This window comes from Paenibacillus sp. P4_A9, assembly GCF_056402415.1.
In genome coordinates, this window is the sequence record NZ_JBFUHL010000028.1 from 1 (window position 1) to 57,671 (window position 57,671).

At 44.0% G+C, this 57,671-nt stretch carries 52 protein-coding genes and 2 riboswitches (1 of these 54 running past the window's edge); of the genes, 8 read left to right on the forward strand and 44 right to left on the reverse strand.

The genetic code is table 11. The features are described from left to right. The 5 genes from AC1DVJ_RS17845 to AC1DVJ_RS17865 form a co-directional block, all read right to left on the reverse strand. Nucleotides 1–254, reverse strand: a 254-nt coding sequence (locus AC1DVJ_RS17845) for a hypothetical protein (RefSeq protein ID WP_477592585.1), incomplete at its 3' end; no start/stop codon positions are given. 184 nt (nt 255–438) lie between these two features. Continuing rightward, the gene (locus AC1DVJ_RS17850; protein WP_477592586.1) at nt 439–1,395 is read right to left on the reverse strand and encodes a 3'-5' exoribonuclease YhaM family protein; all 957 of its coding nucleotides are present in this window, start codon (nt 1,393–1,395) and stop codon (nt 439–441) included. 107 nt (nt 1,396–1,502) lie between these two features. After that, a complete protein-coding gene (locus AC1DVJ_RS17855; protein WP_477592587.1) occupies nt 1,503–2,123 on the reverse strand; it encodes a hypothetical protein in 621 nt (206 codons plus the stop codon). 129 nt (nt 2,124–2,252) lie between these two features. Beyond that, entirely contained in the window at nt 2,253–4,115 is a 1,863-nt protein-coding gene (locus AC1DVJ_RS17860; protein WP_477592588.1) for an FAD-dependent oxidoreductase, read from the reverse strand. 272 nt (nt 4,116–4,387) lie between these two features. Continuing rightward, nucleotides 4,388–5,857 carry a methyl-accepting chemotaxis protein gene (locus AC1DVJ_RS17865; RefSeq protein WP_477592589.1) on the reverse strand — a complete coding sequence of 490 codons (1,470 nt, stop codon included), beginning with the start codon at nt 5,855–5,857 and terminating at the stop codon, nt 4,388–4,390. A 398-nt stretch (nt 5,858–6,255) separates the two neighbouring features. Here AC1DVJ_RS17865 and yhbH point away from each other — a divergent pair, with 398 nt between their 5' ends. Both yhbH and AC1DVJ_RS17875 read left to right on the forward strand, forming a co-directional pair. After that, nucleotides 6,256–7,413 (forward strand): sporulation protein YhbH, encoded by a 1,158-nt coding sequence (yhbH, locus tag AC1DVJ_RS17870; protein WP_477592590.1) that lies wholly within the window; start codon nt 6,256–6,258, stop codon nt 7,411–7,413. Further along, a complete protein-coding gene (locus tag AC1DVJ_RS17875) occupies nt 7,410–8,843 on the forward strand; it encodes a SpoVR family protein (protein WP_477592591.1) in 1,434 nt (477 codons plus the stop codon). Before yhbH ends, AC1DVJ_RS17875 begins: the two co-directional genes overlap by 4 nt. A gap of 201 nt (nt 8,844–9,044) precedes the next feature. Here AC1DVJ_RS17875 and AC1DVJ_RS17880 read toward each other — a convergent pair whose 3' ends face one another. The 3 genes from AC1DVJ_RS17880 to AC1DVJ_RS17890 form a co-directional block, all read right to left on the reverse strand. Next, the gene (locus AC1DVJ_RS17880; RefSeq protein ID WP_477592592.1) at nt 9,045–9,611 is read right to left on the reverse strand and encodes a Uma2 family endonuclease; all 567 of its coding nucleotides are present in this window, start codon (nt 9,609–9,611) and stop codon (nt 9,045–9,047) included. A 146-nt stretch (nt 9,612–9,757) separates the two neighbouring features. Beyond that, complete coding sequence (locus tag AC1DVJ_RS17885) at nt 9,758–10,861, reverse strand: ABC transporter permease (protein ID WP_477592593.1); 1,104 nt, start codon at nt 10,859–10,861, stop codon at nt 9,758–9,760. Beyond that, nucleotides 10,858–11,808, reverse strand: a complete 951-nt coding sequence (locus tag AC1DVJ_RS17890; protein WP_477592594.1) for an ABC transporter ATP-binding protein — start codon at nt 11,806–11,808, stop codon at nt 10,858–10,860. Before AC1DVJ_RS17890 ends, AC1DVJ_RS17885 begins: the two co-directional genes overlap by 4 nt. Nucleotides 11,809–12,126: 318 nt before the next feature. Here AC1DVJ_RS17890 and AC1DVJ_RS17895 point away from each other — a divergent pair, with 318 nt between their 5' ends. Together AC1DVJ_RS17895 and AC1DVJ_RS17900 are read left to right on the forward strand one after the other, a co-directional pair. Then, nucleotides 12,127–12,339 (forward strand): hypothetical protein, encoded by a 213-nt coding sequence (locus AC1DVJ_RS17895; RefSeq protein ID WP_173111184.1) that lies wholly within the window; start codon nt 12,127–12,129, stop codon nt 12,337–12,339. Nucleotides 12,340–12,490: 151 nt separating this feature from the next. Beyond that, entirely contained in the window at nt 12,491–13,282 is a 792-nt protein-coding gene (locus tag AC1DVJ_RS17900) for a hypothetical protein (RefSeq protein WP_477592595.1), read from the forward strand. Between the two features lie 110 nt (nt 13,283–13,392). On the opposite strand, the gene AC1DVJ_RS17905 is transcribed toward AC1DVJ_RS17900, so the two are convergent. The 6 genes from AC1DVJ_RS17905 to AC1DVJ_RS17930 form a co-directional block, all read right to left on the reverse strand. Beyond that, nucleotides 13,393–14,232, reverse strand: a complete 840-nt coding sequence (locus AC1DVJ_RS17905; protein ID WP_477592596.1) for an aldo/keto reductase — start codon at nt 14,230–14,232, stop codon at nt 13,393–13,395. Nucleotides 14,233–14,375: 143 nt separating this feature from the next. After that, nucleotides 14,376–15,836 (reverse strand): nicotinate phosphoribosyltransferase, encoded by a 1,461-nt coding sequence (locus AC1DVJ_RS17910; protein ID WP_477592597.1) that lies wholly within the window; start codon nt 15,834–15,836, stop codon nt 14,376–14,378. A 58-nt stretch (nt 15,837–15,894) separates the two neighbouring features. Then, nucleotides 15,895–16,443, reverse strand: a complete 549-nt coding sequence (locus tag AC1DVJ_RS17915; RefSeq protein ID WP_477592598.1) for a cysteine hydrolase family protein — start codon at nt 16,441–16,443, stop codon at nt 15,895–15,897. Nucleotides 16,444–16,634: 191 nt separating this feature from the next. Continuing rightward, nucleotides 16,635–16,955, reverse strand: a complete 321-nt coding sequence (locus AC1DVJ_RS17920) for an SPW repeat domain-containing protein (protein ID WP_477592599.1) — start codon at nt 16,953–16,955, stop codon at nt 16,635–16,637. Nucleotides 16,956–17,084: 129 nt separating this feature from the next. Beyond that, nucleotides 17,085–18,197: a stalk domain-containing protein gene (locus tag AC1DVJ_RS17925; protein ID WP_477592600.1), complete on the reverse strand. Its 1,113-nt coding sequence runs from the start codon at nt 18,195–18,197 to the stop codon at nt 17,085–17,087. 107 nt (nt 18,198–18,304) lie between these two features. Beyond that, nucleotides 18,305–20,008 (reverse strand): methyl-accepting chemotaxis protein, encoded by a 1,704-nt coding sequence (locus AC1DVJ_RS17930; protein WP_477592601.1) that lies wholly within the window; start codon nt 20,006–20,008, stop codon nt 18,305–18,307. A 232-nt stretch (nt 20,009–20,240) separates the two neighbouring features. Here AC1DVJ_RS17930 and trhO point away from each other — a divergent pair, with 232 nt between their 5' ends. After that, nucleotides 20,241–21,146 carry an oxygen-dependent tRNA uridine(34) hydroxylase TrhO gene (gene trhO / locus AC1DVJ_RS17935; protein ID WP_477592602.1) on the forward strand — a complete coding sequence of 302 codons (906 nt, stop codon included), beginning with the start codon at nt 20,241–20,243 and terminating at the stop codon, nt 21,144–21,146. Nucleotides 21,147–21,580: 434 nt separating this feature from the next. Here trhO and AC1DVJ_RS17940 read toward each other — a convergent pair whose 3' ends face one another. From AC1DVJ_RS17940 to AC1DVJ_RS17965, 6 genes are all read right to left on the reverse strand, one after another. Continuing rightward, on the reverse strand, nt 21,581–22,114 hold the full coding sequence (locus AC1DVJ_RS17940) for a hemerythrin domain-containing protein (protein ID WP_477592603.1): 534 nt from the start codon (nt 22,112–22,114) through the stop codon (nt 21,581–21,583). Nucleotides 22,115–22,792: 678 nt separating this feature from the next. After that, nucleotides 22,793–24,019 carry a GNAT family N-acetyltransferase gene (locus AC1DVJ_RS17945; protein ID WP_477592604.1) on the reverse strand — a complete coding sequence of 409 codons (1,227 nt, stop codon included), beginning with the start codon at nt 24,017–24,019 and terminating at the stop codon, nt 22,793–22,795. 121 nt (nt 24,020–24,140) lie between these two features. After that, nucleotides 24,141–25,040 (reverse strand): AraC family transcriptional regulator, encoded by a 900-nt coding sequence (locus AC1DVJ_RS17950; protein WP_477592605.1) that lies wholly within the window; start codon nt 25,038–25,040, stop codon nt 24,141–24,143. 281 nt (nt 25,041–25,321) lie between these two features. After that, nucleotides 25,322–26,104: a glucosamine-6-phosphate deaminase gene (locus AC1DVJ_RS17955; RefSeq protein WP_477592606.1), complete on the reverse strand. Its 783-nt coding sequence runs from the start codon at nt 26,102–26,104 to the stop codon at nt 25,322–25,324. Nucleotides 26,105–26,195: 91 nt separating this feature from the next. Continuing rightward, nucleotides 26,196–27,251, reverse strand: coding sequence for a Gfo/Idh/MocA family protein (locus tag AC1DVJ_RS17960; protein WP_477592607.1), 1,056 nt, complete (start codon nt 27,249–27,251; stop codon nt 26,196–26,198). A gap of 3 nt (nt 27,252–27,254) precedes the next feature. Beyond that, nucleotides 27,255–28,109: a sugar phosphate isomerase/epimerase family protein gene (locus AC1DVJ_RS17965; RefSeq protein ID WP_477592608.1), complete on the reverse strand. Its 855-nt coding sequence runs from the start codon at nt 28,107–28,109 to the stop codon at nt 27,255–27,257. A gap of 277 nt (nt 28,110–28,386) precedes the next feature. Here AC1DVJ_RS17965 and AC1DVJ_RS17970 point away from each other — a divergent pair, with 277 nt between their 5' ends. Continuing rightward, nucleotides 28,387–28,623: an AbrB/MazE/SpoVT family DNA-binding domain-containing protein gene (locus AC1DVJ_RS17970; protein ID WP_477592609.1), complete on the forward strand. Its 237-nt coding sequence runs from the start codon at nt 28,387–28,389 to the stop codon at nt 28,621–28,623. Between the two features lie 122 nt (nt 28,624–28,745). Continuing rightward, nucleotides 28,746–28,855, forward strand: a riboswitch (TPP riboswitch). Between the two features lie 97 nt (nt 28,856–28,952). Next, nucleotides 28,953–30,722, forward strand: coding sequence for a phosphomethylpyrimidine synthase ThiC (thiC, locus tag AC1DVJ_RS17975; RefSeq protein ID WP_477592643.1), 1,770 nt, complete (start codon nt 28,953–28,955; stop codon nt 30,720–30,722). Between the two features lie 41 nt (nt 30,723–30,763). Here thiC and bioC read toward each other — a convergent pair whose 3' ends face one another. From bioC to AC1DVJ_RS18010, 7 genes are all read right to left on the reverse strand, one after another. Then, nucleotides 30,764–31,633 (reverse strand): malonyl-ACP O-methyltransferase BioC, encoded by an 870-nt coding sequence (gene bioC / locus AC1DVJ_RS17980; RefSeq protein WP_477592610.1) that lies wholly within the window; start codon nt 31,631–31,633, stop codon nt 30,764–30,766. Next, a complete protein-coding gene (locus AC1DVJ_RS17985; protein WP_477592611.1) occupies nt 31,596–32,390 on the reverse strand; it encodes an alpha/beta hydrolase in 795 nt (264 codons plus the stop codon). The genes bioC and AC1DVJ_RS17985 overlap by 38 nt, the downstream gene beginning before the upstream one ends. Further along, nucleotides 32,387–33,565 carry an 8-amino-7-oxononanoate synthase gene (gene bioF / locus AC1DVJ_RS17990; protein ID WP_477592644.1) on the reverse strand — a complete coding sequence of 393 codons (1,179 nt, stop codon included), beginning with the start codon at nt 33,563–33,565 and terminating at the stop codon, nt 32,387–32,389. The genes AC1DVJ_RS17985 and bioF overlap by 4 nt, the downstream gene beginning before the upstream one ends. Before the next feature lie 22 nt (nt 33,566–33,587). Next, a complete protein-coding gene (gene bioB / locus AC1DVJ_RS17995) occupies nt 33,588–34,586 on the reverse strand; it encodes a biotin synthase BioB (protein ID WP_477592612.1) in 999 nt (332 codons plus the stop codon). Nucleotides 34,587–34,599: 13 nt separating this feature from the next. Continuing rightward, nucleotides 34,600–35,340, reverse strand: coding sequence for a dethiobiotin synthase (gene bioD / locus AC1DVJ_RS18000; protein WP_477592613.1), 741 nt, complete (start codon nt 35,338–35,340; stop codon nt 34,600–34,602). 1 nt (nt 35,341) lies between these two features. Then, the gene (bioA, locus tag AC1DVJ_RS18005; RefSeq protein WP_477592645.1) at nt 35,342–36,703 is read right to left on the reverse strand and encodes an adenosylmethionine--8-amino-7-oxononanoate transaminase; all 1,362 of its coding nucleotides are present in this window, start codon (nt 36,701–36,703) and stop codon (nt 35,342–35,344) included. Between the two features lie 471 nt (nt 36,704–37,174). Continuing rightward, complete coding sequence (locus tag AC1DVJ_RS18010) at nt 37,175–40,285, reverse strand: beta-galactosidase (RefSeq protein ID WP_477592614.1); 3,111 nt, start codon at nt 40,283–40,285, stop codon at nt 37,175–37,177. Nucleotides 40,286–40,528: 243 nt separating this feature from the next. Here AC1DVJ_RS18010 and AC1DVJ_RS18015 point away from each other — a divergent pair, with 243 nt between their 5' ends. Beyond that, nucleotides 40,529–41,602 carry a LacI family DNA-binding transcriptional regulator gene (locus AC1DVJ_RS18015; RefSeq protein ID WP_477592615.1) on the forward strand — a complete coding sequence of 358 codons (1,074 nt, stop codon included), beginning with the start codon at nt 40,529–40,531 and terminating at the stop codon, nt 41,600–41,602. Between the two features lie 331 nt (nt 41,603–41,933). Here the strand turns inward: AC1DVJ_RS18015 and AC1DVJ_RS18020 are convergent, their stop codons facing one another. From AC1DVJ_RS18020 to AC1DVJ_RS18100, 17 genes are all read right to left on the reverse strand, one after another. Further along, complete coding sequence (locus tag AC1DVJ_RS18020) at nt 41,934–42,236, reverse strand: hypothetical protein (protein WP_477592616.1); 303 nt, start codon at nt 42,234–42,236, stop codon at nt 41,934–41,936. Nucleotides 42,237–42,306: 70 nt separating this feature from the next. Then, nucleotides 42,307–42,687 carry a hypothetical protein gene (locus AC1DVJ_RS18025; RefSeq protein WP_477592617.1) on the reverse strand — a complete coding sequence of 127 codons (381 nt, stop codon included), beginning with the start codon at nt 42,685–42,687 and terminating at the stop codon, nt 42,307–42,309. A 97-nt stretch (nt 42,688–42,784) separates the two neighbouring features. Further along, complete coding sequence (locus tag AC1DVJ_RS18030; RefSeq protein ID WP_477592618.1) at nt 42,785–43,756, reverse strand: copper amine oxidase N-terminal domain-containing protein; 972 nt, start codon at nt 43,754–43,756, stop codon at nt 42,785–42,787. A 475-nt stretch (nt 43,757–44,231) separates the two neighbouring features. Then, entirely contained in the window at nt 44,232–45,200 is a 969-nt protein-coding gene (locus AC1DVJ_RS18035) for a phosphotransferase (RefSeq protein ID WP_477592619.1), read from the reverse strand. A gap of 386 nt (nt 45,201–45,586) precedes the next feature. Further along, nucleotides 45,587–45,769: a hypothetical protein gene (locus AC1DVJ_RS18040; protein WP_477592620.1), complete on the reverse strand. Its 183-nt coding sequence runs from the start codon at nt 45,767–45,769 to the stop codon at nt 45,587–45,589. Between the two features lie 55 nt (nt 45,770–45,824). Further along, nucleotides 45,825–45,912: riboswitch (cyclic di-GMP riboswitch) on the reverse strand. Nucleotides 45,913–46,181: 269 nt separating this feature from the next. Continuing rightward, the gene (locus AC1DVJ_RS18045; RefSeq protein ID WP_477592621.1) at nt 46,182–46,712 is read right to left on the reverse strand and encodes a VanZ family protein; all 531 of its coding nucleotides are present in this window, start codon (nt 46,710–46,712) and stop codon (nt 46,182–46,184) included. Nucleotides 46,713–46,748: 36 nt separating this feature from the next. After that, a complete protein-coding gene (locus tag AC1DVJ_RS18050) occupies nt 46,749–47,945 on the reverse strand; it encodes a hypothetical protein (RefSeq protein ID WP_477592622.1) in 1,197 nt (398 codons plus the stop codon). A gap of 95 nt (nt 47,946–48,040) precedes the next feature. Beyond that, nucleotides 48,041–49,186: a glycosyltransferase gene (locus tag AC1DVJ_RS18055; RefSeq protein WP_477592623.1), complete on the reverse strand. Its 1,146-nt coding sequence runs from the start codon at nt 49,184–49,186 to the stop codon at nt 48,041–48,043. 9 nt (nt 49,187–49,195) lie between these two features. After that, nucleotides 49,196–49,732: a PssE/Cps14G family polysaccharide biosynthesis glycosyltransferase gene (gene pssE / locus AC1DVJ_RS18060; RefSeq protein ID WP_477592624.1), complete on the reverse strand. Its 537-nt coding sequence runs from the start codon at nt 49,730–49,732 to the stop codon at nt 49,196–49,198. Beyond that, on the reverse strand, nt 49,729–50,235 hold the full coding sequence (gene pssD, locus AC1DVJ_RS18065) for a PssD/Cps14F family polysaccharide biosynthesis glycosyltransferase (RefSeq protein ID WP_477592625.1): 507 nt from the start codon (nt 50,233–50,235) through the stop codon (nt 49,729–49,731). Before pssD ends, pssE begins: the two co-directional genes overlap by 4 nt. After that, nucleotides 50,198–51,028 (reverse strand): glycosyltransferase family 2 protein, encoded by an 831-nt coding sequence (locus AC1DVJ_RS18070; protein ID WP_477592626.1) that lies wholly within the window; start codon nt 51,026–51,028, stop codon nt 50,198–50,200. The genes pssD and AC1DVJ_RS18070 overlap by 38 nt, the downstream gene beginning before the upstream one ends. 48 nt (nt 51,029–51,076) lie before the next feature. Continuing rightward, a complete protein-coding gene (locus tag AC1DVJ_RS18075; protein WP_477592627.1) occupies nt 51,077–52,375 on the reverse strand; it encodes a hypothetical protein in 1,299 nt (432 codons plus the stop codon). Between the two features lie 97 nt (nt 52,376–52,472). Next, complete coding sequence (locus AC1DVJ_RS18080; protein ID WP_477592628.1) at nt 52,473–52,922, reverse strand: serine O-acetyltransferase; 450 nt, start codon at nt 52,920–52,922, stop codon at nt 52,473–52,475. A gap of 47 nt (nt 52,923–52,969) precedes the next feature. Further along, nucleotides 52,970–54,223 carry a flippase gene (locus AC1DVJ_RS18085; protein ID WP_477592629.1) on the reverse strand — a complete coding sequence of 418 codons (1,254 nt, stop codon included), beginning with the start codon at nt 54,221–54,223 and terminating at the stop codon, nt 52,970–52,972. Nucleotides 54,224–54,291: 68 nt separating this feature from the next. Next, on the reverse strand, nt 54,292–55,374 hold the full coding sequence (locus tag AC1DVJ_RS18090; RefSeq protein WP_477592630.1) for a glycosyltransferase family 4 protein: 1,083 nt from the start codon (nt 55,372–55,374) through the stop codon (nt 54,292–54,294). Nucleotides 55,375–55,428: 54 nt separating this feature from the next. Next, the gene (locus AC1DVJ_RS18095; protein ID WP_477592631.1) at nt 55,429–56,814 is read right to left on the reverse strand and encodes a phenylacetate--CoA ligase family protein; all 1,386 of its coding nucleotides are present in this window, start codon (nt 56,812–56,814) and stop codon (nt 55,429–55,431) included. Between the two features lie 31 nt (nt 56,815–56,845). Continuing rightward, nucleotides 56,846–57,671, reverse strand: the 3' end of a protein-coding gene (locus AC1DVJ_RS18100) for an alginate lyase family protein (protein WP_477592632.1). The gene runs 1,127 nt beyond the window's last position; the window shows 826 of its 1,953 coding nt (coding positions 1,128–1,953); the start codon falls outside the window, past its right edge; the stop codon is at nt 56,846–56,848.

Here is a 57,671-nt window from a genome sequence, read left to right on the forward strand (position 1 = left end):
GCTGTAGAGACCTCTTCCGGCTTATCAGGTATCTCAGTGCCACTCTCAATTGTCATCCAGTGAAGTTCACCTGAAGAAGCGATGACATCTTCGATCTTATCAGCAGTCCCACCCCAAAGTAGATCCCACTTTGGAATCGCCTTCATTCCAACTGATTGCTCCGCGCTCGCATGAGTAGCCATAAATAATAAGCCAATTATGATAACCAACCATGTTTTCCATCGTAATTGATGGATTTGAAGCCATCGTTGCATGTATTCACCTTCCCCCAGATGCCTGTAAGTAATTTACATTATTTTAATTCGACAGGGTTCGGAGCTTTCCTTCTTCGAAAGGTAAACATTCTAAAAACAAAATGAAACACCCACACCAAGCACAAAAAACCATCCCCAAGTAGATCCCTCTACTCGGAAACGGCTCCCCGTCCGATTCGCTGCCTTACAGCTTCAATCGATACATCGCTTTGTTCTCCAACCCGCGGATCATCGGTGTCCACGTCTCAGACTCCGGTGTGATCAGCAGCGTATCCTCGACCATTTGCAGCTTCGCATCCATCGAATCGATGTAATGAAGCGCGACAGCCTCCGGAAGCTGCGGCAGTACAGGACTTCCCCACTCCGGTAAGTTGTGGTGAGACAATACAATATGCTGCAAGCCAATGACAAGGTCCGATTGAAGATCTAGACCCAGATGCAGAGCAGCCTCTGTAATCCAGTTGGAGGCCATAGAGATGTGCCCCAACAACTTCCCTTGCACGCTATAGTCAGAAACGATGCCAAGCTGCGCGATCATTTCCTCTGGCTTCGCGATATCATGAAGGATAATGCCTGCTTTGATCAGGTCAGCATTCAGGAATGGCCGCTGTTTGCAAATAAATTCGCCAAGCTCCAGCATACGCACGATATGATAGGCTAGACCCGCGAAATACGCATGGTGATGCGTTTTGGCAGCAGGATAATGGTCCAGCTTATCCCCGACCTTCGCCACGCAAAACGAGACAATCGACTGAATTGTTGGATTTGAAATATTCGCCAAAACGCTGTTGATTGTATGAATCAGATCCACTGGACTGATCGGTGCAGAGCGGATAAAATCAGTGATTTGCACGCCATCCTCTGGCAGCGCTTTACGAATCTTCCCGATTTTCACTTGCAAGCGTTCGCGGTACATTTGCACGAGTCCCTGTACCTTTACTAAGGTCATCGGGAAAAAGGTCTCTTTATCGGCGATGCTGACGTCCCACATTTTGGCGGATACTTGACCACTCGCATCACAGAGTACAATATCCATAAAATCCTTGGCAGGTGTTGTATTGGTCTGTTTAACTTCCAACTCTTTAATTAAGTAAAAACCCGTAAATTCATCTGGTGCTTGTAGATGTTTAATTAATGTCATGTGTGTGCCTCCAATAATCAATAGAAACATTATACTACGAAATGCCCCCAATTGATTAGTGGCGCACCTAGAAATTTATACCGAATCCATTTACTTTTAACCAGATGTCACATGACATACTCACGAAACACTTCATTTAAATATACATACTTACTTTCTGGATATTTGAAACCGAGAAAGAAGCCGGAGAAATCAATGTGAACAGAGACTAATCTCCGACTCGTTACCTTACTCCGTACCAATTGATTCAACAATACCTCATTCTGCGTATTGATCGCCGTGACCAGAAGTGCCGCGTAACTGGGATTGCAATTGATTTCCCGATATAGCGGAATGACCGCCTTCGCGATCGCACGATTTATCGTAGAGCTGAACGTGAACTGCACCTGACCTGGACGAATCGTCGTCCCGTTGGTGATCACAAGAAGCGGTTTCGGCAATGGGAAATCGACGAACCAACCCACGCCATTGGACGCCAAGGCGGATACAGGTTCTGAGCCGATGACCGAGCGCAGCAGCTTATTCATGCGTGCAATATCGGCCTCCCGTACGGCCTTCGCCCATTGGATGGAAAACGTACGGTTGCTCGCTAGCTTACGGTAGAAGGGCAACATGATCCTAGCAATCTTGCGGATTGCGTATACGCGTTGTTTGATTGGCTTTGTAGCGTGCAAGCTAACTTTCGGATGTAATCTCAGAAGTTTATGATGCTGTCGGCTTATCCCCATCCTGTATCCACTCTCCCCAACAACCTATAGAGTAGACTATTGCTTATGTCGGGGGATGGTGTGGGCTTAGGCTGAAACCTCGATTAACCATTGTTACCAAAGTCAGACGATTTCTTTTTTACTCAACTTCTATAAACGCTTCACGATTACCTCGTCCCTAACCTCATTCCACTCCCAGTTGTAGCCAAACACTTCCGCGAGCTTCGCCCAGCTTACGAGCACAAAATTGTTCAACACATGTACGTCCGCCGATGGAATCGTTCCAGTCCTCCCCATAGAAGAGTATAGGATACGCTTGTTTTCTTCATCGTACGTGGCATCTCCAAGACCAAGTTTCTCGAATGTTTGATTAAGCGGCACCCAAGGGATGCCTGCAATGACAATTGGCTTAATCCCGTTGTAAGTAATCGCTCGACCTTCCAGGCTGATTCGGATAAAGGGCAGATGATGTGCGACTGTATTGCCTTTCAACAACGTAATCAGCCCTTTGTCTAACTCTGTTTTTTCTGCTACAGAAAGATGGGCAATTTTGTCCTTCGCAATTCTGTCATGCAGCTTGATCTGATACTTACTCTCCATCCGTTCATGAAGCCGAGCAATTTCCTCTGGCGTCGTCGACTTCAGGCTTCTCCCTTGCATCTGCGCCATGAGTACACCGATCGTCTCTCCTGCCATTGCCCCGTTCGCCTGAATTCTTACGCTTCCATATGCCACTGCAGTTGCTCCAACAAGCTTCCCTGCGGTGACGACATTGTCATAATCGTGAAGCAAGTAGCTTCGCAGCGGAATGCCATATTTATCCGGTCTGCCGATAGCCAGTCCCTCCCGATTGGAACGCGAGCCTTGAATGTCCATGAAATATCCACCAATACTAACGTTATCCCAGAACATCCGGCCGCTCATCAAATCCGACGCCTGCAGCACGTATTCTGTTGGGTAATGATTAAACTCCCGAACGTACAGATCGTTCGTCTCTCCATCCAGTTCCAACTGCTCGAAGCCAATCATATGCTTGCGTAGATGATCACTTATGAAAGGCATTTCTGCTTTCGCCTGCTGCATCCCCTGTTCGGTCGTTTCCTCCTGACTTGGATCAATGCCATATACCTGTAGCGCGTTGATGATGATTTCCCCATTGCCCTGATTAAGAATATTCAAGCCTCGTAAATTGAGTTCACTCTTATTGTGCAGTTCATAGGCCGCTACGATTGGCGGAAATCCATAGGCGATGTGGGAATTCACATAGCTTTCAGGTCCATATTTATGAGCACGCTCGATCTTATCCATTGCCCAAAAATGAGTTTGAAACTTGTCCCAATCGACTCCTTTAAATTTCATCATGTACGTGCCACTCATATACTCGCGTTCCTTGGTTCCATAAAGTGCTTCCAACCCTGGAAGCGCTTGCACATTGAGTTTGCGAATCAGCGCTGCGTCGTCCGAATTATCAACAACATACGATGGCTTCACAATTCGCTTTTTCCCATCTCCGCCTGTATAAGCAAGAGAAACAACCTTGCCATCCATCACTTTCATGTCTTCCAGCACGGTGTTTTTCTCAAGTGGGATACCATCAATAAGTTTGTGAAAATAATGGGCAAACTCTGTTTTTTTACGAATGCTTCCTTTCGTGTATTGATGGAACAGCTCTTTCATACCGCCTTGCATGAGTGGGGTGCCTTCATCATCGTAAATTCCATCGAGATAAAGCATCTCACCTTGGATGAGTTGGCCACCTAATCTTCCCTTCGTTTCAAGGATAAGTACATCGAGCCCTTCCTGTTTCGCCTTGTGTGCGAGATACATACCTTCGAGCTCTGTCCCCATGACAACTACATCTGGTCGAAAGGATGTAAGCGCATGTAGCGTAAATCCCCCATCACTGTCTCGATGTAGTCCGAAGTAGCCTAAAACTCCACCAACCATAGTAATAAGTACAAGAATGCCGAAGACGATTGTCGATTTCATATGATTGATTAACCAGTTTCTCAAAATTCATCACCCTGCTGCATCGAATATGTTATTTATATGAAGTTAAGCATATCATTAAAGCAGGCGAACATGAAGACAATAGTACTGGCAAGATGAAAAATAATAGTCTGCCTGATCTCGCTTAGTCGCAGGAGATCAGGCAGACTTTTTGGCCAGAAAAAAATTCAGCTAATTCGTCAAGCATCCTCTTTGGTTGTCAAGGGCATTAAAAACAACATTCCGATCAATAAAAACTTTTGCCAATATTTGAGTCGCTTCATGAGGTTTATCTGTTATTCCCCCTCCATCCACTCGGTCACTAAGTCCACAGCCTTCTTAAAGCAGGTTCTACCTTTTGTAATTGAAGCTTGCTTGGCGTTGTCATATTTCCCTTCCAACATCCAATGCGCATTTTGGTCTTTTATGACACCAAATTCTTGCCAAGCTGTATATATCGCATCAAAATAATGACGATCCTTTTCTGTTTTCACTTTTGCTTCAATGTTTTGAAAGCAAATCACTAAATGAGCCTCATTGCTTTCCTTTTTTCGATGCCATGCTTTGATCTTCTCGAACTCACGTGATTCAATCATCGAAACCATCACGGCACGGATCGCCATTGCACATTCCATCCAACAATCCATTTCGATTTGTAGGGGGTGCGTGTCATGTAGCGAGGGTAATCTGAATTGGGAAACAGATGAACGAAGTGACAGACTTTTTAGAGCCGATTCCTGAATATTATCATTAATATCCAACAAGTTTTGTTGTTGCACTTCAACGGATGCCAACACTTCTTCACTACCGGCAGCTACTTGCTGGATCATCGCGGAAGTTTGATTGACAGAATCCGTAATCGATAACGTACTGCCAGTTATCCCTTCTAGTCTTCCGTCGACTTCTCTCATTTCCCCAACGATTTGGACGAGAAACGTCTCTACTTTTTGATATTTGTCTACTGCCGTTTCCAGCGTTAGTACACCAGTTCCTATCGTAACATCTATCTTATTGATAGACTCCCCCAGTACATCAGCGCTTTGGGTCACAGTCCTAATCAACTCTTGAATACCTAAGGTTTCCTGCTTGGTTTGAACCGCTAACTTCGTAATCTCCTTGGCGACAACCGCAAATCCCTTCCCTTGTTCCCCTGCACGCGCTGCTTCAATATTCGCATTTAATGCGAGCAATTGGGTTTGTGAGCTTATTTCTTCAATCAACCTAGTAATATCGGCGATTTTTCCAATGGCCTTGCCAAGACGATCCATCCGTTCTTGCACCTGAACACTTTCACCCGAAATAAAGCGCATTTGTTCCATAGCGGAAGACATTTCCCTTTTCCCTAATGAAACATCTTCTGACAATTCTTCAGATGAACCTACAACGGAACCATTTTTCCCCTTAACCTCCTGAAGAAAGTGATGAATTTTATGCATTTCATCTGCAATGTCGGAAACGTGCTCCGATGCATCCTGCATGCCGACTGCAATTTCGCGGATCGTGCTGGTAACCACTTCAACTTGTTCAGAAACCATCGCAGACTTGCTGCTCGTGTCCTCCATCTTTATATGGAGCTCTCTAGAAGAATGATCAACCGCTCGCACGAGTGATTTTAAACTTCGGATCGTTCTTTTCAAAATCGGAAGCATGGTAGATCTTTCTTTAATTGCCACTCCGTCACTATTCACACGGAAGTCGCCATCCGCTAATTTACTCAGACTGCTTTCAATCTGATTATACTCAGCTACGTGTAATAGCTTGATCATGAGCTAACCCCCCCGTAAATGTATATGTATAATTTCAATAATGTGAAAACAACAAAAAGCCACAAGGCACCCGTTTGGAATGAGATGTCATCGCGGCTTCATTGCCGATTAGCACGATAATATGCTAGAAAAGATTACGATCACAGCGCTGTGATCGTAAGTACATTATAGTCGACATTTGAATTCCATGTCAATATATGTAACATTAAATCGGTTTTTTTGTGAGTTTTCCGCTATCGAGAAAGAAATAAGTGATTTTATGTCATTTTATATTACATTTACATTCACAAACAATTCACCACATATCCCTCGCGCACTTGAATATATTTAATAACAAGCTTTATTTCCCTATGTCTGATTAGCGTTCTGCTTATTATAAACGCCAAGGAGGTGTCCCCATGACAGAGCCCTTATTTATCGTTTCCAAAGAGGATTGGTCACTCCACCGCAAAGGATACCAAGATCAAACCAGACATCAAGAGAAGGTCAAAGATGCCATTAAACAGAACCTTCCTGACCTGGTTACAGATGAAAGCATTGTCATGTCCAACGGTAAACAAGTCGTGAAGGTACCGATAAAAAGCTTGGACGAATACCGCTTCCGCTATAACTTCAACAAAGGCAAGCATGTTGGTCAGGGAGACGGCGACTCACAGGTCGGCGATGTGCTGGGAACAGATCCACAGCCTGCACAGGGTCCAGGTAAAGGAGAAGGCGCGGGGGATCAAGCCGGTGAAGACTATTACGAAGCCCAAGTGAGTATGGAAGAGCTGCAAGCGATGTTATTCTCGGAGCTTGAGCTGCCGAATTTGCAGCAAAAAGAGAAACGAAACATGACGACCACTGAAGTTATTTTCAACGATATTCGTAAAAAAGGGATCATGTCCAACATCGATAAGAAACGTACGATTTTGGAAAATATGCGTCGCAATTCTCGCTCCACCTCGCCAGGTATTCATCACATCAGCCCGGATGATCTTCGTTTCAAAACATGGGAAGAAATCGAGAAACCGCATTCCAATGCGCTTATTATTGCCATGATGGATACCTCTGGTTCCATGGGCTCCTTCGAGAAATACATAGCCCGCAGTTTCTTTTTCTGGATGACCCGCTTCTTGCGTACGAAGTATGAGAATGTTGAAATTGTGTTCATCGCCCATCATACAGAGGCTAAAGAGGTTACAGAGGAAGAGTTCTTCACCAAAGGCGAAAGCGGAGGGACGATCTGCTCTTCTGCCTACCAAACAGCCATCGATATTATTGATAAAAGGTATCCCCCTTCTCAGTTCAATATATATCCGTTTCATTTCTCAGACGGTGACAATTTGACCTCTGATAACGAGCGCTGTGTGAAGCTGATCTCGCAATTAATGGAACGGTCGAACATGTTTGGCTACGGGGAAGTGAATCAATATAATCGCAGCTCTACGCTGATGTCCGCCTTCCGTCATATTAACAATCCGAAATTCCTGCATTACGTCATCCGTGAAAAAGGTGAAGTGTATAAAGCGTTGAAAACCTTTTTCACCAAAAAGGAAGGAGTGCCTGCACAGTGAGTAAATCCGAAATCCAGAAGCTGGAATATGCCATTGATGAAATTACGGAGATCGCGAAAGGCTTTGGGCTCGACTTCTTTCCGATGCGGTACGAAATCTGTCCAGCAGAAATTATTTACACCTTCGGTGCCTATGGGATGCCAACACGATACAGTCACTGGAGTTTCGGAAAAAATTTCCATCGTATGAAAACGCAGTACGACTTTGGACTCAGTAAAATTTACGAATTGGTCATCAATTCGGACCCCTGTTATGCCTTCCTTTTGGACGGAAATTCCCTGATTCAAAATAAACTCATCGTCGCGCACGTGTTGGCTCACTGCGACTTTTTCAAAAATAACGCACGCTTCTCCAAAACAAATCGCAACATGGTAGAGAGCATGTCCGCCACGGCCGAGCGCATTCACCAATATGAAATTCTGTACGGGATCGATGAGGTTGAACAATTCATAGATGCCGTACTTGCCATCCAAGAGCACATTGATCCTGTACTAACGCTAACGTATGGACAAACGCGCAAACGCCAAGAAAATAACAAAGCCGCTACACCAGCGGTGCGGTCGGAAAACACCTACGGATATGAGGATTTATGGGATTTAGATAGCCGAAATAAACCTTTGGTTTCACTGGATAAAGAAGATACGAAGCGTTTCCCGCCTAAGCCCGAGAAGGACATTCTTCTTTTTATTGAAGAGAATGCCCCCTACATGGAAGAATGGCAACGTGATATCTTGACCATGCTGCGCGATGAAATGCTCTACTTCTGGCCGCAGCTCGAAACCAAAATCATGAACGAAGGCTGGGCATCGTACTGGCATCAACACATCCTGCGTGAAATGGACTTGACCGAGGAAGAAACGATCGAATACTCCAAGCTGAACTCCTCCGTCGTTGTTCCTTCTCGCCATTCGTTAAATCCTTATTATTTGGGCGTAAAAATATTTGAAGACATCGAGAAGCACTGGGATGCGCCGACGGAAGAAGAAATTCGCCGGTTCGGGCGGAAGCCTGGCCAAGGCAGGAAGAAGATCTTTGAAGTACGCGAGTACGAATCCGATACCTCGTTCATCCGTAATTATTTAAATAAACCGCTGGTTGAAGAGTTAGACCTGTATGTGTTTGAGAAGAAGGGCCCCGAATGGAAAATTACGGATAAAACGTGGGAAAATACGCGCGATCAGCTTATTTATTCCAGGGTGAATGGCGGTTTTCCCTACATCGTTGTGGAAGACGGGGATTACCAGCGTAACGGCGAGTTGTATTTGAAGCACGCTTTTGAAGGCGTGGAGCTGGATCTGAAGTATGTGGAGCGAACGCTGCCGTATATTTATAAGCTGTGGGGTAAGACCATCCACATGCATACGGTTGTGGAGGATAAGCCGGTGTTATTTAGTTTTGATGGGAAGAAGCATCATCGGCGGTTTTTGTAACTCGGAATGGAAATGATTAAAAACCTCAGCCACCACGATGTCTTCGTGGGAGCTGAGGTTTTTTGTTGCATTAACGGGAATACCTGACCTAACGCGATATTCTGACGATGCTGCGTGATGTAATGCTCTCTACTGGCTGCATCTCGAAACCAAAAACATGACAAAGGCTGGGCTTCATATCTCGCCGGTTTATTGTTCTAATTATCCCAGAATGAACAGCTTGTTCATTGGTACTTGCAAATCTTTAAATGCAATAGACTGGATCGTTTCCTGCTCCGTAAACAGTTGACGTACCTGATAACTACCATCCAGCAGCGAATACACGTGAACTGTTCGGTTTCCCGGATCGACAATCCAATACTCCTGAACACCATACTTCTGATATAAATTAAATTTCTCATTAAAGTCTTTCAATGCGGTGGAAGGGGATAGCACTTCAATGATTACCATTGGAGCACCTTGACAGCCATGTTTTGAGATCTGATCCTTCGAGCACACAACCGAGAGGTCTGGCTGTGTGACATGATCAGGCGACTCATACTCTTCACTTTCGCTAAAAAACACATCAAATGGAGCCACAAACACAAAGCAACTCCGATTCTGAAAGAATGTCCGCAGGGCGAAATGAAGCTCTCCTACAATAAATTGATGCAATGAGGTCGGAGCTGGCGACATATTATAGGCTTTGCCATCAATTAACTCCCATGTTCCGTCCCATGTCTGCCAATCTTGATAGGTATGGATTTTCTTCTCATCCGGATTTGACACAATGTTGGGCCTCCTTCTGATTTCACTATAACATTTATTAATTGTACCATGTTCAAACAAGTCGGTGTTTAATTTTACGCTCATTTATAAGATCAGTATTTCCCAATTAGTAGCAGTTCTTTCCTGTCCTCCACAACAATATTTCCCTACTCCCACTTAAACGTAAACGTAGCCACAATGAAAGACACAACCAGCCAAATGGCCAGCATCAGCCCTTCTTGCCAGAGCTCCCCGAACCCGGCTCCCACATTCATGATCTGCCGAAGGGCGGTGCTGAGCTGGGTAATCGGGATCGATTTCACGATCGGCTGCAAGAATTCCGGCATGCTGGAAACGGAGAAGAACACGCCGCCCAAGAACATGAGCGGGAACGAGATCAGCCCGGAAATGGGCCCAGCGCTCTCCGGGGTTTTGGCCACGCCGGCGATGATAAAACCGATGGACATGAACGTCAATGTACCCATGACGATAAACAGCAGGAGCAGCGGCCACGAGCCGTTCACCTGCGTCCCGAAAATCAAGGTGCCTACAAGCAGCACAATCAAGGCTTGGGCCGTGTTCATCACGAGGCGCGCGGTAATCTGCGCGGCGATGAAGGTTGAGGCCTTCAACGGTGTACTTTGCATACGTCGCAACACACCTCGCTCACGCCAGGAAGCGATTTGCCCCGAGACGCCGTTTAAGTTGTTGGTCATGATCATCATAGCCAGAATACCTGGCACGAGGAAATCAATGTAGCGAAGCTGCAAAGCTTGCACGCCAACGGGCTCTATTTTAACAATTGGAATGTAGTTAGAGATTTGCTTGGAAACATCATCCGCCACCTGCCCGACCGTTTGCAGGCCGATCTGCGCACTCTGTTGGTTGGTTTGATCATAGTAAACCTGAAGGAAGCTCGCCTTAGTGCTATTTGCTCCCTTCAGCCCTACCGCCTGCCCGTAGTTTTTCTGAATAATCACAACTAGCTTCTGATCACCATGTTTCAGCTGCTCTAGCGACTTATCCAAGTCATCGGATGACTTTAGCTTCAATATACTATTCGTTTGAAGTGCCTCCACCATGATCTTGGATTCCGCACTTCGATCCTGGTCAATAACAACGCCATCTATGATGATGTCATTCCCCTTGCCCAGAAAGGAACCGAGCATAATCATGAAGAATAGCGGCATGAATAAGGTGAATACGAGCACTTGTCGATTACGCAAAAACAACCGAAGCTGGCTTAACGTCAATTGGATATAGGTATTCATTCTTCTTTCAAGCTCCTTCCGGTCATGGAAATAAATACATCTTCCAGCGTAGCCGTTCTTGTCTGCAAGTCTGCCAATTGCAATCTGCCGCCAGCGCTTTTCTCAATGAGGTCGATAAGCGATTCTTGCAGTTTATCTGTATAGAGGACGAATACATCCTTGCGCACGTCGATGCCTTTTACTTCACGGATTTCGCGAAGCTCTTCAAGAACCGATTCCTTGTCCGTATCCTCCAAATCTTGCAATCTGAACTCGATTGCACTATCCGATTGCAAGCTGCTCACTAGATTACGAGGCGTATCCAATGCGACGACCTTCCCTTGATCCATTAAACAAATACGATCGCAGAGCACATGCGCTTCTTCCATATAATGTGTGGACAGCACAATCGTTTTTCCTCGCTCCTTCAGCTTCAGAATAATCTCCCATAGCGTTCGTCTTGCTGTCGGATCTAACCCAGTTGTAGGTTCATCCAGAAAAATAACCTTGGGATCGTTGAGCAGAGCAAGACCAATAGCAAGTCTCTGCTTTTGCCCGCCAGAAAGATGCTTTACGCGGCCGTTTCTTTTATCAATTAACGTCATATCTTCTAACAGTGGCTGAATCGGAATTGACTTCGGATAGAAGCTGGCATACATCCTCATAATTTCTTCAACCGTTAACAGCTCGAACAGCGATGTCGACTGAAGCTGAACGCCGATGACTTCCTTGACCTTGCCTAAATCCTTTTGCGTATCATATCCAGCTACAATCGCACGTCCGCCGTCTGGCTTCCGCAGCCCTTCGATCATTTCCATCGTTGTCGTTTTTCCAGCGCCATTAGGACCGAGTAAGCCGAATACCTCGCCTTGATAAACCTGAAAGTTAACGCCTCGCACGGCCTGGAAGGATCCATAATTTTTAATTAAACCATCCGCTTCAATAACAATCTGTGAAGACTCCATCATGCTAGCCCCCTCCGCTCCCAAATTTTGCTTAACTCACCCTATCATACAAAATAAACGGCTACGCCGTCCATCAGAGGACGGAAGCGTTTATGGAAAAATATAGCCAACTTATTAGGTGAAACATATAATTTCTTATATTTTAACAAATGAACGCACAGTTACACTTTCTCACGTAGGACCTTCCCAGACAACTCTATCAGACAAACTCCACTGACAGAACTAGTGGAATTCCGACAACGTCAATCGACGAACTTATTGAGAAAGGTATGATAATCTTAATATCTACTTAATAAACCATTCAGGAGGAGATGTGTTGAAGTGAGAATGAATATTTTATTTAATAAGAAGCCGATTTCTGTTAATTTCGTCGGCACGGATCATAAGTTAATTCCCTCTTTGATCAACGCACTTCGTCATAACAAATTCACCACCATGAATTTAGTTAATTCGTTAGAGCGTGTAGATTTATTTAGCTCGGAAGCGATTTTATATGCCAAAGATGGGAATAAAGCACGTATACCTATTTTCTAGCTCATGACATTACATAGATGTTTCATGACCAACGCCTACGAATGGTAGATTCCTTCGTAGGCGTTTTTTTCGTAGACAAATAGGTATATCTACCTCACTCTTTTCATAGACTAATAGTAAAGAATCCACTACAGCTGGGATGGAGAACTCTATGTCCGTTATCCGCCTTTTCAAAGCGCATGCTGCTCAGCTACTAATCTATCTTCTCATTATGATCATGAGTTTCGTATGGACCTTAATTTGGGGTCTACACACGGCTTCTCAACCGCCTCCAGCGACGAATGCCGTGTATAGCATCCAACCGGCAACGAATGGCGTCGTGCTTCACGTAATCCAAACGTCACCTGAAAACATAGGACTCAAAGCGATTAAAGCCAATGTTACCGATCGACAGGATAATGGGATTAACGGCGGATTTTTCTGGCAAGGATATTTGCTAAGCATCGCAGTGACCAATGATCTGCCTGTTAAGGGGCAACCTGGGGATTACGGCTCAGGCTGGTACAATACGGATCGGAAACGAGGGACGCTCGTATGGGATGAGAAGGCGCAGACCTTTACCGTCCAAATTGTCGAAAATGCGAGCGAGCTCAAGGTGATGGATCGAACGCGTTATTGGGCGCAGGGTGGTGTAAGCATGGGGCTTACGAATCCATTCGGCTGGGCCGAGCAAGCGATCTCGGAAGAAATGCCTGTCATCAATGAGAAGCGCATGCGATCCGGCATCGTGTATGATCGAATGAACAACGTGTATCTCGTCGTAGCGCCAACCCCGTGTACAGGGGAAGAGTTCCGTACAGCGGTACAGGAGCAAGTAGGGGAGAATCAGCTTGTCGATGGGCTTTTCCTTGACGGAGATGGTTCCTCACAGCTGAAGGTCGCGAATTTCTTACTGCCAGGTGATCACCGCGAGGTGTATCAAATGATTGCTTTATTGAAATAATCGGAGGGAGGAAATCTCTTCCCACGCATTGAAAAGAGGAAACCCCGCACAAACGGGCGTTTCCTCTTTGGAATTCCATTTTAAATTTTCATATTAAGAACAACAATCCATTAGAACGTCACGTTATCCGGATCGGGTCCGATACGCTGATTCTTATTCATCGAATCGATCAAAGCCATATCCTCGGCGTTCAATTCAAAATCAAAAATATCTGCATTCTCACGTATCCGATGCTCGGTCACGGACTTCGGAATCGTCACGACGCCATGCTGTATGTCCCAACGCAGCACAATTTGTGCAGCCGATTTCTCGTATTTCGCAGCAAGCTGCGCCAATTCAGGCTGATCTAACTTACCCTGCATAAGCGGGCTCCATGCTTCTAATTGAATGCCCCGTTCACGCGTAAACGTGAGCAGCTCTTTTTGCGAAAGCTCCGGATGATACTCCACTTGATTGACCGCAGGAACAACTCCGGTATCTTCGATCACGTGCTCCAAATGAGAGATTTGAAAATTGCTAACGCCAATTGCACGAACGTGCCCCTCTTTGTAGAGGTGGACCAGCGCTTTCCAAGTTTCCCGATACGTCGCGGACACGGCCCAATGTACCAAATAAAGATCAATCGTTTCCAGCCCAAGCCGCTTACGGCTAGCTTCAAAAGCTTGGAGCGTAGACTCGTAGCCTTGATCCGCATTCCACACCTTCGTGGTTACGAAAATGTCCTCACGCGGCACGCCGCTTTGGCGCAAACCTTCACCGACGCCTTCCTCATTGCGATATACCGCAGCAGTGTCAATGCTTCGATAGCCTAACTGCAAAGCGGTTTGAACCGCTCCGATAACCTCTTGTCCTTCTTTGCTTTTATAAACACCGAGACCCAGCCAAGGCATATGTACACCATTGTTGAGCGTAACTCCTGCTGTAAATGCTTGATTCGCTTGCGTAGACATTGCTAACAACCTCCATCGGAATAAGATTAGAATGAGCGCATCTTTACCGTGTAGCTCATATTAATCATACCACTGAAGTCGGATTTTACCAAAATCTACGTTAGTAGGAGGTAGGAGACAGGAAATCTAAAGACTGGGACTGCTTAATTTTGATGCGCATGAATTAAATCCATTTTCAATTGCCACAAGGCTGCGCTCAAATTGACACGATACACCTCGGGGTTCAGCATCCGCAGATATTGCGGCCAAACCGTTTGCATTTGCTCTGCATGGTAGTCACGAATCGCCTCCAAACTAGGAAGCTCATAGATCAACTTACCGCCCTCAAAAATCGGTTTCAAAAGCGGAATCGCCTCATAATTCTCGATATATTTGAACAGGTACGGATGGATCGGGTCAAATAGCTTAATCCGCGCCCCCTGACGAATATCCACTTCGTCCTGCAAAGCCAAATAGTCAGCTTCCGCTTTGCCTGTCTTCAAGTTCATAATCCGGTAGGCTTCCTTGAAGCCTGGATTCGACACCTTCTCCGGGTTGCCCGAAATCTTAATGACCGGCACGAATTCGCCGTCCTTCTCCCGGGCAACAAGCTTATACACCCCGCCCAGCGCAGGCTGGTCGGCCGCTGTAATCAGCTGGGTGCCAATGCCCCAGCTGTCGATCTTAGCCCCTTGGGCTTTCAGCCCGGCGATGATGTGCTCATCCAAATCATTGGATGCCACAATCTTCACCTCCGGAAAGCCCGCCTCATCCAGCATGCGCCGCGCCTGCTGGGATAAATACGCCAAATCGCCGCTGTCGAGGCGAATGGCGTTCAAGCGCTTGCCGCGGCTCGCGAGCAGCCGCGCCGTAGCAATGGCGTTCGGCACACCGCTGCGCAGCGTGTCGTACGTGTCCACGAGCAGCGTTACCTGCTCGGGTAGGGCCTCGGCATACGCACGGAAGGCTTCCGCTTCCGTATCGTGGGCCTGCACCCATGCGTGAGCATGCGTGCCCTTGGTCGGTATGCCGAACAGCATCCCGGCCCTGAGATTCGATGTCGCGTGGAACCCCGCGATATAGGCCGCTCTTGCGCCCCAGATGGCGGCGTCAGCCTCCTGGGCGCGGCGTGTTCCGAACTCCAGCAGCACATCGTGCGGAGCAACGCCTTTCATACGCGAGGCTTTCGTCGCGATGAGCGTCTGAAAGTTCACGAAGTTCAGAATCGCCGTCTCAACGAGCTGCGCCTCAAAAATACTGCCGATTACGCGAACAAGCGGCACATTCGGGAACACAAGCGTACCCTCAGGTATGGCTTGAATATCGCCTTTGAATGTAAACCCGCGAAGCGCATCGAGGAATTCCTCCTTGTAGTTCTCCTCTTGCATGCGCAAATAGGCGATCTCTTCCTCGCCGAAATGCAGGTTCTGTATATAATGAACCACCCGCGCAAGCCCTGCGAAGACCGCATAGCCCCCATCAAAAGGCAGCTTACGGAAATACACCTCGAACACAGCTCTCTCCGTATGCGACCCCTGCAGCCAGTGGGCGTACATCATGTTAATTTGATATTTATCCGTATGTAGCGTTAAGTTATTCATCGCATTCATCGTGTGCCAATTCATCTTTATCATCCTCCCGCTAGCCCATCAGATATCGTCCCATCCAATTGCGCATTCCTTGTTAATTTTTCCAATCCCGTACAACCTTAGCCCCTAGCGAATGTTCAAAATGCCTCAATGCCCACGCGTGACCTTGCTCAGCAAAGCTAGCAACCGCATCCTCATGAATCGTGAGGGAGAAACCTTTATTATACGCATCTACCGCCGTATGTAAGACACAAATATCTGTACACACGCCCGCTAGATGAATCTCCTGAATACCTCTAGCTCTGAGCTGTAATTCAAGATCTGTCCCGCAGAACGCACTGTATCTCGTTTTATCCATCCAATAAATGTTTTCCTTGTGCTCTTCATGTAATTCTTTTAGACGACCATAGAGCTCCCGCCCCTCCGTATCGCGTAAATTGTGAGGTGGGAACAAAATCGTCTCAGGGTGATAAGGGTCTCCTTCCTCATGCAAATCTATCGCCATCACGACAAAGTCCTTTTCGGTCAGAAAGCTTTTGCTTAGCTCACACAACCGAGCTTCAATCGCGACAGCTGGATCCCCGCAGGGCAGCTTTCCTATTACGAAATCTACCGTATAATCAATAAGAATGAGGGCCTTCATGTTCATCACCCCTTATATTGTATAAATAATATTATTACAATGACTTTATCAGTAGTTAAAAAGAAAAGCCTAACTGTAAATCAACAGCTGAGGCACATGTTCGGCAACTCCGATGCGCCTATTTAATATTGTCAGTTCGATAAACTCATTATGACATAATTAATTTCATTTTTCAACAGGCATTTACGAAATTATTGCTCGTCAGGATACAGATTGGCATAATTCATGAGTATGGTCATAAATCCAAGGGCAACGAAAGAAAAAAACACCATAAAAGAGAAATGAAATACATTGGGGAATACGATAAAAAAGGCGCCAGTGGCGACACAAACCCAGTTCTGCCACATATGCTTCCCTGTTTTCCCTAAAGCTAGCATAGAACTTACGAATTGTAGACTTCCGAACAGTGCACAGCTCAAAAGCGCATTGGTGTCATCTCCAAATCCGAACACCCAAGGCGTTATAAGAAACCAGAGACCCAGGAGCGCTGACAAACTATTTTTGAGATACATACCGATAACACCTCCTAAATGCGGGATGTTACAGTATATGCAAACGCTTTCAATAAAGTGTTATGTGAAAAAGCCTTTGATTCACCTAAATAGGCAACCGAAGGCTCATTTTTATATGATCTATCTCGCTTATTGTTCGATATGAATACCTGTCGAAACAGTTGTCACATCGGCTTTAAGAATTTCAGATACGAATTTAACAGGTACATAGAGGGAATCGTTCAGGATAACTGGAGCCGCTCCAAGCGAAACTGGTGCCATTTTGGCGAAGAAATAGCTGTCTTTCCCCACGCTCACACTCGTCCACTGCGCACCCTTTGTCACCTCAGCTGAGTACGTATCTTGATTCCATTTCACCGTGTAGCCAAGTCCTTCGGCTACTTTACGGAAAGGCACGAGTGAGACTCCGTCCGCATTAAGAACAACGTCGCTGGTTACCAGGTCCACTTTCACTTTATCTGCACCAGGCAGCGGAACCGGATTTGGCTTAATTGTCATATTTTCAGGCAAGCTGAAATGGAATTTCGGGCTACCCGATGAACCAGGAGCGATCGAATATTTCGGGAACACCACGACGGCCTCCCCTTTTTCAACATAAAAGCCTTGCTCTGCGCTGATCCCTTTAAATTGATCTTTAAAGAATTTTTCAGGGGTCTCGGAAATTTTGGCACTAACACCTGCATCGATCGTCGCCTTATAGTCCGCACCTAATAAATCCTGGAGTGTGACACGCTGAGCCTGTGCTGCATTCAAGACGTTGTATGTATCTACTCTTGGCATGCCTGTGCCGCCTGTTGATCCGTAGGTTGTAACTTCAAGCGATACAACGCCTGATGGGTTTCCTGAGCCATCGGATTTCAGTTCATACAGGATCGTAAGCTCATAAGGGCGATACGTATATTCATGCTCTTTCGCTGCAGCTGCAGCCTTCGTAGCGTCTTTTTCCCATATCTCTAAATCTTTGTTGGCATGTGATAGCAAAATGTTATTCAGCTCATCCTGATATCTTGCATCCAGCATGTTTGACAGCTGCGGCACTTTGATGTTTGTTTTTAAATCTGCATTCTTCGAGGTAAGCACCACGTCTTTAATGACGACTGGTACTGATGATGTTGCAGATATAGCCACTACGGTATCTGCTGAAGCCACGTTAGCTACTGGCAATACGGAGGCACTCACGCCTACAAGCATCGCACAACCAACAACACCGATTTTCAACATGTTCCACGGATTTTTTTTCATTTCTGATTCGCTCCTTCTAAGTTATCATGTTTTTTCTCTCTTGTTCTAACCTTCACGATAACTAGACGAACCAGCTTTCTAAAAAGTCTGACCGACACCATTTTATTTCAAGAAAGACGGAACGTACCCACCACTAGACTTAGATCTGTGGCAATGCCGGCAAGGTTTTTGGCTGATGCCGTAATTTCTTCGGCTGATGCCAGCTGTTCTTCGGTCACTGCAGCGACGGACTGCGCTGTGCCTGAGGTTTGCTGTGCAACGAAGCCTACTTGGGCTACTGTAGCCGCTACTTCTTCCGAGCTTGCTGCCATCTGTTGCGCTGCTGCCGCAGTTTCTTGAATCTTGCTCGCTACTTCTTGCGAAGCTTGTACAATTTGACCGAACGCTTGCTCCGCAATGCTTACTTCATGAAGTCCTTCCTGCACTTCTGTCCGTCCATTGTTCATAACCCCTACAGCCCGTGCAGAATCTCTTCGTATCGAAGTAATGAGCTCTGAGATCTCACGAACCGAATCATCGGTTTGCGAAGACAACTTACGCACCTCTCCAGCAACAACAGCGAAGCCCTTACCGCTTTCGCCTGCACGCGCAGCTTCAATCGCTGCATTCAAAGCAAGTAAATTCGTTTGCGAAGCAATATTCCCGATTAACGTGCTAATCTGACCGATACTTTGGGAATGCTTCTCCAACTCTTGAATCACCTGATTGGCCGCATCAACGGACGTGCTTACTGCTTGCATTTTATTAACGACACGTCCCATCGCATGTGTGCCTTGCTCAGCAATGTTCGTTGCCGTCATAGATAACTCCGATACATCTGCCGTTGTTTCTGCAATACGTGAGATCCCGGCTGCCATTTCTTCCATTGCTCTACCGCACTCCACAGAGCTTTGAGCTTGTGCATCCGCCCCACTCGCGAAATCCTGAACAGATACAGCGACATGCTGGGAAGCCGAGGTGTTCTGCTCGGAGCTGGCGAAAAGCTGCTGAGATGAAGCTGCAATGTTCGTGGAGGCTTGCTGCATTCGCTCCACAGAATGACGCAACTGAGTCACCATTTGATTAACAGCCCCAACGAGCAGGCCAATTTCATCTTTATTTTTGACATAAATCGGCTCAACCGTCAGATCACCATTCGCAATACGATTCAGCGCTAAGGAGGCATTGCGAACAGGAACCGAAATAATTTTCACTAGCATATAACAAGCTGTGATCATGAATAGGATCATCACTGTCAATACGATTACCGACATCCTCACACTTTCACGGTACACCTTCTGACTATCTTGCTCTGCTAAGATCCCACCTTGTTGATTGTAAGCCACCATGTCTGCCATCTTCTTTTGTACCTTTGCGAATGCTTCCGTCATAGCCACTAGACTATCCTGTGCTGCTTTGCTTGTTGGATCACCTGATTGTTGTTTATTCGCTACAAAGGTCACAGTAAACGCTTCCCAATTCTGTACAAGCTCCTGTAGGTGTGCACCATCTTCTTCACTGGCTACAGTTTCCTTATATTTTCCTAACAATTGATTGATTCGTTCCATTACAGCGGCTATTTCTTTATCTAAAGCTTCATGCTTTTTCACATCGGGCTCTAACCTCTTCCCTCTATAAACGGATAGTGCATGCTCAGAGTTATAATGAATCTCTTCAATAATTTGAATACCCATCATCCAATTCTCTACGAGCTTCGAATTGCTATCTTTAAGCGCCCCCATACGACTTATATCGGTCCAGCTTATTCCCCCTACCATCAATAAAATGATCGTAAAAACCATAATTAATTTCGTACGAACAGTCAGTTGCATTTCTAAATTCCCCCTATAATATGTATGATTAAAAGCTTTGCGCTTACTGCATGGTATACGCGGTTCTTCTAGCAACCTTTCGGCTAATCGTGTTTTTGCCGCGGCAAGCGTATTAGAGGAAACGATCCAAAAATTGCTACTAGATTGAAAAATACATAAATTTATGTCACTATATGCGTATACGCCATCTGGATGGCGTGTGTCATTTTATACGTATAGGTGGTTAATTGTTATGACTGAACATGGCGCTTCTTACCGCATCTTGTTGTATTATAAATTCGTCGCTGTTGCTGATCACGAAGCATTGGCGCGCGAACATCTGGATTATTGTAAAAAGTTAGGTGTAAAAGGACGCATTCTGATTGCTCCTGAGGGCATTAACGGCACCCTTTCTGGGACCGTAGAGCAAACGGAAGCCTACATGGCGATGATGAACCTCATGCCATTGTTTAAAGATATGGTTTACAAGATTGATGAGCATGAAGGGCATGCCTTCAAGAAGCTTTTTGTCCGTCCGAAAAAGGAGCTCGTCACCTTCCGTCTTGAAGAAGATGTGAATCCGAATGAGCTAACCGGGACGCATTTGAAGCCTAAAGAATTCTATGAGAAGCTCAAAAATGAAGATGTCATCGTGCTCGATGGCCGTAATCACTATGAGTATGATATCGGACATTTCCGTGGTGCCATTCGTCCTGAGGTCGAGACGACCAAGGAATTCCCAGAGTGGATTCGCAACAATCTGCAGGATTTCAAGGACAAGCCTATCCTTACCTACTGTACCGGCGGCATCCGTTGTGAGAAGCTATCTGGCTTCTTGATCAACGAAGGCTTCAAAGAGGTATATCAGCTAGACGGCGGTATCGTCACCTATGGCAAAGATGAAGACGTACAAGGTCGCCTTTTTGATGGGAAATGCTATGTGTTCGATGAGCGCATCTCCGTACCGATTAACCGCACAGATGAAGATATCGTTGTCGGCAAATGTTACCACTGCGGAACCGCAGAGGATCGCTATATTAACTGCGCCAACGATCTGTGCCACTTGAAGCATATTTGCTGCGAGGCTTGTGAAGATGAGCATGACAGCTTCTGTTCCAAAGAATGCGAAGAGAAAACATTGAGCGCGTTGGAGGCTTAGTGGGGGATCCCCCCTAATTTCGGGGACCGCGCTGCGAATAGATGGAAAAACTACATCTAAACTTGCTCAAATCGGCTGATTATGCTATTTAGATTGAAAAACTCCAGTTAAATTTCACCTTTTTCGCGTCAAGCGATCAAACGGCTGAAATTAGCTGGAGTTTTTCCAGTTATTCGTTCAAATCAGGCGGGTACGCCGGAAATAGATGTACTTTTTACAGTTAGTGATGCGGAACGGGGCACTAACTGTAAAAAGGACCTTCCCAAGTCGTTTCACTTGGGAAGGTCCTTTTCGGCACAGGTATATTTCGGACAACATTGGCTACTTTAACTACTCTACTCTTGCTATTCTTGCTATTCTTGCTACTCTTGCTGCTCTTGTTACTCTTGTTACTTTTACTACCCATGTTACTCTTGTTCACTCCCCTACCCTCACTACTCCGCAATCTGTTCCATGATCCGATCAATCAACGGGTAGACAAGCTCCTCTTCCAAAGTGAAGTGCTTCAGTAGGATAAGGCAGGCGGTCAGCAGCTCAGAGGCCATCACATGGACGAAGTCCATGTCGATCGGCACGCTCATGGCATTGACACCGTTGACGTATGACTGTACGACTTTTTTGGCCAAATCATGATCCTGCTCCAACACATGCATGGACCGCGCTACTGAGATGGCCATCGTCGGATGTAAATAAGTTTGCAGACTCGGGAATAAGACTTGCTCCTCCCACTCCGAATGCTGCTCCAACTCCTCCACCAGGGATAGTATGCCGTCCTGAAGTTCGATCAGACGACACATTCCAATTGAGCAATCATCAAGAGTGTACAAAGCTGCAGCTAGCGTTCGAATGTCGGAGAGCTGCTCACGCATTTGTACATGCTCCTCCTTCAAACGCTGGGCTAGCATTCTAAATTCACTAGGATTCACATTATTTGCCCGATTCGTTTGAATGCTCAAACGATCACTCATTCGACATCCTCCTCAAAGTTTCTTTAGAAACTCTCTACGTAAGCATCAACTTAGAGTTTTCGCGAGAAAACTTGCTTCGTATGTAAATTAAACCCCATACCGCATTATCATTGTATGCGGCATGGGGCAGTTTACATGCGAACGAATGTCTAATAATAACCTTTTAACGAATACGGCTCTCCGTCAAATGAAACTGATTCACAAGAAGGAGCATGGACTGCGTAATCACCCTACATCGCCCGTTGTTTGACGCACATGATGCATGTCCTGCAGTATCTCCTTCACCGTGAGCTCAACCTCTGCACTTGCATTAAACCATTAAACGGCCATTCACCCGCAATAGATGGATTTTCTGCAGTTAAATACAGCTATATATTTGTAATTTATGGAATAAATGGACTTTATACAGTTAATTTCATCAATTTCGAGCAGTTGACGCGATTCTCGATGAATTACCTGTATTTTTTCCAGCTATTTTGACTTATGAGCGAATTTCGCGAAAAATAGCTGGAGGTTTTCCAGTTATTCTATATCTGAGAGCTGAGGAATCACAAACAAACAGTCTCCGTAATTCAGCGTAAAATAAGGGATAAGGCTTACCCAAAAACTCAAAACATATTCTTATCTGTCAAGAAAGAGGCACGGATCCAAGATCCGCGCCTCTTTCTCCGCCAATAATTAAAAGAAATCTGTCAGATACGTTGTTCGTTCCGGAATGAATCGTTCTAACCTTGTGATCTCAGCCGCACTCCCGTGTAGACGACCAATGCGATGCAGCAAAGCGGCTCGCTTGTACCCCATCAGTAGCGCCGATAACGTTTGGATATCACACGAAATGATGTCCCTCACCGCATCTTCCTCAGCGCCTCGCTCACTATAGAACACTCGTTCCCCGTCCAACTTTACGATGTCGTTCCCTTCATCGCTCCCAGGTTGAATTCGGAATATCCCGTTATTCCACTCGGCTTGACCGTCCTGAAGCCGAAGATAAAATGGCTTGCAAGCCTCGGTTCCATCTGCAACTTCGTTAAATGGAAACAATCGAAGAAAGGCTTCGGCATCGACAATCCGTGCCATAAAATAAGGAATGACCTCCTGCTTAATTCTGGGTTCCGCCAACAAATATGGCAGCGGATCGCCAATTGGCGCCTGGCATACCACTTTATCAATCATCGAGTCGTGATTGGAGATCAGTCGCCATAGCGCACGAGTGGCGTCCTCACTCAACGTAATCAGTTCATGAACGGTGAGAACCCTTTCTTTTACCTGATAAATAATATAGCCTTCCGTCTCACCGGCAGGATTCAGGTAAAGAGTTACGATCCCTTTCTTAGGCTTGAAAACTCTACTGCTCCACCACGCTTCGGTCCGAACGAGCATCCCGTTAAAGCGTTTCGCATACGCCTCGTAGATCGGATTCAACACCGCCGCATCCGCTTCGATCCGTCGCAGCGTACTGCCTTCTGCAACCTCTGGCTTGGGTAGCTGATTGGATGCAATTTCATATCGCATGTAATCAATAAAAGTCTCCCAGCCGTATTTGCGATAAAACGCAAAAGCAAACGGTGCCAGGAAGGATACGACATGCCCGGATTCTTTCATCGACTTCAGCGATTGGGACAACAGTTGGCCAACCATTCCCTGACGGCGATATTCAGGCCATGTCGCAACAGAAGCAATACCGCCCATCTCAAATGCTTTGCCGTTAATCCAGGTAGTCAGCTTCAGTATCAATAATTTGGCTGCTAGTTGATCCTCAACGAAAAATCCCCATATCTGCTCGGACTTCATGACAGCCAGCCGCTCTTCCCGCTCATCTGGCAACATGGTAAATTGAAAAGCAAACTCCGACAAGGCAAGACTGTCCTTCAATTCATCCTGCTTTAACAATCTGATTTGATCCATAGTGCCTCCTACTTATCTATTTTGCTTCTATTCTAACATGTGGCATTCAACGCAATCCATACACATACAAAAGCCCCGCCCCGCTTGGACTGCGAGATCAGGGCTTTACTATTTTCCACACTTACCCAAATGTTTTCTTATATTCAGTAGGCGTAATGCCTGTTCGCTTCTTGAATGTTCGAATGAAATGGCTGAGATGATGAAAACCGACCTGAAACCCAATTTGCGTAATGGTATGCATATTGCGCTGAATTAGCTCCATCGCCCTTTCAATTCGCACCTCGTTCACGTAATCTACGAAGTTCTGGCCTGTTTCTTTCTTAAAAACAGTACTGAAGTAGGCCGGCGCCATATTAGCCAGAAAAGCTCCTTGCTCTAGCGGTATATCCTGACAATAATTGTCGTGAATATATCGCTTCACTTCCTCAATCGGATGCTGGCTCGTCGATGTTGACTGGACACTTTGCTTCCGTCTCACCCTTCGGTATTCGCGGTCCATGATGATGAGCAGCTTGACAAGGCTCGTACAGATAGAGAATTCATATCCCGCTTCGCGATGCTCAAATTCATCCTGTATATCTTGAAGCAGCTGCTCAACTAGAAGCTGCTTCGGCTTGGCGATATGCAGCCACGGCTGCGGCAAGGCAGCTAGCTCTGGCAACTCGTCAGTAGTATTTTGAAGAAAAAGGTATAAGGTATCCGAGAAGGGCTTCAATTGCTCTCTTACCAGAAATGGCAGGAAATCAATCAGCACCACTTCGAACTCGCGCTCTTCAATCGCGCTTAAGCTGTGCTCCACCCCAGGCGCTATGATGAACATATCCCCTCTGCTGATATTCAGCGACTTGCCTCGCAGCTGGTGATTGCACACCCCTTTGAGCACATAGGCGATCTGTGTATATTCGTGGATATGCAAAGGCTGTTTCAGTGCGAGGCTGGAGTAACGGAATATTTTAAAAGGAAACTCCTTTTTCAGTGTAGATTTGCTTTGAAAATAGGACATCCCCTTCTCCATGCTCATACGATTACCACCTGTCCGAAGCCATATTTCATTCAAGCATATGTCAATTTGCGGAATTGAACAACCCTTCTGTGCGGGCGCTTCAGTTAGAACGTCTGGCTTGCATCGTAGACGAGCTCGCCAGCTTTATAGGTCTGCCGCAATGGGATGCGGCCGTCCGCTTGGATACTGTCTAGGAGAACGATGTCGGCTGGAGACCCTGCCGACAAGCCCTCTGCGACAGGCAGACCCAGCAAGCGAGCATTCCCGTTGCATAATGGCGCGCGTGAATGACACTCTTTTTATCGGCCATAGGAATCCTGGTCCAAATAAAGCGTACAATCCGGGTGCCTGCGAAGAATCGTCGAAGGGCACGCGGTTGAGATCGGCTCGTTCAAGGTGCGCTGCACCGCCTGATGTTTGGTTACGCCAGGAACCGAGCAGAACAGATGCGCGCCGGACATCAGCGCTGGAATGGTTAGCGTTAAGGCATGGGTCGGTACGTCTGCGAAGGAACCAAAACACCCATCATTCACCTGCTGTTGACGGCAAACGTCCTCCAGCTCCACACGCTTGATCAGCTCTATATCTGCGAAATCCGCTACTGGAGGGTCGTTGAAGGCGATGTGACCGTTCTCGCCAATGCCGAGACAAACGATATCAATCGGTGCTTCTCCAAGCAGATCGCTATACCGTCTACACTCGTCCTCTGCCAAGTTCAGGCTATTGATGAGATGTACCGTGCCTGGCCCAACCTTATTGAACAATCGGTCGCTTAGAAACCGTCCGAATTTCTGCGGCGCATCATCGCTGAGTCCGATATATTCATCCATATGAAACACAGTGATCCGCGACCAGTCGATGGCTTCATCATCGGCCAATGTTTGGAGCATTTCATTCTGTGAGGGCGCTGCCGCGAAAATGATGCGAATGGCCGCTTTCTCGGTAAGCAGTTCCTTGATTTTGTTGGCCGCATCTGATCCAGCGGCATGTCCTAACGCCTTCCGGTCCTGATACACGTTAACCTGCAGCGCATCGATTTGTGCTTGCCAGATTGGCTGTGCCTGTAATTGTGGCTCATTCATAGGATCGTTCCTCCAGTCAGTTTGTGAGAAATCCTTTATCGAAGCAATACTAGGATGTACGACCGCGTATAAAGGTAGGTTTTATCGCCAATTAGAAAGATGTTTTCGGTGAACGAAAACTTATACTTTCTAATGTGGTTATCTGCCGCTCTTCGGCCGCACTCTTATAAATCTGTTCAACAAGCTGCACCGCACGCAGTCCGGACTCCCCAGTAACCAGCGGCTCATCGCCGGCTTCAATCGAAGCCATGACATCCAACAACTGGCTTTGATGAAAATCCGACACGATGCTGTGCGGATCCGTAATCCCGCCGTAGGCACCTGCCTGCGTCCAAGTCGGCTCGCTTCGCCCTGGTACCGTCCAATGGACGATCGTCGAGCCTTCGAGCTTGATCGTGCCTTTCTCACCGTACAGATTGACGGTTGCAGCAAAGCCCGGAACGATGCTGGTCGAGGCCATAATCGTACCGAAAGCCCCGTTTTTAAATTGCAGAATAGCCAGTCCTATATCCTCAGCTTCCATCTCGTGTGTTTGGGTAGCAACTTTGCCGAAGACCGTATGAACGTCACCAGCGAACCATAGCATAAGATCCAGACAATGAATCCCTTGGTTCATCAAGACGCCTCCATCCTCCGCTATCGTTCCGCGCCACTCCGCGCTGTTATAATACGACTGGGATCGATGGAAAGGCAGCGACACCTCAACCAGCAAGAGCTTCCCAAGTGCCCCTTCATCCAATACCCGTTTAATAGCTTGATTCTGAGCCTCGAACCTTCTCTGGGAGATGACGGAGAGTGTGACATTGTTTGCTCTAGCCGCTTGCACAAGCTTCTCTGCATCTTTCACATTCATCGTAATTGGCTTCTCAATGATCAAATGCTTGCCCGCATTCACGACATCCAGTCCGATACTCGCATGGCTGCCGCTTGAGGTAGTGACACAGACGATATCCACATCAGGCCTGGCAAGTAGCTCGCGATAGTCTGTTGTCCATGAGCAACCTTCTCGCTCGGCAACCGCTTGCGCCTTCGACTCCGTGCGGCTGGATACCACGACTAGGCTTGCTTCTTCAATCTGACGGATGGCCTCGATATGGAAATCAGCCACTGATCCGCAGCCTATGATACCGAACTTCCAGTTAGCCAACACCTACACCTCCTCTAGCAACGCCCTAAGCGCATCAAGTGTCATTCGTGTGCCAGTTAGCTGGCTGCCGCCCTCTGGAACAAAATGCGTTTCAATCGTATATAAACCATCGTATCCATCTGCTTCAAGCGCTTTGATCTGAGCCGCTAATGCAACATTGCCAGAGCCCAGAGGCACACATTTGGCTGTTCCATCCTGACGGATATACGCATCCTTCAGATGAACATGTGCCAAGGTACTTTTCATGGACAGGTAACCACTCGGGAATGCCTCTCTAGCACCATACGCCTCATTGCCCGGATCCCACAAACCTCTAACAGATGGCGAATCGACTGCCGAAACAAGCGCCGCTACTTCCGCTGCAAAGCCTCCGTTACAGGAAGGCTCATTCTCAAGGAGCAGGATCACACCTTCCTTAACGGCGATTTTTCCCGCCTTTTTTAGATGACGAACAACTTCATCACTGTGCTGCTGCGGATCCGTTTCCCGCCAGAACGAGAAAATACGAATGCGTGGCGTCCCCAACAGCTTAGCGATCTCAATAACCCTATGAAGCTTATTAAAATGCTCTTCAACACTCTGTTCCTTCTGCCCGAAGGTGTCTCCGGATTCAACCAACCGCTTCGGTTCCAAGGCACACTTAAACAAGGGCGAAGCAATGGCGGAAACATACAGTCCGTGATCCTCCACCACTTTGCGGATTTCGACGATCTGAGCATCAGCCAACTCCGATACATTGATGCCATTGACAACTCTGACTTCCACATGCTTTAAACCCTGTTCAGCAGCCCAATTTACAGCCTTCTCGAAATTGGGGGATACCTCATCCGACAATACGCCTAATCGATTCCAAATCAATAAAACCCCTCCGCCTACGCCTGAATATGTGATGCTGATTTCTTATTTTCTTACTATAACAAGATTGTCTGGGGAAAAGTTGACGTTTCTATTGAACTAAGTTTACATTTTTTTCGCTTTTAACCGATTGTAAATAAATGGGTTTTTAATTCAAAATCAAAAGCAGTAAATAAAAGGAATTTGAGTGCATATGTGGAATAGATGTATATACACATTATGATGCCTTGTAACTTGAAGATGCCAGTCATTTGATCATGAAAAAAGGGGGTAAATGTATATGAAATCAACGGGAATCGTAAGAAAAGTGGACGAGCTGGGACGTATTGTTTTGCCTATTGAACTTCGACGGACACTTCATATTGAGATCGGTGATGCGATCGAGGTCTATGTAGATCCTGAGCGTATTACACTTAAGAAGTATATGCCTGCTTGTGTGTTCTGTGGGAATTTTGAGGACATGACCTATTTCAAAGGGAAGCTCGTTTGCAGCAATTGTATTGAAGAGATTACCTAACCATTTGCGTGAGCATACATATCGGCAAGACCGAACATAAGCCCTCAGGGATGATCCTGATGGGCTTTTTTCACAAATAACATTTGCATAATTTGGAATTAACGTGTAAATTAAATACCTAAGTGCATAGTCACGGGAGCTTGGTGAGACCAGGCTGAGAGGATAGTTATAACTATCGACCGTTAAACCTGATCTGGATAATGCCAGCGGAGGAACACAAGATCTCTTTGTATACCAGGAGACCGCCTCTATTAGAGATGCGGTCTTTTTTTCGCAGCATGAATCCTCCGCTTGATCACAATCAATTATTGGAGGCGTGGTAAATGTCAATGGAAACAAGTAAAGAAACCGTATCTTCTTCAACCTCCTCTTTTCCGGGAAGCAAAAAAGTGTATGTCGAGGGCTCACGAAAGGACATCAGAGTCCCCATGCGTGAAATCACACTGAGCCCTACCACAGGTGCTTACGGAGAACAGGAAAACGCCCCTTTGCGGGTGTACGACACGAGTGGCGCATATACAGATGAGGAGATCCAAACTGATATTCGTGAAGGTATTCCACCTAATCGTACGAATTGGATTATAAAACGCGGCGATGTTGAACTGTATGAAGGCAGAACGATTAAACCGGAAGATAACGGATATACCAAGGGAGAGCACGTTGCTGAGGTTTTTCCTGGCTTACATCGTCACCCTATGCGAGCGAAAATAGGTCGTAATGTAACCCAGATGCATTATGCACGTCAAGGTATCATCACGTCCGAAATGGAATATATCGCGATTCGCGAAAATGTATCTCCGGAATTTGTGAGAGACGAGGTCGCTCGCGGCAGAGCGATCATCCCTGCAAATATTAATCACCCTGAGAGTGAGCCTATGATTATTGGACGTAACTTTCTCGTAAAGATAAATGCGAATATAGGAAATTCTGCAGTATCGTCTTCCATTGAAGAAGAAGTGGAAAAAATGAGATGGGCTACTCGCTGGGGAGCTGATAATATTATGGATCTCTCTACGGGTAAAAACATTCATACAACAAGGGAATGGATTATTCGCAACTCCCCTGTTCCTATTGGTACCGTGCCTATTTATCAAGCACTAGAGAAAGTGAATGGCAAAGCAGAAGATTTGACGTGGGAAGTGTACCGTGACACGCTGATTGAACAGGCCGAGCAAGGTGTCGATTACTTTACCATTCATGCTGGTGTACTGCTGCGTTATGTCCCTCTTACGGCTCAACGAGTAACAGGTATTGTTTCTCGAGGCGGCTCTATTATGGCAGCCTGGTGTCTCGCCCACCATAAGGAAAACTTTCTGTATACCCATTTTGAAGAGATCTGTGAAATTATGAAAGCCTATGATGTATCCTTTTCTTTAGGCGACGGGTTGCGCCCAGGATCCATTGCAGATGCGAATGATGAGGCTCAGTTTGCAGAACTAGAAACATTAGGTGAACTCACCAAAATCGCCTGGAAGCATGACGTGCAAGTCATGGTAGAAGGTCCTGGTCATGTACCTATGCATTTAATCAAGGAAAATATGGATAAACAACTTGAAATCTGTGACGAAGCTCCTTTTTACACATTAGGACCGCTTACAACGGATATTGCGCCAGGCTATGACCATATCACTTCGGCCATTGGAGCAGCGATGATAGGCTGGTTTGGTACTGCCATGCTGTGTTATGTAACTCCCAAAGAACATTTGGGTTTGCCCAATAAAAATGACGTTCGTGAAGGGGTTATCACCTATAAAATTGCTGCTCATGCCGCTGATTTAGCCAAAGGACATAAAGGCGCCATGGATCGCGATAATGCGTTATCCAAGGCACGTTTTGAATTCCGTTGGCATGATCAATTCAACTTATCCTTGGATCCAGAAAGAGCCATCGCGTACCATGATGAGACACTACCTGCAGAAGGTGCCAAGATCGCTCATTTTTGCTCGATGTGCGGACCTAAGTTCTGCTCCATGCGGATTTCCCAAGATATCCGAGACTACGCCAAGCTGCAAGGCATTGAGGATGCGCAAGCCATTGAACAAGGAATGAGTGAAAAGTCGGAGGCTTTCAAGAAAGCGGGGCACGCCATTTATACGTAAATTAAGAGGGTTGCTGAAACAGAAGCAACCCTCTTTTCCTCTCACCCTTTCTCCTCATCTGCCACCGCTCCGAACATAAGAATTTCGTAACTTGCTACAACGCCCCCAGGTATTCCGAACTTTTCTTCGTATTCTTCATACATCTTGGCGAACAGGCGTCGCGTACTGAGACCCTGCCATGCAATGGCTTCTGACGTGCTCGCTCCCATTGCTTTTACGGAGTAAAGAAATTCTCTAACGGAAGTATACGTTTCCTTTCGAACCTCACGCTCAACTTGGATATGTGAAAATCCCGCTTCTATAAGCCATTCCTTCCACTGCGCTCTCGATTGAAAAGTCAGCCCATGCCGCTGCGGTTCTATACCACTTGCTCGATAAACCTCTTGAAATGACTCGTGCAATTCATGAAACGTATCAGGCCCGAAAGTGGTGAAAACCAGCCTGCCTCCAGGACGAAGAATCCGCCGAAGATGCCCCAGCGTTTGCCTTGGATGATTCAGCCATTGGAAACAGGCGTTAGAGACGATGAGATCAAATGAAGCTGATGGAACATCATCCACCCACGTTTCAACATCTCCAACAAGAAAACGTAAACGAGACGATAGGCTGTTTCCGGCATCTATCTCGTTCCATCCACTCGATCGGACTCGATGTTCAGCCACTTTGATCATCGCTGGTGCGATGTCAAGTGCAGTAATCGACACGGATGACGACCACGTGTGAAGCAAAATTTCAGTGAGAGCCCCCGTGCCACAGCCAATCTCAAGAATGTTGCGCCCGTCTGCGCGGACGTCCAGCAGAGATTGTGCAAGTCTGTCAGCCATGCTTCGCTGCACATGGGCATGCTGATCATACAAACCCTTGGAGCTACGGTTAAACTGACGACGAATAGCGGTTGTCCTCGTGTTCATGCCACCAACTCCTCATTTTATCAGCTATATCAGTGTCCCTTGCCACAAACGGAACATGCCCGCGATTAGGAATTGTCATTAACTCCGCATGCGGCAATTGGTCTGCAAGCTCTCGTGCAGCGCCGTAAGGGCATATCTTATCTGCAGTTCCATGAACTACCAGCACTGGACAAGAGATAGTCGGCAGCTCAGACACGATTTCCACATTTCGTAGAATTTGGAGGCCAGATAGAAGTCCAGGGATTGTCCATCCACCAAGGACAGGAAGTGCCCCTTCAAGACCTTCTTCTAATTCCGCTTCTGTAAATAAGTTTTCTCGAAATTTGGTTTCAACACTTTGAGGATCCTTCTGTAGCCCTGTCATCATCTGTCTAATGGCTGCAACGGACCATCCTAGCTCCTTCTCTTCTTTAGAACGGGTAAACCGAGCGTTTGCTGCAATTACCACAAGTCCATCCCCGTATCCTTTGGCTGCTAATCTCAGTGCCAATAATCCACCGAGAGACCACCCGCAGATCAATAGCCTGCCACGAACATCCTTCGTCTGACAAGTTGAAACGCTATGCATGGCGGCCCTTTCCGTCAAGAGTAGCATGTCCTCAGGCGAATCCGCCTTACTGTAATCGACAGATAGGTGATGAAAATCAGGCAACAACGCTCGCAGCCGATCGAAAACCTGATCCGACATACTCCATCCAGTCAGCCATAGCATGGTTGTCTTGGACTCTGTCCGCGCTTTCTCAACATATGACATCATCGCTTCAACACTCCCAGTTGGAATCCAAGGCTGCGGATTAGTTCAGCAGCATCCATCAGTTCCTTTTCTGTGTGGGCGGCTGATAACGAGAAGCGAATACGAGCTGTGCCATCTGGAACAGTTGGCGGACGTATCGCTACTGCTGCAATACCTTCAGCTTCAAGTGCACTGCTAAAGCGTAACGTCGCAGTGTTATCACCCACAATCACGGGTACAATCGGGGAGTTGCCGACACCGATCGTGAAACCGGCCGCCCTCAGATGGGAACGAAATAGCTCGCTTAACGCGAATAGCCTTTCTCGGCGCCAGTGCTCAGCTTGGACCAATGCTAACCCCTCTGAAATACCAGCTAGGATCGAAGGGGGTAAAGCTGTCGAGTAGATGAGCGGTCTCGCTTTGTTCACCAACCATTGAATAAGCATACGACTGCCGCAGATATAGGCGCCATAGACACCGAAAGATTTGCTGAACGTCCCCATATGAATATCCACATCATCTTGCAGAGAGAGCTCGTGGCATAATCCCTCTCCGCGCTTCCCGTAAACTCCCCCACTGTGAGCCTCATCTACCATCAGCATAGCTCCGAACTCGCGTTTAAGCGCCACCAACTCACGCAATGGCGCCTGATCACCGTCCATCGAGAACACAGCGTCCGTTACGATTAACTTCCGTCGTTTATCTCGGTACTTATGCAATAACGCACGTAAATGAGCCATATCATTGTGACGATACCGAGCGTGTTCTGCTCGACTACCTATAATGCCGTCCGTCATGCTCGCGTGATTCCATTGATCGCTGAAAACCACATCTCCCCTGCTTACTAGCGTGCCAATAACACCAGAATTAGCCATATAGCCGTTTGCAAAAACGAGTGCGGCTTCACATTTCTGCCAGCTGGCTATCTCTTCTTCAAGTCGTTCATACGGTGGCCGATTGCCCGTTACAAGCCTTGAAGCACCTGAACCTGCTCCTTCTGTAAGCAGCGTCTTCCTCATCCCTTCAATGATTATGGGATGCTGGGCGAGTCCAAGGTAGTCATTGGATGACAAGTTGAGCAGAACTCTTTCCCCTCGCACAATGTAGCCTGGAGATCCGACTACCGGACTACTTCTGTGCAAGGATCGCTCCAACGAGGCTTCAGCGAGTAGCTCGAGTTCTTTTTCTATCCAGTTCATGGCATTCATGGTTATCACAACCTTAAAGGGCGTTTAATTCGATTTCAAAGCCCAGATCTTCAATGATTTGATGATCAGCCGTTACGTCTTGACCGGCTGTCGTTAAATAATCGCCTACAAAGAGTGAATTTGCAGCATATAGGGACAGTGGCTGTAGGGTACGGATGTTGACCTCACGCCCACCGGCCACACGAATTTCTTTCGATGGACAAATGAAACGGAACAAAGCCAGTACCTTCAACGCTTTCATCGAAGGCGTACGGCCTGCGTGTTCTAGCGGGGTTCCCGGAATCGCATTCAGGAAATTAATTGGAATCGAATCTACATTGAGTTCGCGAAGTGCATAAGCCATTTCAACAATTTCTTGATCGGTCTCACCCATGCCGATAATGACGCCGGAACAAGGAGACATGCCTTGCGACTTTACTTGATCCACGGTTTCAACACGTTGGTCGTATGTATGCGTCGTGGTAATCGATGTGTAATTAGCTTTGCTGGTGTTCAAGTTATGGTTGTATCGATGTACGCCTGCTTCGGCAAGTCGTTCAGCTTGATTGCCCTTGAGTATGCCCAGACATGCGCAAATTTTGAGCGGCATCGTTTCACGTATTTCTTTAACTGCGTCTACGACTTGATCCAGTTCCTTGTCTGTCGGACCTTTACCAGCCGCCACAATGCAATAGGTTCCCGCTTTGCGTGCCAACGCTTCACGCGCACCAGCAAGCAGCGTATCTTTATCAAGCAGTGTGTACTTGGCCACAGGCGCCGTCGAAACAATGGATTGCGAGCAATAGCCACAGTCCTCGGGGCAGAGCCCGCTTTTGGCATTGATGATCATGTTCAGCTTTACTTTCTTACCGTAAAAATGTTTCCTCACCTGAAAGGCAGCCTGCAGCAGCAACAACACTTCATCATTGTCGGCTTCTAGAACGGCGAGCCCTTCCTCTAGCGTAATACACTCCCCTTGTAACGCTTTCTGTGCAAGCGATTGCCATTTCAAATCATCAATAATTGTATTCATTTCAATCATCCTCCTATGTATGAATGTATTTCAATGCCTGTCTGATCGGCCCCAATTGGATGGTTTGTCGAACGGTTTGTATAAACATTTCCGGATTGGAATTGGCGGGTAAGCTGGGGAATCTACCCAGAACTTTAGTGCCGCTATACTGTTCGATTAGCTCCGCATTGGTAGCAATGCTCGGATCGTCAGGCGGGTTCATCCCTTCCCCGTCATTCAAAATAATGCCTACAATCGGAATACCATGTGCCTTCAGAAATGACACAGTCAGAAGCGTGTGGTTAATCGTGCCTAGGCCGGAACGGGCAATAATTAACGCTGGAATCCGAAGCTCAGAGATCAAATCCACCATAAGACTGTCATCGGTAAGCGGTACACCGACGCCACCTGCACCTTCGATGAGCAACGTGTCGTAACGTTTAGTAAGGGGGACACCTGCTGCGATCAGCTCCTTGAGCGTAAGGGTCACACCCGCCTGTTTAGCGGCTAGCAGCGGCGTAAGCGGCGCTTCGAAGGTAAATGGCGCCACATCTTCGGGTCGCTCATCAATTCCCGTAATTTGCAGCAATCTCTCCGCATCGGTCAATCCGCTGCCTAGCCGGGCTCCGGATTGAACAGGCTTCCAGACACCCACATTCAGCCCTTCGGCTCGAAGAGCAGCAGTAATAGCCGCAGTGACCATTGTCTTCCCAACGCCAGTGTCTGTCCCTGTCACAAATAAACCGCGTATCCTTTCAACGCTCTCTCTGCTCATATCAATGAGCCCTTTCTGTAACGCTAATGATGGATTCTATTAAAATATCAGTCATCGCATCGAGCTCAGCTTCATTAGCAGCAAGCGGAGGGATAAAGACCATCACATTCCCAAGTGGTCTTGTTAGCATGCCAAGTTCTCTGGCACGCAGACTTGTGCGCACACCGATTCGCTCTGCCCAATCATACGGCTCTCGTGTAGCCTTATCGCGTACAAGCTCGATTCCGATCATCAATCCTTTCTGACGGATATCACCGACGTGCGGGTGATCCTTCAACGCAGCGAGCTTACGCTCGACAAATGCCGCCTTCGCTCGAACCCCTTCAACCATGCTGCGCTCTTCCATCAACTTCAAGCTGGCTAACGCAACCGCACAACCAAGCGGGTTGCCTGTGTAGGAATGCCCGTGAAAAAATGTCTTCTGCTCTTGGTAATCCGCATAGAACGCCTGGTAGATCTCATCTGTCGCGAGTGTTGCAGCCACCGGCAGATAACCGCCTGTAAGCCCTTTACCAACCACCATCAAGTCAGGTGTAACCTCTTCGAGATCACAAGCGAACATTGCTCCCGTCCGCCCGAAGCCAGTCGCTACCTCGTCAGCGATCAACAGTACGCCGTGTTTCCGGCACAACACTGACATTTCACGCAAACAGTTAGGCGGCATAACAACGATGCCGCCAGCCCCTTGCACAATGGGCTCCACAATGAGAGCGGCAATCTCATCCGCCCGCGTTTCCAGTAAATGAAGCAGTGAACCGAGAGTAGCTTCCAATACCTCCGTCTCACCCCCATCATGGCGATAAGCGCATGGATAGGGAATGACGTGCGAAGGAAATAACATGGGGCGGTACACTTCATGATAAAGAGGAATGGCGCCGACACTTACCGCACCGATGGTATCTCCGTGGTACGCTTGATTCATGGTGATAAACCTCGTTTTACCTCGTACTCCCTGGTTATGCCAGTATTGAAATGCCATTTTGATCGCAATCTCGACCGCCGTCGCACCTGAATCCGAGTAGAACACCTTGTTTAAACCTTTCGGCGTAATTCCCACCAGCTTCTCAGCAAGCTCGATCGCTGGTACATTGGCCATTCCGAGCAGCGTGGAATGGGCGATGCGTCCCAACTGATCCGTGATGGCCTGATTGAGCTCAGGCACATTGTGTCCGTGTACGTTGAGCCAGACGGATGAAAAACCGTCCCAATACCCGCGTCCATGGACATCGAACAGCTTCATGCCTTCCCCTCGCTCAATAATGAGCGGGTCAGCGTTATTGTAGTCTTTCATTTGTGTAAAAGGATGCCATAAGTAATCCTTATTCAGGGCAGCAAGCCGTTCATAATTCGTTAGCACAATGATTCACCATCCATTAAGGATTTAATTGTCAACCAATATGAGTTAGTTTAGGTTGACAATCAACTTTGGCAATTCTAACAAATCGGGGGAATTCTGTAAAGCAAATTTTACCAGATCGCGCACAACTAAAAGCCCCTGAAGAAGAAAAGCATAAGCTTCTCTCCCGCAGGGGCTTTTTTGCGCAGAATGGTTAGGGAGTGTTAGCCTGATGAGGCTGTAGTCCGATTTATCCTGCTTATTTGCGACTGTTGGTGGAGACTCGTACCAGTAGTCCGATTACACCAACTTAAAATGCTCTCAATCATCTGCCACCTTGTAAATCGGTCCAATAGTTCGGCGAAATCGAATTAAAGTGGTAACTGAGGAATTTGCTTCAATTAAGTCGGCATTTTCGGACTATAGCTCATTCGCCGCCGTATGTCCTACAACCATAAACCCCCAATGAGAACTTCTTCTCATTTGGGGGCTTCATCCTTACTTCAACTCGACCTGAACCTGTTCAGGTCGATACACCGCCAACAACTCGCCCGCACTATTCGCGGCGAACATCACCGTACGTTCGGCTTCCAGCTCGAACGCGTAGCTGCGGCCCGTTGCCGGATCAGTCACTTCGATCTGCGTGTCGACGCCGAACTCCGAGACGAAGATAAACAATGCGCCGGCATCGAAGCTCAGCTTACGCCCGTAAACGCCCGGCAGCTGTCCCCCCTTCACCCACGTCAGCTCCGCCTCAACGCCGGCTGACTTCAACGCATACGCGTACAGCTTCTCTAACACATCAGTACGCTCACCCAGCTCTACGGGTAGTGGACACCAGATCAGCTGCCCTTTGCCTAGCTCATAGCTGCGAACGATACCATGTTGAGAATTCCAGTCGCCGTCATCGGAGAGCGCAACTTCTTTATTCAGCTGAGCGATCCGTGCACCGCCGAACGACACAGGAATCATCTCGCCGTCCAAGACCATCGCCTCTTCGCGAACAATATTGCTGAGCACGGTTTCGCCAACAATATCGGTCAACCGTGCAACAGGTGCCCAGTACTCATTTAAACCAAGAGGTCCAGTAAAGAGAAGAGTCCCCCCGTTCTCACGCACATGCGTCGTCAACCGCTCCAAAGCGTCATCGCTGAAATTATGTGCACTCGGCACAATAATCAGCTTCGGCTGATCAGACACCAACGCCTCCAAGTGATACTCACTTAACCCGCGGAATGGCACATTCATGCCATATGCTAGTGTGCGTGTCAGCTTAGCTGTTGCGTCACCGGCAACTTTTCGCGTGGAAAAATCATTCGAATACGGGAATACAGCAACAACATCCTCTAGTTTACGGCCAACGAAGAGATCTCGAATCTCGCCCATGAATGCCCCGAAATCATAAGAAACATCCGCCTCCGGCTTCTCCGTTCCGTCTGCCCGAAGCGCTCCGATATGCGACTCATTGATGTTGTTCATATAGAAGTTGATATTCCAAATCCATTGCACAGCACCCGCTCCGCCTGTTGAGAATGCATAAGCATATTTACGCTCCAAAATGTTACGAAGCTCATATTCCGAACGCTTCGCACGTCCATCCGCCGTCTCGACATACATAATGCCGGTTTCTTGAATCAAACTTGGCTTCATCGGCGCCTTGGAGAAAATCCCGTCCCACACCAATTGGTCCATCAACCACCAGGTGTGCACCGTCGTATAGTCCACTGCTTCTGCGTAAAAGAATGGCGATGGCCGCTGCCCCCCTAACCCCTCATCTTGGCCAACTGTGGCCAGCTGAGCTGGATTAATGCTGCGAATCGTCGCAATCAATTCCTTCGCCCACCGATTGTGCATATCCATGGTGAAAAGGGTGTAGTCCAGCCACGGTGCACCTTTCTTCTCCACTGTCTCCGTCGTGTTCATATTCACCCCGGAACGATCAAGTAAACGAACGCTGGCAAAGCTCGGCAGCTCGGCAGGAGACATATTCCAACGCTCTTGCAGCTTGCGAATATCCCCATGACGATTCTCCAGCCAAGCTACGTACGCTTCGCGCTCGAAAGGATCATGTGCCGACTGCGGCCCAGCAAAAGGCTTGCTCGGATTAAACATGGATGGCTCATTGATCAGATCCCAATGCACATTTGTCGTTTCCTTATGTCTGGACACCACAGAAGATATAAACCGCTTCTGCGCTTCCACGCTGCGCGGATCCAAATACGGATTAACGCCTTCCCACAACTCTGGTGTAAACGAGAAGAAATTGAACGTGACCTCGATCCCATGCCTTTTACTAGTCAAAATGAAAGCATCAATACTGCGCAGCACTTCCTCATACGGATGCCCGTCTACGAACATAATTTGACGCCACGCCGACCAAACGCCAGTGCGCAGTAGGTTGATGCCTGCTTTTACCATTTGCGCAATATCCCTGTCCCACACGGAAACGTTCGGCAGGAACAAGAATTTCCTCGCCACATCGCTCGTCATATACGTCATCCCAACGATCGGAAGCGGACGTCCGTCCTTCCAGAAGTAGTCGCGATCACAGGACATCGGCGTCCCTTCGCGAAGCAACTCTGCATCATATCCCCAGAAGCCTTGGTTAAACGTGCGCGTTTCCCCCGTATTGGCGACCGCTTTACAAACCGCTGTATAGTAACCCGCTTCGATATCGATGGGCATGTTTACCTTTTTAAAAGAGAGCTCTCGTGACGCGTTCATCGCGAAATCCGTCGTCCAGATCGGGGTCGCTTCTTTCATCACTTCAACGTGGAATGTCCAAGACACATTCTCAGAACGAACTTCGTTCCGATTCGCTAGCGTCTGCAATTGAACAGTCAAAGCTGCACGGTCGCCTGGATCATAACAAGCATAGTTCGGCTTGAACCAAATTTCCGTAACGCCTCGCTTGGTGTAAGCAGCCAACTCGCTCACTAACGCAGCTCCTCCGTTGTTCCAGAACATTTCATCCGTGACCACATTGGCGAAAATCCAACGGCTCCCAGCGAACGCACCCTTCGTGTTCTCAAGAAGCACAATAGGCGCCGCGACCTCACGTCCATCTTTCGATATCCCTTTCAGCAAAGGCGTGAAATGCGCATCCATCGGGCCGCTGGAACCTATTTGACCTGGATGATCGTCGGTCCGCGTCACATGTAAGGCGAATCCAACCGTTGGTTGGATAGCAATCAACTCTTCCTTGCCAGCAAGCAGCGGTAACTCCGCATTAGCGGCATATCCAGCAATGGGTGCGTCATCAACAGAAAGGATTTCATGAATTTGAAGCTGCTGATGGTAAGCCGTCTGCTCAATCTCCAGTTCCCAGCCCTCTGCGCCTAGGTAGGCCGGTACTCGGAAAGGTGCGCTGCCTAGATGTACGAATCCCTTGCCCTTACGTGCATATGTGAGGATGGCATTCCATGCTGACTTAGGAAAGTAACGTCCATGTAGATGGATGAAATTATCTGCCCCTTGCTGCAGCGCCTCTTCCAGCCCCTCCGCTCCAACCACTCTTCCTATTTCTCCAAGCTGTGCAACAGCCTTGTCATCAGGCCGGATTCCTTCGTATGGAAACGCGGGATCGTAAAATATGATCGTTGTAAGCATGCTCTCATCCTCCAAGTGGGTGTGTGTCCCAAAGACACATTATTTGCAATTTGTTATTTTTGTTAGGCTAACAACTATTGATTATGCACATAATTTACTCACTTTCTTAGATGAGGTCAATCTTTTTTTGAAATATGCCCGTTAACCAAGCGAATATTGACAATCTCACTCGGATCATAAAGAATAGATTTGTTAGGCTCAATATGAATAATTAAGTATCTTCAACATAAAAGGATGTCTATCATGAGTAAAAAAGTGTCCATGCAGCAAATTGCCGACCGACTCGGTATGTCCAAATATACCGTTTCTCAAGCTTTATCTGGTAAATCAGGCGTTAGCGAAGAGAACCGGCTTCGGATTCAGGAGACCGCGAAAGCCATGGGCTATACGCTCCAGCAGACTCATACGCAACGCTCGCCGAAGAGCTCTCAAGCTGATAATCAGGAAACGAATGAAGGTACGCACACAACAGCCGAAACTACGCCCTATATCTTGGTCTGGATTCAGTCGGGCTATTTACAGGATAACCCTTTCTGGGGAAAAGTCCTCACCGGTATTGCCACAGCTAGCAAAGAGTTAGGCTTTGAGCATCTCATCGTACCCATTGCACCTCACCACAAGACCCAACTGCAGATGCCTTCCTATCTGGATCCATCACATTGCATTGGGCAGCTGCTAGCAGGAACCTTTCCTGCGCAGTCCGTCATTTCCTTGAAAATGAGCGGGATTCCGCTCGTCCTCATTGACCATAATGAACCGCTCATCGAAGTCGATAGTGTGCTCAATAATAATTTGGACGCTGGCAAAATGGCCTGTCAACGCCTGCTCTCCGCTGGCGCGAAGCGCGTTATTTTCATTGGCGATGATCAATTCGCCGTTAGCTTTAAAGAGCGCTGGTGGGGCTGCCGCATGGCGCTGGAGGATATAGCGGGACCCGCTGAGCACTACCATTTGAAAAAATGGCAAATCACTTACTCCGGGCCACACATGCTTCAGCATTTGGAGCGCAAAGTAGCGGCATTAACCCAGGAAACCATGCCCGATGGTTTTGTTTGTGCCAATGATCACTTAGCGCTCGCACTGTTACCTATCTTAAAACGGCACGGCCTCGACGTACCTAGTCAAATTAAGGTCATTGGACTGGACAATATCGAAGCCGCCGCCTACGCGACTCCTGCACTTAGCACGATTGAGCTCGGAAAGGAATCGCTAGGCATTCGAGCTGTAGAAACGCTGCTATACCGATTGAAACACCCGGGCAGACAAGTGGAGAAAGTTGTGTTATCTTCTCGCTTCATCGCGCGGGATTCCGGTTAACATAGCGATTCGTTTGAACACAGCAAATAAACACGCCGAATTCGGCGTGTTTGTTTGCTGTTACTATTTCGTCAATCTGCCCACATCTACCGTTACTATTTCGTCAATCTGTCCAGTCCACCATCTGCCTATTCTAACGGACACTACGGACCTTATTCTCGACCAAATTGGTTTTATCAGAAGCTAACGGACATCAGCGCCTCTATTGAGGCAAAACAACTTGATTTAGAACTGAATTCCTCGAAATAGCGTCTTCTGTGCCCGTTAGCTTTTCAAAAGCCTGATTTTTACCCAAATAACGTCTCCTGTGTCCGTTACGGACAATCATATTTTATAAATAACTAAGCACAACGGATACAAGCATGCCCGCAAGCGCAATCCAAAATAAGTAAGAGCGCCCGACTCGCTTCAAACTTTTATCTTGGCGATCCATAACAGATTTCTTCCGATTACTGCTCGTTTTCGTTTCTTCCTCTAGCTCATCGGTCACTTGTGATTTCCAATTCACGAATTGAAAGCCAACCCCGCTTATAACAACGGATACCATCATTAAAATCAAAGAACCCATAAATACCTTGTCCGCAATGGACGCCATGCTGCACTCGACCTCACTATCTGACTGTAATTTAACCATTATACTTCAAATAGTAGGCAGAATACAGAAAGCCCCAACCGACAGCATGTCGATTAGGGCGCTATGGAGACTACAAATCATCCTCATCCCTTTTCACAGGGTACGGATATGGTGGATATTGCGGATAATACGGCGGATATGGATATGGATATGGATAAGGATATGGATATGGGTATGGATAGTACGGTTGCGTCGCCGCGCCATATAACAATGGGGCCACTACCCAAGGCAACAAATTGTTAAATCCGCCCCCGTGGTGAGGAAAATGGCCTGGTCCTCCTGGAAAGTGACCAGGACCTCCAATACCTCCTGGAAAGTGTCCGGGACCACCAATGCCTCCGGGGAAGTGTCCTGGGCCTCCAATGCCGCCTGGACCTCCGATTCCATGTCCAATACCGCCCCCATGCCCTCCGAGCGGTGGTCTAAATTCCTGATCTTCACGCTTCGTCATATCGGAATCACTCACAATCTGTGTATAGTTTGATTTTCTACTATACTGTATGTGTGCGATTGCCTACTCGGTGAACAAAAGCCCAAAAATGGGCGCTTTAATGGGATAGCAAAGCTTCTTGAAGCGCTTTAATTTCATTATACTGTGCTTCATATGTCGTAATAATGGAAGTGCCGTGATCATTTGCAGTGAGCTTAGCTCTTGTTTCACTCATAATTTGGTAAAATTGGCTATCCACTTGCGCAACTTTCGCTCTCCCTTGAGCTATTAAACTCGCTTTTAAACTCGCATCATTTGTGGCTGAATGTTGACTTAAGAGTGTAAAGAGTGCGCTGCTAGCTTCAGCTTGAAGAGCTGACAACTTTCCTTCAGCCTCTGCCTTAATGGACTCGAGCGAAAGCTTCACTGTCGCACCACCTCCGCCTCCTCCGCCAATGATTGGCCCAGACGTACCAGGCTTCGTCGCATCTGGCAACTTCTCATCGGTCTCTTTCTTCTCGTCAGAAGTATTCGCAAAAACCGTATTTGTTACCGGATCCCAATCAATCGTCTTACCCACCGACTCCGAAAAGAAACGGATTGGCACATATAAACTGCCGTCTACAATATAGCCGGGCAATTCATCCGAAGGACTTTTCGTGACACCATCGAATACATAGGAAATTTTCTCCTTGTATACCTTCAAGTTACTCGGGGCAAGGTTGGATTTATCCAGCTTCGCATCATTTTTTGTGTACACCTGAGCATTAATCTTATACTCGTTAATCGTGATTTTGTCTGACGCCTTAGGTTCCTCGATCTTCACCGTGTAGGTAGAAGGATCCCAGCTCACCGCTTTGTCCAAAGAGTAGGAAATGAAACGAATCGGCACATAAGTCGTACCTTCATAGATGAAGCCTTGCTGGCCTTCCGGCGGTGCGTATTCCTTACCATCAAATGTAAAATGCATCGGAATTTGATACACGTCCATCGCGATTGGCGCTTGCGCAGCTGATGCTTGCGCGCCCATCACCAGAGATAATGCCAAAGACAATCCCGCTGCCACGTTAAATCGATTACTGAACTTCAACTTCGAAACACCTCTTCAATCGTTATTATTTGGAAGATGCAATGTTCTGAACAGCCCATTACACCCCACTTTATACCCACAACTACTACTGACCAAGTCACAAATTGGATATGCCTAATTATAATCTCTTATAGTCTATAAGTCACATACTAAAAAAKTAAATTTATTATGTAATATATATKTAAAATAAAAACGACGGTATTCGACTACTTTTTTATTAGCAAGAGCTATAGTGTGAATATACTACATTGGAGGCGCAAAAGATGCCTAGTTACTATTTCATAGATGTTTGGACACCATTGCAACTTATCGGAATTAAGATATTTAAAGATGATGACGGCAACATTTGGATCAAATTTTGGCACTACAAACGAAGAAAAATTGCACTTAACTCATCCACATCTTAACTCCTAAACCTTGACAAATAAAGAGGGACTAAAGACAGAGTCAATAGTCCCATTTTTCATTTCAACCTCTATACAGCATCACAATAACTCAAACAATCTTCAAGTGTATGTAGAGTTTCCTGCTGGGCACGTAGCAGCTTAGTTTGATCCCATTGACCGTTATGTAAATCTTGCTCAATTAAACTCAGCATCCAGAGCGAGTGTACCAGCGCATATCGGTGGTAATCCAAAATAAAAGCTTCCGGATCACCCGCCCAGTTAAGGGAGATTCTCTGTTTCAGGTAGGCATGCAATGCAGCAATGCGCGTGGCAGAACTAACCCTTTTCGGAAAGTCGGGATGACTCATATCCAACAAACCATATAAGTCCCAATACACCGCATTATGGTGTACGAACTCCCAATCTAGCACAATGAATTCATCTGCTCGGCGATAGAGATTCCCTTGATGATAGTCACCGTGGGAGATCACCATTTCCGTTTCAAAACTATCATTCATTACCGTCAACAATTGTCGGATGTTTTCTACCTTACGATCATCTACCCCTAAAGACTTCCAACAGCGGCTCGCCTCGTTTAGTCCATTCCTAACCTCTTGGATCAACGCCTTTAGACCAGGTTTATCCCCATTGAAGTCAGCAGGAATCGCATCAAGAGGAAGCTTATGCCACATCGGAATGTTCGCCGCGGCCTCGAGGTAATCCTCATCCTCCAATTGATGCTTCATCTCACCCATATCCTCATAGATCGCCCAATATCTCAAAGGATCATTATGGGCTGCTGCGGCGTACATTTTCGGATAACGAACAGCCACAGAGCCTAGCACATGATCATGTAGCCACCGCTCACGCCCGCAAGTCGATCCATTCGTTAAAGGTTTGAAAATATAAGACTCTCTCCGACTCTCGATCTCCATCCAAAATCGCTCAATAACCCTTCCATTCCTGCCCTTATATAAAGGCTGCCGCCCCAAAATCCTTGTAGCATCCAACTCACCAAAAGGGGTTACAACTTGTGATAGCACTTGTTCCGTCTCCATTCGCAAACCCTACCACCTTTCTGACACTACCATCATTTTCATCAAATTATTCGATATACATGATATCTTCCCTTTATTCCATTAAGAAATAAAATGTCTAGACAATAACCGACTGTATTTTCATCTACATTCATGCATAATGCCTTTATAGGCTGTTTCAAAAATGATATTAACTGAGTCTGGCCTAAAAACAAAGAGGTGAAACATAATGTCGGATGGTATGAATAATATTGAAAATAATCGTGTTTTTATGTTTAAAGGATGTTTATGGGGAGTGCTTATTACTGTTCCATTCTGGATAATATGTATCTATTTATTCATCAAATTCTTGTAAGCGCTCTTATAAAATAAAAAGCACCCGATTAAGGGCGCTTCTATTAGTTCTTTTATGATAAACAGATATTTCCAATCATTTCTTTCTCATTTTCAAGGTACTGTACATTTCTTGAATTCCCTATTGAAAACATAACCTCTGCCCTCTGATCTGCGCGTTTAGTAGCTACGAATAAACTTAAAAAACAAATACAACCAATAACCCAAAGAATTGTCAATGTAATTACCCAAATCATATTCTTCATGCCTCCTAATAGTTTGTCCCACATAAGTATCAGACGGAGGCCCGTATTCGGCAGCTGGCTGACATATTGGTGTTCCCAACGTAGTCCCTTTAGCTTTGCGTCACTGTTTTTCAGCAGTTTTGCCCTTGTCTTACGATTTATGTGATTGTCGTTTATAGTATAATTTTAGCAAACTATACAGATGTAACATCTGCCTTTCGAACCATCATTTCGATTTAACAGAAGGTCTAAAGAACTATTTATTAACAAGGCTGGTTATTCTACTTCAGGATTTCCTCAACCCTTTAATCTCGTTTTCGCCCCCGTTGAGATTTATTGGCATTCTTGTAATGTTCTATAGGTTCAGTATCAAGCCCCCGTCAGTTTTTTAGATATTTTATCTCAAAGTAAAATATCTTCTCCCCTAAGTAGTTCTCAACTTTTTGTTATTAATAAATTTTAATAATTGTGAAATTGATAAATAGAGAAGAATACCAAGCATAGCGCCAATCATGTCTAAGAAAACATCTATGGACGTTGCCGTTCGGCCGTTTATAAAGCTTTGATGATATTCATCTATAGCCGCGTAAGCCGTACAGATGATAACGGAAATGAGATAGTTCCAGCCTAAAAGCCAACGTGTAAGTTCTTTTAATAAACGAGTAATCAGCATACCGAGCAAGCCATAGATTAACAAATGAGCAAATTTACGGATAAAAAACTCGACAAAGCTGCTGGCATTGCTTGTATTCAGACTAATTTTCTGCGCCCCATAGTTAAAGGTTGTTCCAGAAAAATGCTCCTTGATCGTTTTATCGGATATTTCCTTTTTGATCAAGGACGTTAGATCCTGCTTTTGATGTGTCTGTGATGATAATATGAAAATGACCCCGAACCATATCAAAACTGGAAGCACGTATACTAGAATCTTCAAAATACGTGATTTCTCTGACATACAGATTCACCCAACTATCCATTTATTATTTCTTTATTAATTTGATGAAAAAGCTTTTTGGATTTGACCAATTGCACTACTCTGTCCGGCTTGCTTCATAGAACGATATGATTGTCTCCATCCATCAATAACGCTAGTGCTTACACCATCTTTACTCGCATCAGAGACAATACCATTAAAACCCGAATCACACCTAGACTCAGCATCGACAAACTTTTTCATGAACATACTTTGGAGGTCAGCTGCAGTTAATTCCTTGTTTTCTTTCTTAGCGCTCACTACTCCCGAGACAAGCCTGTTGATATCACCCTGGCAGTTGGCTTTCAGCGAATCTAGCTTAGTTTCGTAAGTTGCTACAAGTGCTGGATCAGTCGTAGGATTTTTGGAGGCGATTGGAGTTGATACTGGTCCAGTTTGACTGGTGCCAGATGGTGATGACTGATCTTGAGTTACAGATACAGATCCTTCTCCGTTTGCTGTAACTTCTTGCTTATTATTCTGCTGCTGAGTTTGCTGGATTTGTTGTTTCTTATCTTGAAGTTCTTTGAGAATTTTTTTGCGTTCTTCGGGGTCGTATACACCAATTAGTTCAATCGGATAATTAGGATCAAGTATCTTTAATTCCTTACCATAAGGTGTTGTGATTGCTCGTAGTGCTTCTATCTCAACTTTTGATAGCTTAGAGAGTAATAACTCACGAATTTTTAGTTTCTCTTCGTTTGAAAGATTTTCATTAGCCTGACCCGTTAGGTAATAGACTTCTTTCATACTAAGACCTGATTTGAGTAGGATAGCAGCAACATCCAGAGCATCTTGTGTATTAATTGGTTTGGATGCGAATTCATTTGCTTTATCAAMGGGTGAAGTAAGTAGAGAAGAAAGAGCAGCCGAATTAGCCTTGCTACTATCATCTAAACCCATTACTTGCTCGCCAACGACATCTTTACTAACAGAAACATGTCTTTTCAGCACATCATCAATGTGTATAAGATGAATTTGGTAGTAAAAAAAAACTATTGCCACAATCAATAGAGCGAACAACGAACTGAATATCCATATGGACCATCGAATCCAGGGTTTATATTTTCTCATAACAGGGTCATCCTCATTTTCTGCAAAGTTAGAAAAGAAAAAACTCCTTCTGCAAAAAGTTGCAGAAGGAGCTATTATATTATGTTGTCTTATAGTTCTTCTATACTTTTTTCCTTTTTTACTCAGTTCTAACTTCCTCACTTTAATACAGTTTTCAAAATTCGGATTTATTGTTCAAGTTCTTTGGTAACGATGGAATTGTTACCGATAAATTCCTTTATGCTTTACACTAGTGCTTAGACAGATCCCTTTGAAATCACACGATTGATTGATTCATACCTTTTCAACCAAGAATTTTCTCTTCCGAACCTAATCAAAGCGGATTTATCATATCCATCATTAATATACTTTTTTACTCCTTTTATAAAATCATCATGATCTTCTGCAACATGGATTGGTGCATGTAACTTCTTCACTTCTTCCATACTTGATGACACAACTGCAATTCCAGCCGAGCAATATTCATAAAGCTTGATCGGACTAACTGCATCTGTAGCTTTGCTTTTAATAAATGGAATGATGGCTACATCTGAGTGTTTTAAAAAAGAAGGAATACTTTCGTAAGGCCTTGCCCCCAATAAATGGACATTAGGTAATGCATCCAATTGACTTAAATCTGTTTCCACTTTCCCAATCAAAAAGATATCAGCTTGCACTTCATTAGCTACTCTCTTTATCAATTCTACATCGAACCAATATTTTATTGCCCCCACATATATAATTTTTTTATTCGTACACTGTTTTATCTCGTCCGGGATATCATATTCTTTCTTAGAGAAGTGCTCAAATTGAACGCCGTTATTCAATACATGCGGCTCTTTCCCTCTCTGCTTTACTTTTTCAATTAATTTAGAGGAAGTGACAAAAATATGATCAGCTTTCTCAATTAGGTAATCTTCAACTATTTTTATGTTTGGAAATTCTTTAAAGTGTGTATAGTCGTCGGCTATTCGATAAATCAATTGATTGTACTTTACAACATTAGACAACCAGAATAATTTCGGATTGGAGATCCATAATATATCAACAGTATCAAATTGAATTTTTTGTAATGTCTTTGATATATTTGGTACTATATATTTTTCATTATTTAGTACAATACTCGGATTTCTTGAAAATAGATAGTTTCCATACAGCATCAATGAAAAAGCAGAAAAGCCATAAACATTAGGGGCAAGTTCATGTCGACCGGGAGTAGAAATACTTTTCTTAAAGAAATAATCTTGTTTATCTTTAAGATATATCAGTGGATTGAATGAATTTGAAAACCATAACGACTCATAACCATCTTCTTTAAAACAATTACAGTAATGGTAATTTCCTAATTTACTCGTCTTATCGTTATATTCAACAAAGTCAGCAAATATTATTTTCTTTTTCATTATTGACTCCTAATGTTTAGGTGGATTATCTTTCGAAATTTGATTATTATCGAATAGCCTGTTCACTACACTGTTCAACTTATTTATAAAATTCTTCAAATTGTCTACATTACTTGTTGTGCGGCTATGAGACTCAATATACTTATGATAATTTACAATTTTGTCCTCTAACTCTTCAATGTTTAAAACAGGCAAGACATTATTCTTACTTTGCAAATACTTGGTAAATTCCACCTGGTGCATATCAACATGTTCAGCAAGATCTGAACGCCTCGGTACGACAATCGGTACCTTAAACTGTTTTAATGCACCAAAGATACTACCCGGTCCTCCATGAGTAATGACAATGTCTGCGGTCTCAAATAATTTTTCCATCTCATCGTATCCCATCATTTGCTTATACTCGCATGCAACTGGGATATAGTCTGAATAACCTGTCTGTATGATCACGTCATCTTTTATGATTTGATCTTTTTTTAATCTATCAACTTCTGCGACAAGTCTATTAAATTGTTGTTCATGCGTACCTACCGTAACAAAAATCAAAATAATCCCCCCATGTACTCACCCTTGGGATAAAACTTCTTTTGTTCTTCCCATTGAACAATAAAGGAGTCTGTTATCGGATAGACCACTCTTCCCGTTAGTGTGGCACTCGTAATTCGATCATACACCTCAATATAAATCAACTTAATCCCGAACAACTTTCCAATATAAAAAAATGGAATAGCAACAGCAGCTCCCGTTGAAATGATTATGTCCGGTTTTTCTTTTATTAGAACTTTAAATGCTAAAAATGTATTTTTGATTAAGTTCTTTACATTTCTATTTGTTGGGTAATGACACCAGTAAGTCTTTTCATTTAAAAGAKCAGTTCTTGAATCTTCTTTATTAAAGGTCACCCAAAAACGTTCATGTTCTGACCACCAATTCCTTAACATAACCAGATGCATTAAATGTCCACCACTTGAACCAACTAAACATATTTTCAAAACAAAGATCACCCCTTCACTAATTTCGATACTTTCTGCTTTTATAATATCTAACAAAATGCTTCATGTAGGAATAAACTAACAATACATTATACAAGGCATAACTTATTTTCTCTTTATTTAGCCTGTTTTCACTGTACAAAATCTTTACATTATCCAATTCATGAACTAACAGCCTATCTAAATCTTTTGTCAAACCTCCTTCTCCATACAAAAATTTATGAAGTTTCGTTAAAGGCTTTGAAAGCCTAACCCCTCTGTATTTTCTGACGATCTGCAAAAAAAACAGCAAATCTTCTCCATAGTTTTTTCCATCTAGAAAATGGATCTGATCCTGTATGATAATATCTCTCCTAATGACTACTGTACACATACAGAAAAAAACTTTAAATAGCATTGATTTGAAATTGGCTTCTATTATTTCTGGTGTTAACTGGTATTTGAGCATTTCATCTGAATTTCCCGAACCATAAAAGTAATTTGTACCCGATATCACAACATCAGGATGGTTTTCCATATATCCGATTTGATATTCAAGTTTATCAGGCTCCCAAGTATCGTCTGAATCTAAAAAGGCGATATATTTTCCTTTTGCCAATCCGATGCCTTTATTACGCGCTTTTGATGGACCACTGTTTTCTTGGCTAACATGCTTTACGGTTATGTCCGGATATTGTTGTATATATCTATTTACGATTTGACAGCCATTATCTTTCGAACCATCATTGATGATAATAATCTCATAATTCTGGTAAATTTGATCGCGAACCGATTCTAAAGCACGGAAGATTGTACCTTCACTATTATAATAAGGAATAATAACACTAACTAATGCTGATTTCCCCCCCATGTATATCTACCTCCTAAATTAATTTCTCTTAATACGATGATTTATACTTTATTTGGGTACAACATCTTTCTTCGCAAAGTGCTGATTTACTATACCTTCTTTATTCGGATAGTTTTGAATTTTCCGTTGACTTATACTCTTCATAATCAAAACAATGAAACATAGTTGTGCCATACTATCGCCATCTAAATTAGCTAAACCATTGTTACCGTTAACCATTACTGTAAGTGCAATAAAAGAAAATAAGCTTAAAATATCTCTATATTTCAGAAAAATAATAATCGGATAGATGAGTATACAAATATAAATGATGATCGTATTAAAATAACCATAATCATAAGCTAGCATAATTGAAGGATATTCAAAGTTTAAAATACCGCCGTTCAAGCTTTTTGCTACCATCCTAGAATATCCATATCCTCCACCTAAGAATATATTAGGTAGTTCTCCACCTTTATCAATTAATAGTTCGATCATTTCATTTCTTCCTGTTGAAAGGTCACCTTTTGAAACACCATCTGCATATCTTTGCATTAAATTTTCTTGAAATAAAGGCGTATTGTAGAAAACAAACAAAAATATTATTACTATAGTATAAAAAAACCACTTATATTTCGTTATGTTGCTACAAAAAATGATTAATAAGACTCCAAGCAACATGGCTGTTTTACTTCCACTCAATACCAACCCAAGCAATGTTACAATTATGATAAAATAACGATTAAGAAGATATTGATTACTATTCCTGACATATATATTATTGAGAATAAAGAATACCAAAAAGTATCTGGCATTCGTTAATGGGTGTCCTATAAATGAGTAGTAYCTATAAATTCCTGTTGAATTCTCAAGGCGTATGAGATCATCCATCCATTTTCCTTGAAAAATTGTTGAAGCTAGAAACATTTGTATGGAACTATTCGTAACATAATCTGTCATTCCGACAACTAACAATATTGTTATCAGAATATTAAACCATTTCAAGAATCTTCCCAATATAGCAATAGCCTCTTCTCTATTTACACGTATGCATATGAAAAGTAAGGGCAATATTAAAGAAGTTATTGTTAAAACAATATTGACTGTAGAATAATTTAATGAAATTTTACCATTCATTAATACGATTGCTGAGAATAAACTCACAATAAAAAAAACGATGAAATTGATCTGTTTTTTTACTAGATGTTTTATTAAAAATATGCTGCCAACAACCAAGTATAGTACATTCACATAGCCGCTTTTTCCAGGCATCAAACCTCGTGTCGTCTCATTGAAAAAAAACAAGCATATAAAAAATATTACAGCATATTTTCCTACTATCGTTTTGTCAGAATTAAAATGCCTCATTGAGTTCATCCTCGTGAAATTACTCCCCAATTTGATTTACTATAAAAAAATGATAACTTATTGCTTTGATTGTATATGCAGTCTTATCTTTCAGGCATTAATAACTGTTTACATTTTCCTTATTTTCAACATTTGTTTTAATAATCCTCGCCGGCACCCCAGCTACTACACAATTACTCGGTACGTCAGATATGACAACCGCATTTGCCCCGATCACTACGTTATCACCAATTATAAATTTGCCCAATAACCGTGCTCCCGGCCCTATATATACATTGTTTCCTATTACAGGTGGACCACCATGGCCTGTTCTGCCTCCTATAGTACAATTTTGCCCAATTGTACAATTAGATCCTATTATTGAATTAGAATGAATGACTACTCCAATTCCTCCATATCCAAATCGAGAGTTTTCTCCTATCTCTGCAGTATATGGAATATATGAATTGTGTATTATAAAGTTAATTTTTGTTATTAATTTCGCTCGGAATATATGTCCCCTTAAATACTGTTTCCTCGCTTTAATATATAACTTATATGCATCCATTTTTGATATCCTCCCGTTTCATATACTTAAGGATTAATATAAACACCTTATTCTGCTATTATTACTTTTTTTGTTGCATTAATGATATATTTCTTATAGTAAAAATTATTTATAAAATACGTTATAAAATATGTTACAGAGTTGGCAATTGCAGCACCAGTCATACCATACTGTTTAATCATAATAAAATTTAATATGATATTGGTACCGAAAGACCACAGGCTAGTATAGAAATTAAGATCAATCCTTCCTATACTTAATAATGTAACTCCTTTAGGGGAATACAAACTCCAAAATATTAATCCCAACAGTAAAATTTTGAAGTCAACGATTGATTCATTGTATTGTTTTCCAAAAACGATAGGGATTAAAATGGGAATAGTAAAATAAGCAAGAAATGCTACAACCGTAGTAATAATTCTCATTCTCTTTTGATAAACTTTAAGGATTCCAATAAGTTTATCTATGTTATTAGATTGTTCAGATAGGTAAGGAACCATAATTTGGTTTAAAGTAAATGGGATCATCATTAAAGTAGTGATAATTAATTGTGCTATACTATAATATCCAATTTGTTCCTTATCCCCAATAAGATAGTTCGCCATTATAATGTTTAACGAAAGTACAAATTGACTCAATAAATTAGCTAAAAAAGCAAATCTCCCTATATTTAACAATTGTCTCACTTCAGATTTAGTGATTTGTGAAGATCTGAATTTTTTCAATTCATCCTTTATTAATGGAACTATTAATGCAAAAGTGCATGCATTAGAAACCATTATTCCGACCACATAACCCATAAACCCAAAAATACATGCGAAAATAGAACTCACTAGAATTACTAAAATTTTCGACAAACTTTGTATTTTAGATATAGTTTTAATTTTTTTTTGAGCTTGAAGATAGTTTATCACCACACCGCTAATAACCAAGAAAGGCAATTGAAATATATACACTTGCATCGCAGTGTTTATAGTAGACTCCTCAGAAAAAACCTTAAATTCAGATAATATATAAACCATTGTGACTACTACAATTGATATAATAAGATTGATTTTTATTCCGACATTAAAGAGCTTTTGCTTTTTTTCCTGTTCAATATTCTCAGAACAATATCTTAGAATAGCTGTATTTATTCCTAAAGTTGCAATGATTAATATTATTCCCAAAAAAGATTGCAACACTCTTATACGACCAATATCTTCGGCAGAGAGAAATCTTGTTAGAAAAACCTGTCCCCCGAATCCTGCAAACTGCAGTAAAATATTGGAAGATAATAGATGAAGGAAACCAACATTCATGATCTTATTAAGGACAAGAGTGATTTCCCTCAGCAATTTCTTTTTAAATACCACAGACCTATTCATACCTATAGTTTCCCTTTACTTAATGCTTTATAGATTTCTAAGACGGGCTCTGTATTATCTTTAATAGGTATATATTTTAATTTTTCAACTTCCACATCGTAATTATCAATAATACCTACAGTTTTACTATACAAATCTTCTAAATCTCTGGACCTAAAAAGAACGGTTCCTTCTGGCCTTCGACATACATCACTGGCAATAGAAGGAATGTTATAATAAATGGCTTCAGCTATTGAAACACCATATCCATCAACATTTGTTGGTCGTATAAACAAATTACATTTTTTTACGATCGGATAAAACTCTGAATCATTTACCTCATAAAGTAATACTTTGCCTTCTAAATTATTATCTGTCAGCTTATTTTTAATACTTTTATAATAATTTCTTTCTCTTTCATTCTGCCCAACTACATCTAACACAGCAACTACCATTCTAACTTCTATATTGTTTTGAACTAATTTTCTTATCAATTCAATCAATAAATCAATGCCATATAAATCTTCGTTCTTGTAAAAGCGAATACATCCATTAGCGCATATTATAAAATCCTTCTCATCAATAAAGTCCCAAACTTGTTTAGGAATCATTTGACTATCTACTTTGTTTTCAAAGGGATTTACATAGGCTGCAATTGTTGTCACCTTATTCGGGCTAAATCCTAACTTGATCAATTGATTTGTATTTGCGTCATTGACACAAATGATTTTGTCGATTTTCTTCAAACTCCATAATAAAACAAATCTAGTAAAACACCTCAAGTTTTGAAGTTGATCTAATAAACTCTCACCATGAACAGTCAACACGACCTTTTTACCTAATATCTTATAAAAACCCATAAGTATTCTTATTCGTACATCAATAGAATGAAAATGAAGGATATCAGCTTTTATAAAAGGAATCCTGAATATGAAACTCTTATAGTTTTTTATAGGATATATTCGATTAGAGACATCCTCCCATTTACATTCATTATAGATGTTGCACTCAATACCCAAATGTTCTAGATATTGTTTCATCCTTTTAAGATGAATCGATATTCCACCTATTGGTGGAGGAAATGGGCCAAACATAGTAATTTTCATACTTAGATTCTACCTCATTTAATAAGTCGTTTTAGATTCAGTGATATCGAATAACTAAAATTTTAAATGCTGTATTAACATTTTGTGTTTGCCTCGCATTGTTAATGGAATTTCATCAACGCAAATAATCTGCACTTCAAGTTCATCTTTAGTTGCACTTTCCATTTTATATTTAATTTCTTGCTTATCCTCTTCACTAAGCAATTCTTTCTCGATAATCTTTACGATCACTTTCCCAGTTTCATGCTGCTCTAGTTGTATTTTCTTGATTTTACTAAATGCAAGGAAATGCTGAGCAAATATTATCCCTGTCAATGAGATTTTTGCCYCACTCTTGCTGATGATTTGGTCATTTTCCCTCCCCTCTATTCCACGTATCACTTTATAGTTTCGACCACATTCACACGTGTTATTGGTGTTTATTGCAATATCCCCTGTCTTGTATCTTATAAAAGGCATAACATAGTTATTAAAACCAGTCGCAATAATTTCACCTTTTTCATTCTCAAGTTTAACAACTTGGCCTTCCTCATTAATCAATTCAACAATCCCGTACTCACTTTGAATATGGTAATAATCGCTCTTTTCGCATTCACCTGCAATACAGCAATGTTCTGTATGTCCATAAAAACTAAACACCCGTACTTTAAATGCCTGTTCAATTTTTTCTTTTTGATACTGATATAAATTTTCTGATGAACACAATATGGCTTTTAAATTACCTATATTTATATCAATATTTTGATCCAACACAAAAGAAGCTAATAGTTCCATAGATGAAGGATATGCTTGAATATAATCTGGATTATATTTATTAATCTCTTTTATATAGCGATTCATATTTTTTTCAGTCAAATGGTAAGAAGACAAAACCAGACTCCGGCCATTACGTTCTACGATATCTTTTTTTACTTTATTACCCCGCAATATTACAAATTTATTGCTTCTCTTTACATCATAGCCCACTCTCGACCACAAATGTGCTACAAATCCCCATTCTCTAGAATTCGCAGTTTTTTTTTCTTCGTAGAAACCAAGTGGATTTCCGGAAGATCCTCCGGTTGTTAGATATACCAACTTGTTTCTATTTATATTTGTAGCAATCAGTTCTTCAAAGTTATTTTGAATGATTTCCTTCGTTAAATAAGGAAGTTTTGATAAATCCTCTATATTTTTTATATCGTCCGGTTTCAGGCCTCTTTCATCAAATATTCGCTTATAGTAAGGCACATATTCATAGGAGAACTTCAATAATATTTGTAGTTGTTTTCTTTGAAAATCGATTTGATCCTGACTTGTTTTAAATTGATTTGCATTAGCTTCTATAAAGGTTGTTCTGAAAGTTTCTCCATATCGATAATAGTCCGGTACCAGATCTCGAAAAAATTTAAGTAGTTGTACAATACTGTATGGTAATTTCTTAATTATTTGGTTAATCATTTTTACCCCCTACCAGATAACATAAGTTTGATTAAAAAGAAAATGTGTTTTTTTGAGTTTTTGCCCTACTTTCTGTCTCTAAATACCGACTTGTCTCCAAACAACCATATTTTCTCGATATTTGGCTTTCCCCAACTCTAAGTAATGATAGAGGTTCAATTCTGATCTTTATTTTTGTTTTCCCAGCATGGATCTCAATATTCTCCTTTTGTATAGCCACATTTATTTCCGGTTCCAAAAAAAGTCTATTTTTGAAGTTGTGGACACTATCTCCAATTAACCAATCAGTAATTTCCAAATTATTCTTTGATAACTTAATCTCTCTCCTGTGAATCGTTCCACATTTTTTCACATACCCATCATGATGTCCTACAAACACATTCTCTCCAAATTTCTCACACTTTCCAAAAGTCTCTTCTTCCATTAAAAATAGCTGAAATTGCTCAATTTTATTTTGTTCAAAACGCTCAATTTGAATAGTATTGTGCATTTCCGTTGACCTGAATAAGTTCCTMTTTTTATAATCTGCAGTATAAACATAAGCGCCTGGATCTACGATAACATCTTCGCCGTCTACATTTAATTCAAAACTAAGTTGATCATTGTGACTATGTGTTCCTCTTCCCCTAAAGGAGAGCTCTCCACATCTAATACAACAGTATATCCTGTCATTTCGTAGAAAAAAGTAGCCACCATCCTTATAAGCTGTGGAAACCAACTTTATAGGATCATCATCAACTTCTTTATAATCCCCTATAGCCCATAAAGCATCTTCTTGAAACACTCTACCGATATATCTGAAATCATTTCTATTAAAATATTCACCAGCAATAGCCAACAAATGTCGAAAATCGTTT

Coding starts and splice junctions, on each gene's coding strand:
- AC1DVJ_RS17850 (WP_477592586.1), bottom strand. CDS start 1,395: ATGACATTAATTAAACATCTACAAGCACCAGATGAATTTACGGGTTTT.
- AC1DVJ_RS17855 (WP_477592587.1), bottom strand. CDS start 2,123: ATGGGGATAAGCCGACAGCATCATAAACTTCTGAGATTACATCCGAAA.
- AC1DVJ_RS17865 (WP_477592589.1), bottom strand. CDS start 5,857: ATGATCAAGCTATTACACGTAGCTGAGTATAATCAGATTGAAAGCAGT.
- yhbH (WP_477592590.1), top strand. CDS start 6,256: ATGACAGAGCCCTTATTTATCGTTTCCAAAGAGGATTGGTCACTCCAC.
- AC1DVJ_RS17885 (WP_477592593.1), bottom strand. CDS start 10,861: ATGAATACCTATATCCAATTGACGTTAAGCCAGCTTCGGTTGTTTTTG.
- AC1DVJ_RS17890 (WP_477592594.1), bottom strand. CDS start 11,808: ATGATGGAGTCTTCACAGATTGTTATTGAAGCGGATGGTTTAATTAAA.
- AC1DVJ_RS17900 (WP_477592595.1), top strand. CDS start 12,491: ATGTCCGTTATCCGCCTTTTCAAAGCGCATGCTGCTCAGCTACTAATC.
- AC1DVJ_RS17905 (WP_477592596.1), bottom strand. CDS start 14,232: ATGTCTACGCAAGCGAATCAAGCATTTACAGCAGGAGTTACGCTCAAC.
- AC1DVJ_RS17910 (WP_477592597.1), bottom strand. CDS start 15,836: ATGAATTGGCACACGATGAATGCGATGAATAACTTAACGCTACATACG.
- AC1DVJ_RS17915 (WP_477592598.1), bottom strand. CDS start 16,443: ATGAAGGCCCTCATTCTTATTGATTATACGGTAGATTTCGTAATAGGA.
- AC1DVJ_RS17920 (WP_477592599.1), bottom strand. CDS start 16,955: ATGTATCTCAAAAATAGTTTGTCAGCGCTCCTGGGTCTCTGGTTTCTT.
- AC1DVJ_RS17925 (WP_477592600.1), bottom strand. CDS start 18,197: ATGAAAAAAAATCCGTGGAACATGTTGAAAATCGGTGTTGTTGGTTGT.
- AC1DVJ_RS17930 (WP_477592601.1), bottom strand. CDS start 20,008: ATGCAACTGACTGTTCGTACGAAATTAATTATGGTTTTTACGATCATT.
- trhO (WP_477592602.1), top strand. CDS start 20,241: ATGACTGAACATGGCGCTTCTTACCGCATCTTGTTGTATTATAAATTC.
- AC1DVJ_RS17940 (WP_477592603.1), bottom strand. CDS start 22,114: ATGAGTGATCGTTTGAGCATTCAAACGAATCGGGCAAATAATGTGAAT.
- AC1DVJ_RS17945 (WP_477592604.1), bottom strand. CDS start 24,019: ATGGATCAAATCAGATTGTTAAAGCAGGATGAATTGAAGGACAGTCTT.
- AC1DVJ_RS17950 (WP_477592605.1), bottom strand. CDS start 25,040: ATGAGCATGGAGAAGGGGATGTCCTATTTTCAAAGCAAATCTACACTG.
- AC1DVJ_RS17955 (WP_477592606.1), bottom strand. CDS start 26,104: ATGAATGAGCCACAATTACAGGCACAGCCAATCTGGCAAGCACAAATC.
- AC1DVJ_RS17970 (WP_477592609.1), top strand. CDS start 28,387: ATGAAATCAACGGGAATCGTAAGAAAAGTGGACGAGCTGGGACGTATT.
- thiC (WP_477592643.1), top strand. CDS start 28,953: ATGGAAACAAGTAAAGAAACCGTATCTTCTTCAACCTCCTCTTTTCCG.
- bioC (WP_477592610.1), bottom strand. CDS start 31,633: ATGAACACGAGGACAACCGCTATTCGTCGTCAGTTTAACCGTAGCTCC.
- AC1DVJ_RS17985 (WP_477592611.1), bottom strand. CDS start 32,390: ATGATGTCATATGTTGAGAAAGCGCGGACAGAGTCCAAGACAACCATG.
- bioF (WP_477592644.1), bottom strand. CDS start 33,565: ATGAACTGGATAGAAAAAGAACTCGAGCTACTCGCTGAAGCCTCGTTG.
- bioB (WP_477592612.1), bottom strand. CDS start 34,586: ATGAATACAATTATTGATGATTTGAAATGGCAATCGCTTGCACAGAAA.
- bioD (WP_477592613.1), bottom strand. CDS start 35,340: ATGAGCAGAGAGAGCGTTGAAAGGATACGCGGTTTATTTGTGACAGGG.
- AC1DVJ_RS18010 (WP_477592614.1), bottom strand. CDS start 40,285: ATGCTTACAACGATCATATTTTACGATCCCGCGTTTCCATACGAAGGA.
- AC1DVJ_RS18015 (WP_477592615.1), top strand. CDS start 40,529: ATGAGTAAAAAAGTGTCCATGCAGCAAATTGCCGACCGACTCGGTATG.
- AC1DVJ_RS18020 (WP_477592616.1), bottom strand. CDS start 42,236: ATGGTTAAATTACAGTCAGATAGTGAGGTCGAGTGCAGCATGGCGTCC.
- AC1DVJ_RS18025 (WP_477592617.1), bottom strand. CDS start 42,687: ATGACGAAGCGTGAAGATCAGGAATTTAGACCACCGCTCGGAGGGCAT.
- AC1DVJ_RS18035 (WP_477592619.1), bottom strand. CDS start 45,200: ATGGAGACGGAACAAGTGCTATCACAAGTTGTAACCCCTTTTGGTGAG.
- AC1DVJ_RS18040 (WP_477592620.1), bottom strand. CDS start 45,769: ATGATTTGGGTAATTACATTGACAATTCTTTGGGTTATTGGTTGTATT.
- AC1DVJ_RS18045 (WP_477592621.1), bottom strand. CDS start 46,712: ATGTCAGAGAAATCACGTATTTTGAAGATTCTAGTATACGTGCTTCCA.
- AC1DVJ_RS18055 (WP_477592623.1), bottom strand. CDS start 49,186: ATGAAAAAGAAAATAATATTTGCTGACTTTGTTGAATATAACGATAAG.
- AC1DVJ_RS18070 (WP_477592626.1), bottom strand. CDS start 51,028: ATGGGGGGGAAATCAGCATTAGTTAGTGTTATTATTCCTTATTATAAT.
- AC1DVJ_RS18080 (WP_477592628.1), bottom strand. CDS start 52,922: ATGGATGCATATAAGTTATATATTAAAGCGAGGAAACAGTATTTAAGG.
- AC1DVJ_RS18085 (WP_477592629.1), bottom strand. CDS start 54,223: ATGAATGTTGGTTTCCTTCATCTATTATCTTCCAATATTTTACTGCAG.
- AC1DVJ_RS18090 (WP_477592630.1), bottom strand. CDS start 55,374: ATGAAAATTACTATGTTTGGCCCATTTCCTCCACCAATAGGTGGAATA.